Source organism: Niastella caeni, from assembly GCF_004834005.1.
Classification (GTDB): Bacteria; Bacteroidota; Bacteroidia; order Chitinophagales; family Chitinophagaceae; genus Niastella; species Niastella caeni.
Genome location: NZ_STFF01000010.1, coordinates 173015 through 215683 on the forward strand (window position 1 = coordinate 173015; position 42669 = coordinate 215683).

At 45.2% G+C, this 42669-nt stretch carries 21 protein-coding genes (1 of these 21 running past the window's edge); 15 read left to right on the forward strand and 6 right to left on the reverse strand.

Annotation, left to right across the window (positions count from 1 at the left end; all coding sequences use genetic code 11):
• The 8 genes from FAM09_RS26635 to FAM09_RS26675 form a co-directional block, all read left to right on the forward strand.
• Positions 1-6122, forward strand: partial view of a polymorphic toxin type 23 domain-containing protein gene (locus FAM09_RS26635; protein ID WP_136580214.1) — the 3' portion only. It extends 343 nt beyond the left edge of the window; the window shows 6122 of its 6465 coding nt (coding positions 344-6465); its start codon lies off the left edge, out of view; the stop codon is at positions 6120-6122.
• A 603-nt stretch (positions 6123-6725) separates the two neighbouring features.
• Positions 6726-10073, forward strand: a complete 3348-nt coding sequence (locus tag FAM09_RS26645) for a VCBS repeat-containing protein (protein ID WP_136580215.1) — start codon at positions 6726-6728, stop codon at positions 10071-10073.
• 107 nt (positions 10074-10180) lie between these two features.
• A complete protein-coding gene (locus tag FAM09_RS26650) occupies positions 10181-10786 on the forward strand; it encodes an RNA polymerase sigma factor (RefSeq protein WP_136580216.1) in 606 nt (201 codons plus the stop codon).
• A 129-nt stretch (positions 10787-10915) separates the two neighbouring features.
• Complete coding sequence (locus tag FAM09_RS26655; RefSeq protein WP_136580217.1) at positions 10916-12202, forward strand: FecR family protein; 1287 nt, start codon at positions 10916-10918, stop codon at positions 12200-12202.
• A gap of 201 nt (positions 12203-12403) precedes the next feature.
• The gene (locus tag FAM09_RS26660) at positions 12404-15961 is read left to right on the forward strand and encodes a TonB-dependent receptor (protein ID WP_136580218.1); all 3558 of its coding nucleotides are present in this window, start codon (positions 12404-12406) and stop codon (positions 15959-15961) included.
• Positions 15962-15979: 18 nt separating this feature from the next.
• Positions 15980-17536 carry a RagB/SusD family nutrient uptake outer membrane protein gene (locus FAM09_RS26665; RefSeq protein WP_136580219.1) on the forward strand — a complete coding sequence of 519 codons (1557 nt, stop codon included), beginning with the start codon at positions 15980-15982 and terminating at the stop codon, positions 17534-17536.
• A 186-nt stretch (positions 17537-17722) separates the two neighbouring features.
• Positions 17723-19909 carry an alpha-N-acetylglucosaminidase gene (locus tag FAM09_RS26670; RefSeq protein ID WP_136580220.1) on the forward strand — a complete coding sequence of 729 codons (2187 nt, stop codon included), beginning with the start codon at positions 17723-17725 and terminating at the stop codon, positions 19907-19909.
• Between the two features lies 1 nt (position 19910).
• Complete coding sequence (locus FAM09_RS26675) at positions 19911-23219, forward strand: GH92 family glycosyl hydrolase (RefSeq protein WP_136580221.1); 3309 nt, start codon at positions 19911-19913, stop codon at positions 23217-23219.
• Between the two features lie 122 nt (positions 23220-23341).
• On the opposite strand, the gene FAM09_RS26680 is transcribed toward FAM09_RS26675, so the two are convergent.
• The 3 genes from FAM09_RS26680 to FAM09_RS26690 form a co-directional block, all read right to left on the reverse strand.
• On the reverse strand, positions 23342-24115 hold the full coding sequence (locus FAM09_RS26680) for an isocitrate lyase/PEP mutase family protein (protein ID WP_136580222.1): 774 nt from the start codon (positions 24113-24115) through the stop codon (positions 23342-23344).
• A gap of 121 nt (positions 24116-24236) precedes the next feature.
• Positions 24237-25091, reverse strand: a complete 855-nt coding sequence (locus FAM09_RS26685; protein WP_136580223.1) for a helix-turn-helix transcriptional regulator — start codon at positions 25089-25091, stop codon at positions 24237-24239.
• 218 nt (positions 25092-25309) lie between these two features.
• Complete coding sequence (locus FAM09_RS26690) at positions 25310-25666, reverse strand: VOC family protein (RefSeq protein WP_136580224.1); 357 nt, start codon at positions 25664-25666, stop codon at positions 25310-25312.
• 381 nt (positions 25667-26047) lie between these two features.
• On the opposite strand from FAM09_RS26690, the gene FAM09_RS26695 reads away from it, so the two are divergent.
• The 6 genes from FAM09_RS26695 to FAM09_RS26720 all read left to right on the forward strand — a co-directional run bounded on the left by FAM09_RS26695 (position 26048) and on the right by FAM09_RS26720 (position 36793).
• The gene (locus FAM09_RS26695; RefSeq protein WP_136580225.1) at positions 26048-26905 is read left to right on the forward strand and encodes a YncE family protein; all 858 of its coding nucleotides are present in this window, start codon (positions 26048-26050) and stop codon (positions 26903-26905) included.
• A gap of 397 nt (positions 26906-27302) precedes the next feature.
• Positions 27303-28289, forward strand: coding sequence for an FHA domain-containing protein (locus tag FAM09_RS26700; protein ID WP_136580226.1), 987 nt, complete (start codon positions 27303-27305; stop codon positions 28287-28289).
• Between the two features lie 91 nt (positions 28290-28380).
• Positions 28381-29877, forward strand: coding sequence for a protein phosphatase 2C domain-containing protein (locus FAM09_RS26705; RefSeq protein ID WP_136580227.1), 1497 nt, complete (start codon positions 28381-28383; stop codon positions 29875-29877).
• 3 nt (positions 29878-29880) lie between these two features.
• Positions 29881-31665, forward strand: a complete 1785-nt coding sequence (locus FAM09_RS26710) for a serine/threonine-protein kinase (RefSeq protein ID WP_136580228.1) — start codon at positions 29881-29883, stop codon at positions 31663-31665.
• A 167-nt stretch (positions 31666-31832) separates the two neighbouring features.
• The gene (locus tag FAM09_RS26715; RefSeq protein WP_136580229.1) at positions 31833-35846 is read left to right on the forward strand and encodes an FtsW/RodA/SpoVE family cell cycle protein; all 4014 of its coding nucleotides are present in this window, start codon (positions 31833-31835) and stop codon (positions 35844-35846) included.
• Between the two features lie 77 nt (positions 35847-35923).
• Positions 35924-36793, forward strand: a complete 870-nt coding sequence (locus FAM09_RS26720; RefSeq protein WP_136580230.1) for an FHA domain-containing protein — start codon at positions 35924-35926, stop codon at positions 36791-36793.
• A 162-nt stretch (positions 36794-36955) separates the two neighbouring features.
• Here FAM09_RS26720 and FAM09_RS26725 read toward each other — a convergent pair whose 3' ends face one another.
• The gene (locus FAM09_RS26725) at positions 36956-37366 is read right to left on the reverse strand and encodes a nuclear transport factor 2 family protein (protein ID WP_136580231.1); all 411 of its coding nucleotides are present in this window, start codon (positions 37364-37366) and stop codon (positions 36956-36958) included.
• Positions 37367-38010: 644 nt separating this feature from the next.
• Here FAM09_RS26725 and FAM09_RS26730 point away from each other — a divergent pair.
• Complete coding sequence (locus tag FAM09_RS26730; protein ID WP_136580232.1) at positions 38011-38439, forward strand: response regulator; 429 nt, start codon at positions 38011-38013, stop codon at positions 38437-38439.
• Here the strand turns inward: FAM09_RS26730 and FAM09_RS26735 are convergent.
• Complete coding sequence (locus tag FAM09_RS26735) at positions 38436-39407, reverse strand: Gfo/Idh/MocA family protein (protein WP_136580233.1); 972 nt, start codon at positions 39405-39407, stop codon at positions 38436-38438. The two genes, FAM09_RS26730 and FAM09_RS26735, sit on opposite strands and share 4 nt — an antisense overlap.
• A gap of 215 nt (positions 39408-39622) precedes the next feature.
• On the reverse strand, positions 39623-40981 hold the full coding sequence (locus FAM09_RS26740) for a DNA/RNA non-specific endonuclease (protein ID WP_136580234.1): 1359 nt from the start codon (positions 40979-40981) through the stop codon (positions 39623-39625).
• Positions 40982-42669: the final 1688 nt, after the last annotated feature.

Here is a 42669-nt window from a genome sequence, read left to right on the forward strand (position 1 = left end):
GTCAACTGCTTATGCCGGTATCCGGTACAAATGGCGGCGATGGTACCCAATACAAAACACAAACAGAAAATTATTCAAAGGTCGAGTCATTTGGCGGAACAGCCGGCAATCCTTTATGGTGGCGTGTTACACAAAAAAATGGAAGCATAATTGAATATGGTAAAAATGAAGATGCTAAGTTGTCGCTGAGCGCTACTATCGGCTGGCTGGTATCGGCCATAACGGATGTAAATAATAACAAAATTAACTTTACGTATTCACAATACGACGCAGAAGTTGTTATATATCAAATAACGTACGCAAGTACTATAATCAGGTTTTCCTATGTTACCAGGGCCAACCAGAATTTAGCTTTCATTAATGGCCGTAAACTCGTTAATTCAAGGCTGCTGTCTCAAATAAGCATACTGCAGAATAATGTTATACAGCAAAAACTGCAATTAACCTACGAAACACTTCTTCAGCGCAATTATCTTACGCGTGTAGATCTATTTGGAACCGATAACACATCGGTAGTTACAAAATTCAACTATGGTCAGGTATCGTCGGAAGAGAATGCCGCAGTAATAACCGGAACTTACCCGGTTGTGGGAGGCTCCAATAACTGGACGCTTACACCGGGTGATTATAATGGTGATGGAAGATCTGATCTCGTCGTTGCCAACCTTCAATATAATGTTCAGGATAACGAAATAAAAGATGTAACCTCTTCTTACTATAATCTCATTACAAACGTAGGGATGCCCGCCAGCTCTGGTGCTTTTCAACCGGCTAAGCACGAATTGCAGGCATCGTACAATACCAATACCTACTTAAAAGGAAACGATGAGAATCATCCTTTTGTTTACCTCAATACCGACCTCGATGGAGACGGCATTGATGATGCTGTAAGAGTTGGTAAGAACCTGCACCAATACCAGGATTCGAGGGGTGACTGGCACAACGACGGTATGTATTATATTGATAATTTCAGTATCGACAAATTCACGCCTTCAGGTACATCCGTTACACGGTCAACAAGTACCATAAGCAATCCTGTCGACGTACAGGGCACTTACCGGTTTGTATTAAAAGATGCCAACTCAAGTATACAGGGCGATTTTGATGGCGATGGCAGTGTTGATATTATTAATGTGCTGGGCCGCCAGTATCAATCGGGCGAGAAAGTTGAAAAAATTTTGGGGATCGTTTATCGCCGAACACCTATTTACGATTATGTATGGAAAGGTTTCTTTGTAAATAAATTAACCGGTGAAATAAATGCCGAAATATTAAATCTTGGCAGCCAGTTTAAAGATGCAAAAGCAATTTACCCTATAGATTTCGATGGCGATGGGAAACAGGAACTTTTGGTAGTTAAGGCTTCCAATGCTTTTGTGTTTACAATAACCAGGCTGCCGGCCAGCTCAGGGTACTTATTTAACTGCACACAAATAGGCGTTACCCCCCTGATAAGTTCTATTGCCGGGAAAGTACTTCAGGTTGGCGATTTCAACGGAGATAAGAAAACGGATGTGTTGAGTGTATATAATAACAGCACATCGGTGAGAATGTTTTATAGTACCGGTACCGCTTTCGTAGAGGGTAACATAACGCTTCAAAGGGCGGTGAATTTCAGCAGTGCATGGCCCGACAGAATTGTTGCTGCTGATTATAACGGAGATGGATTGACAGACATTCTGCATGCATATGAATACCCTGTAACCATATCTACCGGGCCCGGTTCAACACAAACCAGTTACTACCCCCGGCAGGAAGTGTATTATATGAAGGGGCTCACATATAATACTACATATACTTATAACACGGCAGAGATCTGTGAAAGCGAATGGGCCTGGTTCCAGAGCCAATATCCTGATGCTGTTATTGATTCCTATTCACCCGATCTCGTGTGTGCCACTGGAGAATATGTTATGTACGTGAATTATAATTTTCAGCCTGTTGATAGTTATACTCCCCGCTACACCTTTAAAACATCTTACCTGTCGGGCATGATCAGCAATTTCAGGCAGCCGGTAGAAACAGGTGATTTTAATGGCGATGGAAAAACGGAGGTGATGCAATCGCTCAATGGTACCGGCTATGCTGTATTTTATTTTTCAGGACTTTTTAACGACAGGAACAGCAGCAGGCTTCAAACAGTTACCGACGGCTTCGGCAACATTACCACTTTTAACTACAACACGCTTGCAAACGGCGGCGCAACCCTGTACACCCGGTCGGCTAACTCAGAAAATAGTTATCCATTCAATACAGTAAGTCTGCCCATAACTGTTGTTTCAACCATGTCGTCGCCAAATGGCATTGGAGGTACACAAACCAATGTGTACCAGTACCGCGATGCCATCGTTCACCGGGCCAAAGGATTACTGGGCTTTAAAGGCGTTACTGTTACCAATAGCACTTTTGATACAAAAGTTGAAAGCAATAATATATTAAATTCAACGCACAGCATATTGGTTCCGGCCAGCACAAAGTCGTGGCTCAATAATACATTGATGAGCGAAGTGTTAAAAACCTTTGCTATTACTACCATTAGTAATGGCAGCACAAGGTATTACCCGGTAAGCCGTTACAAATTCGAGGTTCAAAGCAATACAGAAATAGACCAGCTTTCGAAAGCAGCCAAAAATACCACTAGTCAGTACGATGCTTACAGCAATATAACCTCGCAAACAGTGGTCACCGGATACTGGACGGGTAGTGCGGTATCGGCTATTGAAACTGCTGTTACCACAACAACATACCAGCAGGCAGGCAAGGCCATCTTTCCTTTACAGCCAACGCAAACAACCACCACTAATACCCGCAATGGTTCTCCGGCTTTTTCAAAAACAACGGCATACACGTATACGGCCGACAGGGGCCTGCCTTTAACAAAAACGGTTTGGAGCGGTACACCGCTTGCATCCACTATAACATATAGTTACGACCCTTATGGAAACGTTACCGGATCGGTTAACCAGGTACCCGGTAAATCAAACGTTACTACTACAATTACAATTGATGCAAGTCGCCGCTTTCCTGTTAAGAACGTAACGCAAACCGGTGCTGTAACAGTTACCAAGTCGGTTACTTATCATTCTTATTGGGGCAAACCTTTGACAGAAACGGAGGGTGACGGCTCAGCAGGCTCTCTTACTACCACTTATGAATACGATGGTTTCGGCGCGCTTAAAAAAACAATTACTCCACTGGCCCATACTATCAATCATTCCAGGGGATGGGATGTGTCGGGCAACCAGTTGTATTATAGCCTTAACGATTACCCGGATGGTGTAGCGCCCGATGAAAAGACCTGGTATGATAAGCTGGGACGTGTTATCAAAAAACAGGTATTGGGATGGAATAACCAATGGACAACCGAAACCACCAAATATGACGCAAGGGGCCGTACAACCGAGATCAGCCGGCCTTACTACTCCGCCGAAACGCCTCAGCTCATTACCTATGCATACGATAATTTAAACAGAATTATTACGCAAACCACCCCGCTTGGTTCATCGGGTTATACATATAACATGCCAGGCAACGGGCAAACAAGTGTTACTGTTACCAATGCGGCCGGCCAGGCAAGTACACAAACAAAAGATGCTACCGGATTAATAATAAGCGCAGCAGATAACGGCGGCCAGCTTACCTATACTTACAACAGCCAGGGTAATCAAACAACGGTGCTGTTAAACCAACACCAGGTAATATCAGGCGCCTGGGATAATTATGGCAGGCAGGTCAGTGTAAACGACGCTAATTTGGGAAGCCTGTCATATGAATATGATGCATTGGGCCATCTTACCAAACAAACCGATGCCAATGGCGACGTTACTACTTTGAGCTATGACGACCTCGAAAGAGTGCTTTCAAAAACAACCAAAGAAGGGACCACCACTTATGAATATTATAACACGGCCACTAATAAGCAATTAAAAAAAGTAACCGGTACGGCCGTTACCGAAGAATATAATTACGATGCATATCAGCGCCTCACCGGTAAAATACAAACAGTTTCAGGCACAGGAACCTTTACTACTACATACCAGTATAATGCAGAAGGTAACCAGTCTGCGATCATTTATCCAAATAATGTAACGGTTCAAAGCCAGTATAATACAGCCGGCATGCTTACACAGGTTACAAGCAACGGAAAAGTTTTGTACAATACCGTTGCTGTAAATGGTTTGGGGCAGGCCACGCAATACACACTGGTAAATGGAAAAACAAGTACCGCAACTTATGAGAACGGATTGCCAACCCGCCTGTATACACCGGGTGTACAGGACCTGAATTTCGTGTTCAATAATCAAACAGGGAATTTGACCAGTCGCAGGGATGCGATCCTGAACCTTACCGAAACATTTGAATATGATAACCTCAACCGGTTAACAAGTGCTGCGGTAAATACGGTGCAGCAGTTTGCCATTACATACGATGCAGCAGCCGGCAACAGAGGTAACATTACCCAAAGATCAGATGTGGGAACGTATGTGTACCAAAACAACAAGCCGAATGCAATTGCGTATATCAGTCCGCTCAATGCGGCGGTAGATGCAAACGCCAGTAAATTTACTGCTACGTATACAAGCTTTCAGCGGCCGCTGCACCTTGATCAAAATGGAAAAACCCTCGACTTTTCCTATGGCGTAAATAACAGTCGCATTAAAACCGTGCAGGTGGCGGGCGGGCTAACAGAAACCCGTTTGTTCCTGGAAGGCTTTGAAAGGCAAACAATTTCTAACGGTACAACCAACGATATCATTTACGTTGCCGGTGGCAATGGCCTTTGTGCCATGATCGTAAACGGGCAGGCTTATGCAGTATACAAAGATTACCTGGGCAGCATTTTAACTGTTACCAATGAGCAGGGAACAGTTGTTGCCCAACAAAACTTCGATGCCTGGGGCCGAAAAAGAAATGCGCTTACCTGGGAGTACAACGGTGTGCAACCAACACCTGTGTGGTTAGTTAGAGGATACACAGGGCATGAACATTTGCCTCAGTTTGGCCTCATAAACATGAATGCCCGGTTATACGACCCCACAACCGGTCGTATGCTTAGCCCCGATCCCTATATTATGGGCCTGGATGATACCCAGGGGTACAACCGGTTTGCATATGCGCTCAATAATCCATTAAAATATACCGATCCGAATGGCGAGGTAGTGTGGTTTGTTCCGATCATATTCGCTGCAGTAAATGTTGCAGTTGATCTGATAGTGAACGACGGGGATATGAGTTTCGGACAGATCGTTATGTCGGCTGTTTCAGGCGCCATAAGCGGCTGGTTGGGAGGAGCAAACATAACAACTGTGGGCGGCGCGCTTCTGGCTGCCGGTGTAAGTCAGGCAAACAGGTTTATGCCAGCTATCCCAATCTATGAGTCGGAGAATTTCACTTTAAGCGTATCGCCGATGATAGGGTATGGTACTAGTGGATTTACCGGCGGCGCAAGTTTGAATGCAAGTGGTTTAATAGGCGATTTTGCCTATTCTGCCAGTGTTGGTATAGGATTTAATTCGGGGGTAAGCAGTTTAGGCGAAGCAGCAGGGAGCAGCAATTACTGGTATGCAGGTGGTTTTGCTGGTTATTACGATGGAAACACCACGTATGGAGCAGGATATTCGTATTCGCATTTTAGTGGGAAAACAAAACAGGGAATTGGTGCTGTTACTTTAAAGTTAGGTGATGTGGCAATAAGGCTCGATGAAGATTACTTTGGAGATGGAAAGGACCGGAGCAGAACAGGCGGACTATTAATAACCTTTAGAGTGAATGATGAACTTACCCTTGCCGTTGGTGGCAGTATGATTACCGGCGAGGCTCAGGGCGATGCAATAGATACGGAGGGTGACAACCCAATTGCCAAAGAAGGCAAAGGAATGTGGAATCCCGATCTCGAGAAGAACCCTGATTTACGTGGCGGAACAATGTACTTTGGAGTAATATACCGGGGGCAGGCTTTCTTTTTGGGGCATAATAGTGAAAAACGATTACATGCAGTTCAAAACTGGATTCACCGGAATAAGCTGTTAAACTTAAAAACACCTTATTTCCCGGATAGAAATTTATGTCCGGGAATATATAGTTATTACGGCAGCTTTAACCCGTACTATCTGTACTATTAAACTGCTTTAATGAATTTATAATAACAGGCATTAGATCTTGGAATTAATACCCAGGACCTGATGCCTTTTTTATTGAAATAACTTAATTGTTTTTATGCCGGCACCTCAGTGCGGGGGAGGTAATAATAATTTTCCAAAGCGCGGCAGCAACCACCAACCACAAACCAACAACCCAAACCACAAACCAACAACCCAAACCACAAACCAACAACCCAAACCAACAACCCAAACCAACAACCAGAAACCAGAAACCACAAACCACAAACCAGAAACCACAAACCACCAACCACAAACCACAAACCACAAACCACAAACCACCAACCAGCAACCCAAACCAGCAACCACAACCATATTCACAAACCAGCAACCCAAACCAGAAACCACAAACCACAAACCAGCAACCCAAACCAGAAACCACAAACCACAAACCAAAATAACCCTTTAACGAAACCGTTTTCGTAAATAAAAAGCAATTACTTAATATGTAGGCGGATTAAAAATGCGCAACTTCAGTGTTCGGCACAATAATGCACGATTAAACTATACACACAAAAACCTGCCTGTAAAGATTTTTAACCTGGTTACATTGTTATAATTAACTGCATGAGGCCAAAAAAGATCTGGATTTCGCTACAGATGCTGTATTTGCTTGCACTTTCCTGCAAACAGGGATCAACTACTTTATTTACCGAAGTAGCACCATCCCACTCCCACATTGATTTCACCAACGCCATTAAGGAAGATAAAGACTACAATGTTCTTACGTATGAGTACATCTATAATGGTGGGGGAGTAGCGGTTGGCGACCTGAACAACGATGGATTGTCCGACGTAATGCTTACCGGTAATATGACGCCCAATAAACTGTATTTGAATAAAGGCAACCTGCAGTTTGAAGATATTACCGAAAAAGCCGGCGTGCAGGGCCGAACTAAATGGAAAACCGGCGTTGTAATGGCCGATGTAAACGGCGATGCACTGCTCGATATGTATGTATGCTACTCAGGCCCCGGTACCGACGATGAAAGAGCCAATGAATTATACATCAATACCGGGGTACAAAACGGCATTCCTGTTTTTAAAGAACAAGCCAAACAATACGGAATAGATGCGCCAGGTACCTATACCACCACCGCTTCGTTCTTTGATATGGATAACGACGGCGACCTCGACCTGTTTATGGTGAACCATGCCGACCTGTTCTTTAACCCGTTCTTTAACTCAACCAAACTGCGCAGCAACCGCCACCCAAAATTCGGCAACCGGCTGTACCGGAACGACAATGGTGTATTTTCCGACGTCAGCGAACAGGCCGGCATCGACGGCAGCGGTTTGAATTTTGGCCTGAGTGTGGCAGTTAGTGATATCAATAACGACGGATGGCCCGACATTTATGTGACCAATGATTACGATGAACGCGACTTCCTGTACCTGAACAACCAAAACGGCACATTTCGCGAAGTACTTACCCAGGCTGCCGGCCATCTATCGGAATTTGCCATGGGCTCAGATATTGCCGACTTTAACAATGATAACCGGCCCGATATTATGGTGCTGGATATGTTGCCCGAAGACAACCACCGCCAGAAATTATTAAAAGGCCCCGATGCATATGACCGCTATTCGATGCGTGTACAAAACGGATACCATTACCAGCAAATGCGCAATACGCTGCAACTGAACAATGGCACCGACAGCAGCGGTATTCCCATCTTCAGCGAAATTGCGCAAATGGCAGGCGTATCGAATACCGACTGGAGCTGGGCGCCCCTGTTTGCCGATTTTGACAACGATGGCTGGAAAGACCTTTTTGTATCGAACGGTATATTTAAAGATATCAACGACCTCGACTTTGTAAAATTCACTTCGGGCTATTCGCAAAACCCCAACGTTGGCAAAATAAACGATAAAGACGCCATGTGGCGGCTGATACAACAAATGCCAAGTACCAAACTCAACAACTACCTGTATAAAAACAACCAGAACCTGGGCTTCACCGATGTTACAGCCAGCTGGGGCCTTACCAAAAAAACAGTGAGCAATGGCGCTGCCTATGCCGACCTCGATAACGATGGCGACCTTGACCTCGTTATAAACTCATTGAACGATAAGGCATCTGTATATAAGAACAACAGCCGCGAAACCAGCGGAGGGCATTATATAAAGCTGCGCTTAAAAGGAGCAGCCAAAAATACTAATGGGATAGGCGCTAAAATATTTATTGAAACAGAGCATACCCAACAATTTCAGGAGCAATATTTAACACGCGGTTTTCAATCGTCGGTTGACCCCATCATGCACATTGGGTTGGGCGCCGATAGCATCATTGAATCGTTAACTATTACCTGGCCTAATGGCAAAATCACACACCATGGCAATGTAAAAGCAGATACGTTGCTTGTAATTAACGAAATTAATACTGCCTTACCGCCACACAGTGAATTTCCTGCTGCCTCCTGGTTTCAGGATGTTACCCAAATAGCAGGCCTCAATTATATTCACAAACCAATGGGCTTTGTTGATTTTAAAGTGTTCCCTCTGCTGCCCTACCAGTTATCGAAAACCGGTCCGGCTATAGCCAGGGCAGATGTAAACGGAGACGGTCTTGAAGATGTGTTTATTGGTTCATCAACCGGTTCAGCCAGCGCATTATACCTGCAAACAAAATCAGGCACATTTACACCCGCAACAAATCAGCCCTGGAACAACAATACAGGTATTACCAATACCGATGCGTTGTTCTTTGATGCCGATAACGATAAAGACATGGACCTGTATATCGTAAGCGGCGGCACGGAATACAATCCGGATAATAAAAACTACCAGGACCGTTTTTTTGAAAATGACGGTCATGGCAATTTTAAAATGCGTGAAGATGCGTTACCCGCTGAAACAGCCAGCGGTTCCTGCGTTCGCGTTTCGGATATAGATCATGATGGACGGCCCGACCTCTTTATCGGAAATAAAATATCACCGGGTTCTTTTCCGCAGGCGCCGGAAAGTTTTATGCTGAAAAACAAAAGCGCCAACGCACACATTCAGTTTGTAAAAGACGTACAGAAAGATACCACGCTGGCACATGCCGGCATGGTTACCGATGCCGCATGGGTTGACCTTAATAAAGACGGCTGGGATGATTTGATTGCCGTGGGTGAATTTATGCCCATTACCATTTTTGAAAATCACCAGGGACAACTGGTAAACAAAACAACCAGCTATGGCCTTGCCAATACCGAAGGCTGGTGGTGCCGCCTGTTGACCGGCGATTTTGATAACGATGGAAATACCGACCTTGTTATTGGTAACCTGGGCGCCAATACCCAATTCAAAGCATCGGCGCAGCAACCGGTAAGTATTGTGTACAAAGATTTTTTCAGCAACGGCAGTATCGATCCGGTTCTATGCTATTATAATGGCGGAAAACAATGGCCTTATTACTCACGCGATGAAATGGCCGAACAAATTCCAAGCATCAATAAGAAGTTCCTGCATTATAATGATTACGCCGACGCGCAATTGACCGACCTGTTTTCTGAAGATCAGCTGCAGGATGCACACACGGTTAATATCAGAACGCTTACTTCGGTATTTGTAAAAAACACCGGTAATAAAAAATTCATATTGCAGCCGCTGCCGCAATATGCACAAATGAGCGCCGTAACAGGCATGGTGGCTACCGACATCGACGGTGATGGCGACAAGGATATTATAGTTGCCGGTAATTTTTATCCGTTCAGGGTGCAATTAGGCCCGCTTGATGCCGGCATTGGCCTTATATTGAAAAACAACGGCAAAGGTCAGTTTACGCCATTATTGTATGAACAAACCGGTTTATGCATACGAGGTGATGTCCGGAATCTGATGAGCGTGCAGGGCGGCAACAACCAGTTTTTAATAGCAGCAAAAAACAATGCTCAGTTACAAATATTGAAACTAAGACACTTTAAATAAGTGAGAATTGCGGGGTTTACAGATTTCGGGATTTTGAGATTTTATTGGAAAATCTGCTTTGGCAGAAATCTCAAAATCCCAAAATCCCAAGATCTCAAAATCAAACGATGACGGCCAGCAATGACATAACGCCCAACATGTCGGTTAAAGCACTTTTTGAAGCCATTGCTCAAAACGAGGAGCAGGCCTTTAAAATGTTGTTCAACTTATATAAAGCACGCACGTATGCTGTGGCTTTTAAGTTAACCAAGCTGGCCTATGCATCGGAAGAGATAACGCAGGATGTGTTCATCAGCATTTGGGTTAGCAGGGCGCAACTGGCCCAGGTAAAAGATGCCGAAGCATATATTTACACTGTCATATATAATAAAGTAAGCAGGTATTTAAAAAAGGAATCCAACAAGGAACGCATACTGCAATTATCAATCTGGAATACCAAATCCTACAGCAATGAAACCGAGGAAACGGTTTTTGTTCATGATCAGCAAAAACTGCTCTGGGAAGCGGTACAACAACTATCTCCGCAAAAAAAGCTGATGTATGAATTGCATGAGATGCAGGGAAAAAGCTACGATGAAATTGCCAAAACGCTGGATCTTTCTCCACATACCGTAAAAAGCCATGTATTACAGGCTGTAAAATTTATTCGCAATTGTCTCAAAGACCGCGTGTTATTCATTTTAATGCTGTTAGCGTTCTTACTTATGCGATAATTTTTTTCATTTCCACTCATCCGTTTTCAGTTGGGCTGACTCTATAATAGTAAGGAGTATGGTGTGCCACATCAGCGGCGAATTAAAGCCGGTTATTCTGGCGTGGCGCACCTGATTCCCGAACTGTTTATGAGCAAAGAAAGAATACAGCATTTATTACAACTATATGCCGCCAACCAGGCCAGCCGCGAAGAAGTGGAAGAATTATTCGCATGGCTGAAAAAGCAGGAAGGCGACGACGCATTAAAGAAATTCATATTTGATACTGCGGGTAAAGAAGCACACAGCGCAACGCTTCCTGAAAAAGATTGGGATAGGATCTGGCAATCGGTTGAATCAGGAATAACGAGCGCCAATACTTCTGCAAAAATTGTTCGCCCCTATTGGTCCCGCGTATCGCGCGGTGGGATAGCGGCCGCCGTATTATTGCTGGTAATGGCCGGTAGTGCATGGTTCTATTTTTCACGCCCGAAACCAACTTCAGCACCCGTAGTTTCCGCTGTTACAATTAAAAAAGATATAGCTCCCGGTGGCAATAAAGCCCTTCTTACGCTGGCCGATGGCACTACCATTGTACTCGATACCGTGCAAACCGGTTTGCTGGCATTGCAGGGCCAAACTAAGATCATAAAACAGAATACAGCACAGCTTATTTATAATTCACCTGCTACATCAGAGCAAAAGGCCGGCGAAGTATTGTACAACAGGGTTACAACTCCGCATGGCGGTCAGTTTCAGTTGATGTTACCCGATGGAACCAACGTATGGTTGAACGCAGGTTCGTCACTATGCTTCCCGGCCACTTTTTCAACTTCTAAAAGAATGGTGCAATTAACCGGTGAAGCATACTTTGAAGTAGCGAGCCTGACTCCGCCAGGAGGATCAAAAAAAGTTCCATTTATTGTAAAGATCGGCACCTCTTCAGGGGCGCAGGGGGAGATAGAAGTTCTAGGAACCCATTTCAATGTGAATGCTTATGATGATGAAGAGGCTATTAAGACAACCCTGCTGGAAGGAAAGGTGAAGGTCGTGAAACGTGAAACGGTCCCGCAAGGCGGGAGCAAAGAAGAGTCAGGCATCTTGAAACCAGGCGAACAGGCTGTATTGTCGCGAGCCCATTCACCATTGACCATTCACCATTCACCCAATGTGCAACAGGTAATGGCCTGGAAGAACGGATACTTCCGCTTTAAAGAAACAGGCATTCGTGAATTGATGCGGCAGGTTGAAAGATGGTACAATGTGGAAGTTGAATTCAAAACCGATCGCACCGATCAATATTATACCGGTGTGGTATCGCGCTCGCAAAATATTTCGGCCCTTTTACAAACATTGGAGTTAACCGGCACCGTGCATTTTCAGATAGATAACCATGCGGCAAAAGGAAAGCAGGGAAAAATTATAGTATTACCGTGAATGGTCAATGGTGAATAGAACCCTATTTGCGAGGTTAATAACTAATACGAGACTCAGAAATTTCGTGAGTCATTGACCATTCACCATTCACCAAAAGAAAACCGGAAGCGTTGGAGCCGCTCCCGGTAGCATTAAGGTGTTTCAAAACAAGTCAGACTGTAGGACCGACATTGAATTGTTAAACCAAAACTTCACAAAAGTATGAAATTGACAGTTTACTGCGCACCATGGCAATTGAACAGGGTGCCTTGCAGTAATGAACACGTATCCGGCAAAACCCCACCGGCCAACTGGTGGCTGCCGGCCAAAATGCTGCTAATTATGAAATTAACTGCTTTCCTGCTATTGGTAATTTCCCTGCATGTAAGTGCCAGGGGCTTATCGCAGAAAATCACCATCGTTAAAAAAAATGCAACGCTGGAACAGATCTTTGAACTGATCCAGCAGCAGGGTGGTTACGATTTTTTAGTTAGTAGCCAGGTGCTTGCCAAAGCGCATCGCGTAGATATAGAAGCACGCAATGCCACCGTAAAGGAAGTGCTTGACCAATGTTTTAAAAATCAGCCCCTCACTTATATTCTGCACGAAAAGACCATCATCGTAAAAGAAAAAGAAAAGAAGGAGGAAAAAAGCACGGCACAGGCTGTAACCATTGTTTCCGAACCGGAACAAAAAGCAAGCGGTTCAGGCCATGTAACAACAGCCTATGCAACCACAGCACAAACCGTTTCAGGAACGGTGAAGGATGAGAAAAATCAGCCAATTGAAGGCGCGGCCGTTTCTATCAAAAAATTAAATATAGGCACCATTACCGACCACAACGGTAAGTTTCAGTTCACGGTGCCCGATGGCGCCTGGGAGCTGGAAATATCTTCGGTAGGATACCAGCCCATTACAAGGACCATAACAGTAGGCGAATCGGCTGTACCCACGTTGAATGTGAGCATGAAATTATCTGCTACAGGTTTAACCGATGTGGTGGTAGTGGGTTATGGCACCCAGCGGAAAAGAGATGTAACAGGAACCATCAGCCGCGTAAAGGGCGAAGACTTTCAAAACCTGCCGGTTACCAATGCCGCTCAGGCATTGCAGGGCCGGGCATCGGGCGTTGATATTGTAAGTGGAGATGGAGCGCCCAACAGTACGCCCGCTATTCGAATTCGTGGTACCGGCACCCTCAATAGCGCCGATCCGCTGGTAGTGATCGATGGGGTTCCGGCCGGCAGCCTTACCGATGTAAATCCTAACGATATTGCCTCTATCGAAGTGTTGAAAGATGCTTCTTCATCGGCCATATACGGTACAAGGGCCGCCAATGGCGTAATACTCGTTACCACTAAAAAAGGAAACTATGAAGAGAAATTAAAGATCAATATAAATGCTTATACCGGTCAGTCGAAAGTATTAAAGAAACTCGATCTGTTAACAGCGCCCGACCTGGTAAAATTAAAGAAAGAAGAATTTAACAACGATGGCTCATCTATACCCGCCATCTGGAACGATCCGAATTATGCCGTGCAACGTACCAACTGGCAGGATGCCTTGTTTGGTACCGGTAAAGTTAATAATGCAGATGCGTCGTTAAGAGGAGGAAACAGAAATTCCAACTTTAGTTTATCGGGCAATTATTACGATAACAAAGGGATGATACAAAACTCTTTTTTCCGCCGTTACAGCGCCCGTTTTAATTCAGAGCATAAGATCGGCGGCCGTATTAAAGTAGGGGAGAACTTTTTGTATTCATCAACCAATGATGCCGGTCCCAATACACGTTCGGCACAGGACGGTCTTGTATGGAGCGCCATTCGTTTTAACCCGGCTATTCCCGTTAAAAAAGACGATGGTACCTGGGGCAGCTCAAAGGCCGACAACGAACTCGGCGACATTAACAACCCGGTATTCACGGCCGCCAACATCGACCAGTCGAACAGAAATTCACGCGTGCTGGCTAACGCTTATGCCGAAATAGAAATTTTAAAGAACCTGAAGTTCAGAGCTAATTTCGGCTTCGATCAAACGCTGTACAACTATTATAATTTTTCCATTGCCACACCCGATCAAACCAGGGTAAACTCGCTGGCCATATTAACGCAGTCATCTTCTAAAAGAACTTCTTTACTGGAAGAATATTACCTTACCTGGGATGGCAAATTTGGAAAAGACCATAATCTTTCTGTAGTGGGCGGTTATTCGGCGCAGAACCTGAAAAGCAACTGGTTCACAGCCGAACGCCGGGGGTACGACGATGCTAACCGCGATCAGCGGGTATTAAATAGCGGTAGCAGCGGTAACCAGTTTTCGAGCGGCAATAACAATCCCGACGAAGGGCTGGTTTCTTATTTCGCAAGGGCCAACTATGGGTTCAAAGGAAAGTACCTGTTAACAGCCACCATGCGCGCCGATGGATCGAGCAAATTTCCAAAGGGTAAACAGTGGGGTTACTTCCCGGCCTTTTCAGCCGGCTGGCGCATTTCGGATGAAAACTTCTTCAAAGACAATGTTTCATTCATCAACTCATTAAAGATCACCGGTGGCTGGGGCCAGTTGGGTAACCAAAACGTTCCCGCTTATCAATACCTCGGTATTGTAACGCGCGGCGGTTCATCAACCATTTACGCGTTTGGTACAGGCACTACAGTGGTAGATGGTGCATTTATTACCAGCCTTGGTAATCCCGAGATTACCTGGGAAAGAGCTGAAATGACCAACATTAGCCTTGAGTTTGCTACTTTACATAATAAGTTGACCGGTACCGTTACCTGGTTCAACAAAAACACCAAAGACATGCTGATTCCCTATCCGCTGGTTGAAACCTATGGCGCAGGATCGGGTTATGTACCAGGCGGTGTAGTGATCGTTCCCAATCAAAACATCGGCACTTTAAATAATAAAGGTGTTGAAGTAGAGCTGGGCTACCAGGATAAAGTGGGCGAACTGGGTTACTCAGTTAGCGTAAATGCCGCCTTCATTAAAAACAAAGTGACCAAACTGTATGGTAATAATAAAGATTATATAGGCGCTGCTTTTTACGGACGTCAGTCGCTCGAAACTTCCCGCACGTACGAAGGGCAGCCCATTGCTTCGTTCTACGGATATAAAACCGGTGGATTGTATCAGAACCAGAGCGACATTGATAAGGATCCTAATATTACCAACGATCCAAACAAGGCAAATATTAAACCCGGTGATGTAAGGTTTATCGATCAGAACGGCGACGGCATCATTGACGGTAAAGACCGTGTAAATCTCGGCGATCCCAACCCGGGCGCCACCTATGGCATCAACGGCAGCGCCTGGTACAAAGGCTTTGATTGCAGTTTCTCTTTCTCGGGTGTAATGGGTGTTGAACTGTACAATGCCGATCGCATGGCCGGCCTGGATGGAACACAGGTATTTAACATGTACCAGGAGGCATTGGGCCGCTGGCATGGCGAAGGAACCAGCAACAGCATTCCACGCTTAAGCCGGAATAACGCCAACCAAAACAACAGGTCGAGCGATCTATGGATCGAAAAAGGGAATTACCTGGCCCTTAAAAACATTTCATTAGGATATACTTTTCGTAAACTAAAAATAGCCGACGCATCATTACCCGACACCAGGGTGTACGTAAGTTGCTACAATGCATTCATACTTACACCATACAGCGGTTATACACCTGAGTTGGGATATACCGATGGCAACCGACAAAGAGGAGTTGATGTGGCGCAATACCCGCCTTCAAGAACACTGATGATAGGCGCCTCTTTTAATTTTTAGTTTTAAAACAACAGTATTATGAAACTTAATCTGGTATATATATTTTTTACAGGCTGCCTGGTATTTATTCTGGTAGCAGGATGTATAAAAAAGCCGCTGGACAGCGATCCTACGGGCTCTTATACAACAGCCAACTACTGGCGTAATCAAAACGATGTAATTGCCGGCGTTAATGGCATCTACAATGTACTTACCCAGGAGGAAGGCGTAGGCCATAACAATTACGCATTCGACGATGCTGGCGACGATATTTCGGTTGACGGCGACCACGCCGATTTTTGGGAAATAGAACGGTTCACGGCAACGCCTTCCACCTATCAGTTGCGTCCTACCTGGTCATGGTCGTACGAACAGATCGCCCGTGCCAACAATGCCATTATGTATATTCCCAAGGTGCCCACGATTGATGAAGCCATTCGCAAACGTTCGCTGGGGGAAGCTTACTTTTTACGCGCTTACGGGTATTATATCCTGAACCAGTTATTTGGCAGCGTGCCATTGATACTGGAAGACAATGTAGCAACCGGTAACTACAACGTGCCCAAAGACGACATTACCAAAGTGCGTGCGCAAATTGAATCGGATCTGATAAAAGCAGCCGATCTGTTGCCCGAAACATACGGCGATCAGGATAAAGGGCGCGTGCATAAAGGCGCCGCCTGGGGTATGCTTTGCAAGCTGTACATGATGCAGGATAACATGGATAAGGCTATTGAATACGGATCAAAGGTGATCACTAATTCAAATTATGCACTGGCCGCCAGTTACCGCGATAACTTTACGCTTGGTAGCCAGGAAAGCAATTCGGAAATTCTCTTTGCTGTATGGAACAAGAACAATTTCAACAACGCACCCATTAATATTTATTTCACACCGCGTGCATGGAATGGATGGGGCTTTCATCACCCCACCCAAAACTTTGCCGATGAATTTGAAACGGCAGATTCTATTCGTAAAAAAGCCACGCTGCTCGAAGTGGGTGATTCAATTCCCCATCAAACCACACTGATAGAAATAACCGACAAAGATGCCTACCAGATGTTTGCCGGTAAAAAAGGTCAGTTAACAGGAAGAATGTTGCCGAGCAATTCGCTTGAAACCGGCTATTGCCTAAGAAAATATACGGCTTATAACCCCGATGGTTCGGGTAGTTTGGATGGCGATTTAAAGCAACCCCTGTTACGTACTGCCGATATTTATTTGCTGGTAGCGGAAGCTAAGATCAGAAAAAATGGCGCAGGCGCGGGAGATGCAGAGATCAATACAGTTAGAAAAAGGGCAGGGCTTGCAACCATAAGCGGTGCAGGTATAAAACAACTGATCCATGAGCGGCGTGTTGAACTGGGTGGTGAAAATGTACGATTTCAGGACCTGTTGCGCTGGGATAAAGCAAAGCTGATAAACCTTGATACCATTTTCAACAAACCGAAAAAAGCTTCTCCGTTGCAGCCTTATAATGGAGCAGTAGTGGTTCCTGCGCGTGTGTTTAACCGGCCTAAGAATTATTATGTGCCCATTCCGCAGGTTGTGATAGATGAAAGCAAGGGCGTAATAACACAGAACCCGAATTATTAACCAATAAGCAACAGGCAATAAGCAATTGGCAAATCTTTCAATGCATGAACCCCCAATTTGGTAAACCTTGCTGATTGCCCATTGTCCATTGCCTATTGGTTCCAAGTGTTAGTTCTTCGTTCAGTTTGGAGTTCCGGTCCGGTAGTCGGGTCGGAACTTTTTTCACATTGAAATGTTTTTGTAACTATGAAGCATTTGTTTATTTCTTTATTGGTTGTTTTTCTTTTCGCTCAAACCGCTTTTTCGCAGTTGAACAGATCAGCCCTTACCGCCTTTGTTCAGCGTATAGTAAAAGACAGATCTTCTTCTTTTATAGTTGAAGCTATACCACCGCAGCATGGCAAAGATGTATTTGAACTCGAAAGCCGCAAAGGAAAAATTGTATTACGAGGTAATAATGGGTTGTCTGTTGCAGCTGCACTGAACTATTACCTGCAACAATATTGTAATTGCCACATAAGCTGGAATGGCACTAACCTGCATTTGCCCGGTCAACTGCCCCTGGTTACAAAAAAAGTTCGTAAAGCCACTCCTTATAAATACAGGTATTATCTCAATTACTGCACTTTTCAATATTCAATGGCCTGGTGGGACTGGGACCGGTGGCAACAGGAAATTGACTGGATGGCGCTCAATGGTATCAACATGCCGCTGGCGCTTACCGGTGAAGAATCTATCTGGCAACAGGTATATAAAAAGATGGGCTTTACCGATAGTGAACTGGCCAATTTTTTCACCGGCCCTGCTTATTTTTCGTGGTTGTGGATGGGTAATATCGATGGATGGAACGGCCCGTTGCCCCAACACTGGATGGACCGGCAAAAGGAATTGCAAAAGCAAATACTGGAAAGAGAACGCAGTTTTGGAATGAAACCGGTATTACCCGCATTTACCGGTCATGTGCCACCGTCATTCAATCAGAAATTTCCCAATGCGAAAATAAAAAAGACCAACTGGGGAGCAGGTTTTCCGGATGTATATATTTTAGATCCTGCTGATGACCTGTTTGAAAGTGTTGGTAAACAATTTATCGAAGCGCAAACAGCAACGTATGGAACCGATCATTTTTATAGTGCCGATACGTTTAATGAGAATGTTCCGCCAACAAAGGACTCTGCCTTTTTGGATGCCATGAGTAAAAAAGTATTTCAATCCATGGCAGGCGCCGATCCTGCTGCGGTATGGGTAATGCAGGGATGGATGTTTCATTATAATTCCGATTACTGGCAACCAACACAAATAAAGGCCCTGCTCAATGCGGTGCCGGATGATCACATGATCATTCTTGATCTTTATAGTGAAAGCCATCCGGTATGGGACCGTACTGAGGCTTACTTTGGCAAACCCTGGATCTGGAATATGCTGCACAATTTTGGGGGTAACATCAGTTTATGGGGTAGAATGGCCAACGCTGCAAAGGACCCGTCTGCCGCATTGCACCATACATCATCCCGTAAAATGGAAGGCATCGGCTTAACCATGGAAGGCATAGAACAAAATCCGGCGCTTTATCACCTCATGCTGGAAAATGTATGGAATGAAGCGGGTATCGACCTTGAAAAATGGTTGTCACAATATGCAACACAGCGATACGGCGTGCATAACGATACTATTGATTCAGCATGGCGTATACTTGGGAAAACGGTGTACAATGGCGGGTTGGGCGAAGGAGGTCCGGAATCAATCATAGTAGCCCGTCCTACCATCCATATGTTTGGTGACAGAGTAAGAACAAAACTTGATTACGATCCCAAAGAACTGGTTTCCGCCTGGACGCTTTTTATGCAAACCATTCCTGCCTTGCAGCAAAGCGACGGTTTTCAATACGACCTTGTTGATATCACCCGCCAGGTATTGGCAAATTATGCCACACCGCTGCAACAAAAATGGGTGCTCGCTTATTTGCAAAACGATGCGGGTGCTTTTACAAGGTACACCCGGGAGTTTCTGGAGCTCATGGATGATATGGATGAATTGCTGGCTACCCGAAAAGACTTTTTATTGGGTAAATGGATTGCCGATGCCCGCAGTTGCGGCGCCGATGAAAATGAAAAGAAATTATATGAGTTGAATGCTAGGAATGTGATCACCTTATGGGGCAATAAAGAAAGTGAATTGCACGAGTACTCCTGCCGGCAATGGGCCGGATTAATAAAGGGATTTTACAAACCGCGCTGGCAACAGTTCTTCACCTATCTGCAGCAGAAAATGGCTACCGGCGCCAGAATGGAAATGAACGATTTTGAATCTGCAATAAAAACATGGGAATGGAATTGGGTTAATAGCAACGATCCGTATTCAGCCGAACCCACCGGTAATGCCACAGCAATTGTAAAGCGATTGTATACGAAATATTTAAACCGGGTGAAATAGGATGCCTTTCATCAAACAAAACTTTTTATTCTGTACAGTAGTAACAATTACCATCAATGCATGGGCGCAAACCGATCCCTTACCATATGTTAACCCATTTATTGGTACTACCCAATCAAATGTATTTACCAAATGGGGCAGTGAAGGAGGAACCTACCCCGGGGCGGTAGCGCCATGGGGTGCTGTACAGTTAACACCCGAAACGCGAACAACCGGCGAAGGATACAATTATCACGATAGCAGCATTTCTTTTTTCAGCTGTACGCAGCATTTGAGCGGCTTTCCGAATGGCTCATCGGGACGTGTGCATGTGATGCCGGTAAAGGCTGCTGATAAATTCCGTGTAAACACTTATCGCAGGAATTTTTCTCACCAGGAAGAAAGCGCCCTTCCCGGCTATTACCGCGTAGCGTTCAGCGATGATCATACCCTGGTAGAAGCCACTGCAGGGGAACGAACCGGCCACTTTCGTTTTACTTTTCCGCAAAAGGTAATACCGAAAATATTTATCGGCGATGCCGGTAAATTGACTGTGAGGTCAAAACAGGAGATAACCGGTACGGTGGGGAATGCATTATTCCGGTTCAATAAAGACTACATGGTTCGCGAGGAGGTGCCCGGCGGATGGTTGCTTACGTTTGCCCCCCAATCATCGCAACCTGTTGTGATAGAACTACAGGTGAGTTTTTCTACGGTAAACGTTGAAGGCGCTGTTCTGAATATGGGTGCAGAAAGCAGGCGTTTTAATGAACGCATGGAAGATACCCGTAATAAATGGCGCAAGGCATTGTCGGTAATTACCATCGATGACACCAGTGAAAGCAATAAAACCATTTTTTATACGGCTTTATATCATGCGTTATTGGTTCCCTGGATCGTTTCGGATGCAAATGGAAAATACCGGGGCGCCGATGGACGGGTTCATCAAACAACGGGCGCCTATCAATACAGTGGCTTTTCTCCCTGGGATACTTTTCGAACGTTACACCCTTTGCTGTGTTTGTTATTTCCCGGCAGGCAAAAAGATATGGTGGAGTCGATGCTCGACATGTACCGGCAAACCGGCTACCTGCCAACTGAATCTATGACCGGTAATCACGCCATTGCCATTATTACCGATTCCTGGTTAAAAGGAATAAAAGTTTCGGATGGCTTGCTGGCTTTACATGCCATGAAAAAGAGCATGGCGGTGGGGCCTTTTATTCAACCCGATATGGAAATTTACCGCAAACTGCATTATGTTCCATTTTCATATCCCGAGTCGGTTACCCGCACTGTTGAGTATGCATACAATGACTGGGCATTGGCCCGGTTTGCACAGGTAATGCACGATTCAGCCACCTATGAGCATTTTATACCGGAAGCGTTTAATTATCGCCACCTCTTTAATGCGCAGGAATTATTCTTATTACCACGTAATGGAGATGAATACAAATTACATCCCGGTACTTTTGGTTATAAAGAAGGGGATGCATGGGTGTATTCCTATTTTGTGCCGCACAACGCAAAAGATTTGGTGAATATAATGGGTGGTGATGATGCATTTGTTTACAGACTCGATTCAGCACTTGTTAATGACCAGCTGGTGTTTGATAATGAAACCGTGTTTCATGTGCCCTACCTGTTTAATTATACGAATGCTTTCTATAAAACACAGCAATGGGTGCAAAAAATAATGCGTACCCGCTTTAGTGCAACACCTGGGGGTTTACCTGGTAATGATGACCTCGGCTCTACCAGTAGCTGGTTCATCTTTAGTGCGATGGGGATTTATCCGGTATGCCCCGGCCGTGCGGTATATGCTATTGGTTCACCACTTTTTAAATCGGTCACTATTCATCTTGCTAATGGAAAGCAATATGTGATCAGGGCAGCCAATGCTGCTGCACAATACAGTTATGTAAAAAGCTTATTACTAAATGGCGCACCTTACCACCGTTTATCGGTATCACATGACATGCTTGTACAGGGCGGTGAAATGGATTTCGGGATGGATGCTGTGCCGCATACCGAATGGGTGTCTGATCCCGCTTTAACCGGCATGTCAGAAACGGTAAGTAATCCCAGCTTTCAGCTGGTTAATTATTCGGTTTCAAAGAATAGTGTAGTGCCGCATGAACCCGTATGGGTATATTTCACCTTGCAAAACACGGGAAGCACCGGTACAAAGAATGTAACGCTGTTTGTAAATGGAAAGGTAGTTGCGCAAAAGCATTGCCTGGTGCCGGGTAATGGAACCCTTACTGACTCTGTAATGTGCCGGTTGTATACTTTGGGAAAAGCCAGCTTGCAAATTGACGGGTCAATAGCCAAAGAAATTGAGGTAAAACGGGCCGCAACCGGCTTCACCATACAGCCTGCAATCAGCGAACTGGTAATAAAACCGGTTATCCGTTCCGGTGAATCGCAGGTGATCACTTTCAATGTACAGAATACCGATGGGGAGCCCCATACATTTTATATTCCTGTAAGTATAAACGATTCATTGATCTGTACAGATACCATCTCTTTGCAGCCGGGAGCTATACAGCCTGTTGCACAGGTTGTGCCGGTAAAAAGGGCGGGTGTGCAAACTCTTCGTGTTCATAAGGCAGCAAAATTATTTAAAGCGTGTAATAGCAACCTGGAGACAGCTTTATTGGATCTGCCGGCGGTTGCTGCAGATGGCAGGGTGGTGGTTGATCGCTCGGGTTTTGGGAATGATGGGTTAATTATGCATGGTAGTCCTGAGCGGAGTCCTGCGTGGAGTCCTGAGCGGAGTCCTGAGCGGAGTCCTGAGCGGAGTCCTGAGCGGAGTCGAAGGATGCGCTTTAACAAAGATTGTTATATACAGGTGCCCAGCTCTATATCTGTAGATAGCATGGGCGAAACCATCACCATGATGGTATGGGTGTTCCCCATTGGAAAGAATGAAGGACTCGTTGATCTGTTCACAAAAGGCGATTATCATGTATTGCAGGTGGCCGGTAATAAGCAGCTTACTTTTTTTGCAGGCGGCTGGGGCAGGGGAGAATGCAAGGCGCCGTTACCAGCCAACTGGTTCAACAACTGGCATCACTTAGCAGGTGTTTGTGATGGGAAGTATTTAAAATTATATATCGATGGCATATTGAAAGGAACTACCCCGTTGCCAGATCACATTAAGTTATCTGCTCCCAACAAATGGACGATAGGCCGCAATGAAGAATTTCCCGGGCAACGGATCTTTGATGGTTATATGGATCATATAAAGATATTTGCCGCTCCTTTAACAGCAAATGAAATAATGGGTATTGTGAAGAAGGAAAATCTATACCTTAGGTACAAGTAAAGCCGCGCTGCTGTAATATTTGAAAGCATAATTTCTTTCACAACCTCCCCGTCATGGTCAAACTAAAAAGGCCACCGGTTTTCGCCGGCAGCCCTGTCTTTCATGGCTAATAATCTTTATGACTAAGAAAAAAACGGTGCAAACCCGTTGCTGACAGTTACAGTTTTTATCAACGGTGTAATACTGTCGTACACTTTGTTGAATAGGAAAGGACCCATGCTCACGCGCTTCACGCCCAGGTTTTTTAATGTATCGAAACCGGGTAAACCAGGTATGCACATTACGTTAATGGGAAGTGGGGTGCTGCTAACCGCTGCGGCAATATCTTTTTCTTCACTGATGCAGGGAAGAAAGATACCATCGGCGCCGGCGGTTGCATATAATTTCAATCGCTGAACTGTTTCTTCCTGTTTGTTGGCTACGTTCAAAATATATGTGTCGCAACGGATATTGATGAATAGATCCAGTTTTTCAGCCGCCAGTTTACTTTTTATAAAAGAAATGGTTTGCGCAAAACGGTTAGCGTCTTTCAATGTTCTCCCTGACGGTTGTATGGTTGAATCTTCGATGTTGATGCCTGCCACGCCCAGCTCAACCAGCTTTTTTATATTGGAATAAATGCCGGCATCTGTTTCACTGTAACCCATTTCCATGTCAACCGATACAGGAATTTTCACGGTCGCTAATATGCGGCGAATGATCAGCAGGTATTCTTCAAAAGGCATGGCCTCGCCGTCTTCATATCCCAGGCTGCTGGCAACAGCTGCACTGGAAGTAGCTATCGCCGGGTAGTTTTCCTGTTGAAAGAGCAGGGCGCTTTTGGCGTTCCATACATTGGGCAATACAAATAATCCGGGTGTGTGATGTAGTTGTTTGAACTGTTGATAGGTTGTCATGAGTTTTTGCTTTATGATGATCAGTGTTGATTATGGCTGCCAGGCATAAAACAAAATTACCGGGGATGATGAGTTGAAAATTGTATAAAACGGAACAGTTAATGATCAGGGTAAAAAAATATTACAGCAAAGCTGCTGCTGTTGCGGTGCTTGCGTGTTTGTCGCTTTGATCGGCAGCCATGGCAACCGGAAAATTTTCTATGGAATAAACAGATGGAGTAAGTCCGGTAAATGATTTGAATTCCCTGATGAAATGCGACTGATCGGAATACCCGCATTCATACGCAATGGAAGTTAAGGAATCATTCCCTGCTTTTATCAGTTGCAAGCTATTTTGAAACCGGTTGATCTGGCTGTATAATTTCGGGGTAAGCCCGGTGTATTGTACAAACAATTGTTGCATGTAGCGGGCCGAAATACCATTGCGGGTCGCCAAGGTTTCCATGGTATCGAAAATATCCTGCTGCCGCAGTTCCTGCATCAGCTCGCTCACTACGGCTACTTTGTTCAGTCTTTTGGTGGCCAGTGAAAGTTGTTGTAATAAGAATGCTTCCACCAGGGCCAGTCTTTTAGTCCAGGACCTGGCTTCCTGCAGTTGGTCATGTAAAGAACGAACTGTGCTGCCCATTACATCGCCGAAATTGCTCACCTGGTGATTGAACAGGTTTACTTTGTCGTTCAGAATGCTGGCGGCGGCATGTGGATAGAGCCTGACTCCTAACATGGTATTACGGCCTACAGACCGTACGGCCAGCGGCCGCAACACTTGTCCCCATAATTCAATGGCGGGGGTGGTCACAAATTCGTCACCGGCACGTGTTTGCCAGCTACCGCTGCCGAGGTTGAAAATGATCTCCATACAGGCGCAGGGAAATACAAGGTCTTCGAAAGCCGCAGGGGATGCGGATTCGTACACATAGTAGCATTTTACATACGGTTGTAACGCTTTGCCAGGCTTGAATTCTTGGTAGGTCATGGTTGTTATAACTTTGAACGCAGCCCTTGTTTTCTTTTTAAAGATACAAAAGCATGGTTAATGTGAACGGCCTCTGCCACGTTTCGTACTGTGCGAAATTATTGGATGCCGTTTTGCCGGAATTGGATAAATCGGAACAATTAATCAATTGGCAATATGCAATCGAAAATGGGCAATCGGGGAACCGAAAAGTGTGCGGAGGCTCAGGTTAACCAGTTTTACCTCGTTACCAGGCCAACAATATTTCCTTCGGGGTCGCTGAACCAGGCAAATTGTTTGTGATTGGGTAGAATAACCGGGCCGATCAGTTTTTTGCCGCCTGATTCTTCAATTTTTGAAAGGCTTTCGTTGATGTCGGCCACCTGGATATAAAACAATACGTAATTGTGCGGTTCATGCCCCAGAGCGGTGATCTGTCCCTGGATACCTACTTCCGTATTGGTGTTGATCAACGATGCCATGGGGATGCCGGTGGGTGTCCACCCAAATAAGTCGGAATAGAATGTTGCCGTTTTGGTCAAATCTTTACAACCGATCTCAAAAAAAACAACCGGATTGGCAAAAGGGATTGTCATATAATGTATATTTTTTTAACGATGTTGTTGTGCGTTGTAGTGGATAGCGATCGTGTGCAGGATAACGGAGCTTTGCTTACTATAATTTACTGAATTTTACGCTATAAAGCAACTGGAATATTATCAAAGCAACGTTATCTTTTTGGGTCATGTCAATTTGGATCAAAAGCTTCAGTTTAACCTACTGCGAATGTTCGTGTTATTTATATGTAATAGTTTTATGGGGTTTTCTGTGCTTTACCGGAAAAGAGGCGTTACCTGCTGCTGTACAGGTGATTGATGCTGAAAAAATCCCCGGCTAAAAGTGCAATTATTTGAGCTTTTATCGTTATTAGATATGTCCTGTGGTGCAATACCTTAGCGGCATTAAAAAAATAACAGATGAAAAGAGCAATTTCCTTTTTTGCAGGCATGATGTTGGTGGCAGGCGCCATAGCGCAGGATAGTACCGGCTTAACAAACCCTGAAAGCGTAATCTCCGATGGTAAGTTCTTATATGTAACCAATCTTGGAAAAGCCCAGGGGCCAACTGGCAAAGATGGCGACGGGTATATCAGCAAGCTGTCGCTCGATGGTAAAATGATCACCCGCTCAATTACAGACGCAAAACTGAATGCACCCAAAGGCACAGCGATCGTAAGGGGCGTTTTGTATGTGGCCGATATTGACCGGGTAATTGGTATTCAAACAACAACGGGAAGAAAGGTGGTTGATATAAATCTTTCTACAACAGGAACTTCTTTTTTGAACGACATGACACCTATAGATGATTTTAGTTTGTTTGTTTCGGCTACTGATGTAGGAAAAATATTTGAAGTGAACCTGCGATCTGGTAATGTTCGGGAGGTTGCCAATGTAAAGGGCGCTAATGGTGTTTATTATGACAAAGCAACCAAACGCCTGTACACCTGCAGTTTTAGTTTTGAAGATATGAAAGGTGGTGAAGTGGGCGTGATCTCCTGGGACAAAGGTTGGGCTACCTATGAAAAAATTGGTGACGTGCAAGGCGCTTTTGACGGCCTGGCGCTACTCGATGATCACACATTAATTGTTTCTGACTGGGGCGCTATGGACCATCCGGCTGGTATTGTTGAAAAGGTTGACCTTACCACTAAAAAGGTTACCAAACTGGAGTGGCCCGTAATGAATGGTCCCGCTGATTTTTACTTCGATTCCAAAGAGAACCGCCTTGTGATTCCCGAATTGGTAGGGCAGAAAGTGTCAATACAAAAATTGTAGCCGGCATATCGGCTTTGAATACAAAACCTTGAGTGTGTTTATGAAGGCACTCAAGGTTTTTTTTGCTTTCCTCCGCCCCTAAAGAGAAATTTGTTACCGGTTACCAGTTACCGGTTGCCAGGGCTTGAATTTTCAGGATCCTGCATGTAGCCGGGGTCTCCGGATTTTTCCCCGGCGTTTCCTTTCACGTTTGCCTTTCCCGACTGCCGTTTTCATAACACTTCGTTAAACCAGCTATGTAGAATTGTTAAATAAATTCTGGAACGGTTTTCTCCTATACAAAGAGTATTCCAATTAGGTACATTTTATGTTTTCTTTACGAAGCGCACGTTTCCAAAACAATTATTTTTAATTCGTATAAATGATCGCTGTAAACCGTGTAAAAACAGGGAATCCCATGAAGAAAAAATCAGGTGATTTTTTTGCTGCCCTCAAATCAATAATACTTCCTGAAAGTAACGACCAACGGCAAGCCAATGGTCCGGTTACGAACAATGTTATTTTAAAAGAATTGCTCGATTGTTTTGATAATTCCTGCAAGCGCGAATCGGTTGGTAAAAGTTTATTGTTCAACATGCACTACCTCATCATTCTTCACCCTGAAGTGTATGAAGAACGGTTGCCATCACTTCCCATCATTGTAAAAGAAGCCTTGAAAGCATTTTATAACAAGCTGAAAAGCTATAAAAAGAATTATGATGAACTGTCGCCCGTGTCGTTTCACTGGCAGTTCCGGTTTGCGCCAGGAACCGATTTCAACCAGGAAAGAATAACGGTGGAAGATGTGCGGGTGATCGGTATGTTAACGGGATTAAAACCAACAGGCAGTGGTGGCGGAGATCGCCATAATACCGCTAAAGTGACCATGAAATCAAAAGCTACCAATGTTTTTGATAAAATGGATCTCAACCTCGATGTACTGCGGCATGTGCATTTTGCAGAGAACGGCACGTTCACGGTTAAATTCAATCCTGAGCTTTCCGTTACGAACGTTACCGTGAGCACTGCTACCGTACAAAAAACGGCGCGCCCTGCAGACAATGGCCTGGCGCGGATCGAATGTTACCTGGCCGATAAGAGTAAAGAAGTAGTGTACATTATGAAGGATACCGAAATAGTGATTGCCCGGAAGGAACCCGAGAATGTTGGTTACAGCAATTACCTGTTGATTGAATCAGGGTTTGTGTCTAACCCGCATGCCCGTATCCGGTGGAATGAAGCGCAGCAATCATTTCAGATCGCATCCTTTAGTAACAACGAGACCCGCGTGAATGAAACAGTGATCGCTAAGAGCGAAGCAGATAGTCCCCGTTGGTTCGACCTGAATGACAAAAGCCAGGTATTGTTGAATGGCATGGTCACCCTTTCGTTTAAACAGCTTTAAACATTCATGATTAACACCATCTCATCCATAGCGCTGTTTGTATTTGTGATTGTTTTATTAATTCGGCATTTTAAAAACCTGCCACGATAATATGAAAACTCTTTTGATCAGTGGCAATACGCATCCCGGGATGCGGCGGACGGAGAATGAGGATACCTATACCTGCCGGCAGTTATGGTCGCCCGATAAGGCGTTGCTGGTAGTAATAGATGGGGTAGGTGGGTATGCAGGGGGAAAGAAGGCGGCTGCTATTGCCAGGGAATCTATTGACCAGTACATGGAAACGCCGAAAGGCGATACGCTCACGATGTTGCGCGAAGCGGTGATCTTTGCCAATAACCGCATTACAGAAGAACGCATGCTGGACCCCCGGTTTGGCGAAATGTGTTGCGTATTGACGGCCGCCGTAGCTGATGCGGCTGCCGGCATCGTATATTTTGTTCATGTGGGCGATACCCGGATGTACCGGTTTCGCAAAGGCGTTTTGCAGAAGCTTACCAAAGACCATTCGTTTGTGGGAATACGTGAAGATGCCGGTGAAATAACCGAGCGGGAAGCCATGAGCCATCCGCAACGCAACCAGATCTTGCGCGAAGTGGGTTCCACCATTCACCGCATCGATGATGAAGATTTTATGCAGTACGGCAAAGAAGAACTGTTGCCGGGCGATGTACTGCTTTTATGTAGTGATGGCCTTACCGATATGGTCACTGCAAAGCAAATTACGGAGGCGCTTTCCACCTCCGCCGCATTAAATACCAAGGTTAACAATATTATTGCGCTGGCCAATGAAATGGGCGGGCACGACAATATCACCGTCGTATTGTTAAAGAACAATCGCGCCAAACCTCCGGTACAGCCAACAAACGGTACCAAAGTAAAAAAGGCGGTGAAGCCAAAAACCAATACAACGCCTCCGGTTCCATCCGCCGATAAACCAGTCGAAAAACCGATTACACCTACACCACCTGAGGCAGACAATTCTACTGCCACAAACGAAAAAAAGGAACCTGTTAAAAAGCCGGTCGTTAGCAACAAGTGGGTGCGCTGGAACGTATTGGTAGTTGTGTTACTGGCAGCAAGCTCCTGGTTCTTTTTCTCGCAAAGAAATGCAACAACTCCTGATAAAAATGAGACTACTAATGTACGGGAAGTGACAGCGAATGATGACACAGCCCGCAAAATGCCTGCATCTATTTTCAGCGGTCAGCATGCGGCGCCAACAGGCCCGGTAGTAGCGAAGGCGCCCGATACCATCCGGTTAACAGCAACAAAAAATATAGTGGATATTCAACGGTATGCCGATAGTGTTGGTAATAACCTGCTGCTGTTGCCTGCAAAAGAAAAGTCAAATCGTTTTGCAGCGGTAGAAATTAACAAATCATCGGGCAAGGCAGGTGATACAATGGTCATCAAAAACCTGCGGCTGAAAGGTTTTGAAACCGGCATTAAAGTGAGTATTCCGGTTCATGTAAAATTGGAGAACACATTTTTTGAAAACATTAAGTATCCGGTGAGTTACGCAGTTAAACAAGACAGTACCAATAAAAGTCACTCTGTACAAATGATCAATACGGAGATGCAATAAAATATGGCAACTTCAATTTTTAAAGAATATTTTAAAGGATACGAGATCCTGGGTGAAATTGGCAGGGGCAATGCCCGCGTGCTAAAAGCAAGGCACCTGGTTTCGGGTAACCTGGTTGCCATCAAGCACTTTGCCTTTAACACCGACGCCGATACCCTGCGCCGCTTTCAGCGCGAATCGGAGATCATGAAATCTATTCAGCATGATCACATTGTTAAAATAGTTGACGTTCATCTCGATGCGGAGCTGCCCTATATTGTTATGCAATTGATAGAAGGCGGTGATGTACGCAGGTTGCTGAAAGAACGCGGCACGCTGGAAGTGGATACCGTGATCCAACTGGCGCAACACATGACCGATGCATTGGACGCCATTCACGCAAAAGGCGTAGTGCATCGCGATATTAAGCCCGAGAATATCATGTACCGCCGTATGCCCAATGGCGAGTTACATTTCCTGCTGACCGATTTTGGCATTGCCAAATTAAGAGAGCAGACCAATACGGTTACCGGTTCTTCCATGCTCACGTATGAGTACGCTTCACCGGAGCAGTTCAGTCAGGCCCGGACCGTATCAACGCCTACCGATTATTATTCGTTAGGTGTTGTGTTGTACGAATGTTTAACCGGCTCAGTACCCTTCGCATATAATGATGAAGATCTGTTGTGGCACATCAATAGGGTGATAGAATGTCCCATTCCTGAACCCGTATTACCGGCCGACCGGTTTCTGCCACCCAGTCTGCTGCAGTTGCTGCATGGATTGATGGCGAAGCAGGCTGTGCACCGGTTGAACGATACAGCACATGTGCGTCAATTGTTGCAACAGGCAGCTATGGAAAATGCACAAAGCCGTTATCGTAAACCAGCAGCAGCATCCAAAACGAAAACAAAAACAGTTACCAAAGTTTTCACCAAACCATTGGTGCCGAAAGTGGTGGCTGGTAAAAAGAAAGAAATTGTTTTCACCATCCTGGGCGTGTTGTTGTTTAGCGCCTTCATGATGGGCATGTGGGCGGTGTTCCCGCATAAGAAAAGCAATAAGCCGGGCGAAGAAAAGGCCGCTACTGTTTTGCCGGTTGATTCTGTCTCTGCTGCTGAGGTGGCCGCACGCAAAACCAAAATTCCACATAATAAACCATCCCTGGTAATAACGCCGGTAGTGAATACAACACCTGAACCGGACCTGATACCCATGGCCAATGCAACCCCACAAACTGATGCGGGCGTAACGTTAAAGAACGGTATGTATTACGACGATTTCAGCGAAGATGCAGACACCATTTGGGAAACCGGTAAAGATGAGAACAGCGAATTTAAATTTGCCAACGGAAAATACATCATCAGGGGATTAACGGATAGCCTGACCTATCACGCTACCGTAAAATTCGACCTGGATATCCAACGGAATTTCAGCATCTCAGCCAGTGCTACACAATGGGGGAATGAACCGGATGAGGCGTATGGCATTAACTTTTGCGGCAATACCGACAGCGACGCTTACTTTGTTTATTACATCACCGCCAGCGGTTATTACGCCATTGGCTCCATGACCAACGGCGACTGGCATCCGATCATTAACTGGACCCACTCATCCAATATTCATTCGCACAACGAAATGAATACGCTTTCAATTGAAAAGAAGAATAACTCGATCTTTTTTTACATCAATGATAAAGTAGAAAACGTGTTGCCATTTACCGGTGGATACGGCAATTGTTTTGGCCTGCGGGTAGATGGCGCACAAACGGTAGCATTTGACCAGTTGATAGTTAAAGGTAGTCCCTGAGCGTAGTCGAAGGGGCATTAAAAAGCGTTGAGCGTAGTCGAAACGAAATTTAATAACGGCAACTGATATATGGAATACCAGACCCTCGACTGCGCTCGGTCTTGGCACTGGTCCTTCGACTACGCTCAGGACTAGTAACTTATTGAGTAGCTCATAAGAAAAGTAACATGGAAGTCCACCAAAAATATTCATATAAAGCAGAAGGCTGGGTGTTGTTAACAGGCGCTGCCGTATTGATGCTTGTATTGTTTGTTAAATTGTTCTTCACGCTTACGCCCACCTTAACCCGTGCCAACGAAGCATTAAAAAACAGTCGGGCCATAAAGCTGGAGGCAGGCATCAACAAAGATTCCCTGAAAAAAATAATTACCAGCGGTAACTATTTTACAGATGATCGCGATGTAAACCTGCTGGTAGATTCTTTATCCATGCGGCTGATAACAGCCGGCGGCATCGACAACCTTGGCGCCATCAATAAAAGTGCATTTGGCCTGGTTGCGCCGCTTGACTGGAAGGCGCCGACAGGTGGGGTTGATTTTCAGGGACGGCTGGAAGCATCGCGTCAACGGTTGGGATTTGATTCGGTGTTGTACCAAAAAGAATTGAATGATCCTACCAATTATCCTTCCTCAGTAAATGTATCTACTGGTAAATTTGAAATAGGTGGCCGGGTTTTATTTCAGGGCGAACCCATGCCCGGTACGCTGGTGCAGTTGCGGGAACACATCGCTACATTGGATGAAGATTCATTATACGATCATGTGCTGTATGCACGCACCAATGCCAATGGCGAATTTCAGTTTACCGGTTTATTACCCGATTCAGGTTACAGTGTGCTGCCGCTGAAACCTGGTTACGAATTTGGCGGCCGGCAGGGTAGTGCGCGGCTGGCAAAAAATAAAGCCTATACCTTTTCGGGCAAGCCGCACAAAATACGATTGATCGGTCCCATTGCATATGGACAAATAAAAGAAGACGGAGTACTGCTCGTTCGTACCCCTGAAGAATTTATTACTTCGTATTGGTTAATTGCCGGTGGTTGTATCCTGGCATTCTTTCTTGCACACATCATTTTATGGTTGCGGAAAAAGCAACCTGATATTTTTATGTTGCCGCTGTTGTTACTATTATGCGGCATTTCCATCCTGTTATTATTCAGTATTCAGAACCCGCTTACCGATACCCTGCATGCAGCCCAGGCTTTGCAGGGCGTTATTGTCGGGTTGACCGGCTTTCTTGTTTTCTCCCTTATAGATATCCGAAAATTATACACCCGCTGGTGGTTCGATGCCTTATTTAATTTCAGAAAAAAGAATGTATACGGCTTGCGTGGCTGGACGTGGTTGGTATTAGCAGTAGGCATGGCATTGTTGACCTTACTGATAGGGAGTGGTCCTGAAGGAAGCGGCGTTAAGGTAAACATTCAGTTGGGCGGTTTTACGTTTCAGCCAAGTGAAATAACCAAATACCTGTTGTTGCTTTTCCTAGCCGGGTTCTTTGCCGCCAATGAAGAGAACATCCGCAATTTATCGGATATCCGCTGGCGTTTCCAGGTAAGTATTGGCGTGCTGGTGGGCGTGGGCATTATACTGGCCCTGTACCTGCTGATGGGCGATATGGGGCCGGCGATGGTGGTGTGTTTTACCTTTTTATTCTTTTACAGCATTGCGCGTGGTAATTTATTGCTTACGCTGCTGGCCGGCGTATTGTATTGCGTGCTGTTATCATTTATACCCGGCTGGCTGGCAACGGCCATCAGTTTTGTGGCTGTTATATTGACCATGATCATTCAGCGCCAGGTTAAAACGGTGAAGTGGTATGGCGCACTGGCAGTGCTGGCAGATGCGCCCGTTATAGTACTATTGGTGATCGCGGCCTTTGCTTTTGGCGATCAACTGCCGGGCATCGGCGATCGCCTGGCCGATCGCAAAGCCATGTGGCTAAGCCAGTGGAATAATGACGTTTTTGGCGGCGACCACCTGGCGCATAGTTACTGGACGCTGGCTTCGGGCGGGTTAACGGGGCAGGGCCCGGGCAGAGGATTTCCCAATACCATGCCTGCTGCACATACAGATATGATCTTACCCAGTATTGGTGAAGAGCTGGGCTGGCTGGGACTGGTTGCAGTGTTTATGTTGTTTGGTATTTTAATTCACCGTTCCTTTTTGCATGCCCGCCGGGCGGGTCAACCTTTTAGTTTTTATTTGTGCGCCGGTATTGCCATTGCCACGGGGATCCAATTCCTGTTGATCGCCGGAGGTTCTATTGGTTTGTTGCCGCTTACAGGCGTAACCGTTCCTTTCCTGAGCTACGGAAAGATCTCGCTCATTGTTAACCTGGCCGCCATGGGCATTGTGGCAGGTATTTCTTCACGGCCCGGATTGGCAATTCAAACCGAGCATTTGCGAAAGTATTATGATTTTGTGCTGGGAACCGGTATCCTTTTCTTTCTGGCAGGTATAGCCGTATTATCATTCAAGCTATACCAGGTGCAGGTAGTGCACAGTAAAGAAATTCTGGTAAAGCCGGCCCGGGTCATTAACCGGAACGGATTGCCTATATATAGCTATAATCCGCGCATCGATAAACTCACCCGGGTGTTGGCAGCCGGTTCCATCTACGATCGCAATGGTTTGGTGATTGCCACCAGTGAACCCAATACTATCAGGCGCAATATGGATGCGTTTCTGGCAGCAGGAGTAGATACTACTCAACTGCAAAACCTGGTACAGAAAAGAGTGGTGCGCTTTTATCCTTTTGAAGAAGACCTCTTCTTCTGGACGGGCGATTATAATTCGCGCTTGTTCTGGGGTCAGGGCAATGGGTATTTTGCAGAAGCCAGGCACCTTACTTCATTACGCGGTTATGCTACCAGCCCGGAAAAACGTGATTATGTGAGCACAGAGTACCGACCTGATAAATTTACCCGGCCGGTACAGAAAACAATAAAACTGGTGAGCTACGATTATTCGCCGCTGGTAGAAAGTTTGCAAACCGGCATTGATACCACAAACGAAGCGGTGCGAAAAATAAAACACAAAGACCGGGATATTCATTTAACCATCGATGCGGGGTTGCAAAAAGAAATACAGGATTCGTTGCGGAAGAGCAATTTCAAAAATGATCGCATAGCCGTGGTAGTATTGGATGCCGGTACCGGCGACCTGCTGGCTTCTGCCTTGAACCCGCTGCCCAATTTGCAAATGCCCGATCTGATGTTGTTGCCCGACAGGGAAAGAAATAAACTACCCAAACCGGTTACCGATCGCGACCTGGGTTTAACCTATGCTACGGCGCCCGGTTCTACCGCCAAAATCCTGACCGGTATGGCCGCCTTCAATAAAATGGGGCCCGATGCTGCCAAAGTAAAATACAGGGACATTTATCGCAATGAGATCTTCCGCGATAATCCAACCGAGCAGGAGCCGTTCATACCCAAAGTGAACTATGTAGACATGCGCGAAGCGATCATTAATTCGAGCAACATATTTTTTATTCGCATGGCCAATGAGAACAGTCTCGAAGATCAGATGGCCGCCCTGTACCAGGCAACGGGCATGAACATCAATCAACGCGGCGGCTATGATTATGCGCCTTCGCTCAATAAAGAAAAAGCGTCGGAAGACCTGGCCAACTGGCGAAAAGACGTAATGAACCACGATCGCCGGGCATACAACAATCCCAGGTTACAAGGTACCAAGAATCGTTATCGCAGTCCATTTTCGGGCCTGGCCTGGGGGCAAAGCACGCTTACTTCCACACCGGCAGCTATGGCCAGGATGGCCGGCGCTATTGCCAATAACGGGGTTATGATGCCATCGCGGTATTTACTGAAAGAAGCCGGGAAGCAACAACCCGTGGCCGCGGGTATTGACATTGCGGAGGACACGTCGTATGCAGGTATCCTTACCCGGTATATGATCGAACAAAGTAATCAACCGGGTAAACAAAAGATAAAGAATATTATAGTGGCCGGTAAAACAGGCACGCCGGAGCGCGTGATCAATGGAGAAATTGAATCGGATGGCTGGTATGTGTTCTTTGCGCCTACACCCGATCACCGGTCGCGTACGGTAACCTGTATTAGAATTGAACGTGGAAAAGGCTCGTCCAATGCGGTGTTGGTGGCCAATGCCATTGCCAAAGTATTGGAGAGGAGAGGATATGTAGTTTCATTTTAGGGCAACTGGTAACCGGTAACTGGTAACAGAGTTGCCATTAAAATAAATAGCGTCAATAACCACCATACATCATTACAATGAAAAAATTCTTTAAACGGTTGCTCAACAACCCTACACCATTTGCGCCGGAACAGAGCGATAACGCACCGGCCGTGCCGCCAACTGGCGGAACGTTGAGCATTCCGGCTACCCGCGCAAAACGGGAAGAGATCATTCGTTTTATCATCAACGGGTTGAAGCCCTATATTGATGAAAAAGCGCACACCATTGCCGGTTTGCGGTTATACATGGTATGCAATAATAAAGAGCTGGAAGAAACGCTGCAGGTGGCGCTGTGCACCGATACGCCCGGTATGTTCCAGAAGGAGCACCTGGAGCGTAAGCTGGTGAATAATTTCATTCAACTGGCCGGTGACTGGTTCTTTGAACAGCACCTGGTGAAAGATAAAGTGCCCGATTATTGTATCACCAATGGCGCCATGGGGCTGGAGGTGATCAGGCGTGGACAGGATTTTGTACAGCAATATTCCATTGCCCGTTTGCAGGTGCTGGTGGGAAAAGCCGAGTTCCCGGAATATGAGCTGAACCCGCAACAACAATTAAAGTTTAACATCGGCAGAACGAAGAACCCGCAATTGTCATCGGGTAAGATCCATACCAACGATATTGTTTTCTGGGGGCAGGGCGAACCGCAGTTTGATGCGCAAACTGCCGCAGCCAATTTGCATGTGAGCCGCAATCATGCTTATATTTTATATAATCCGCAACTGGATAAATTTTTCCTTTTCCCCGATAAGGGCGGGTTGCCTGAAAATGGCAACAAGATCAGGATCTATACAAGTGATGACAAGGTGAAGTCGTTGAATGTGCCGGGCGTTTCGCACGAGTTGCAATCCGGAGATCAGATCGAATTAGGGGGCTGTGCTATTTTAGTGTTTCTGAAGTGATACATTGAAGCAGTTTAGTAGCGAGTAGTAAGCAGCGAGTAACTAGTAGGAAATGCAAAATAAGAATAGTTCGTTTCGAATATAAGCCCTACTTGCTACTCACCACTAGCTACTCGCTTTAATCCTACTACCTCAGAAGATTCATTATTAAAAAGAATCTCCCTACTTTTCCCGCAATGCCCTTGCACACGTTAACGTATCGAAGCAGTCGCGGAAATGAACGATCTGTTCATTTTCATTAAATTCATATATCATAGTCCATACTGTAGAAAAGCGTTTGTTGGTTTTACGGGCCACGGCATTAAAATGACCGGAAGCGATCACCAGGTTGCCATTTTCGAGAATATGTTCTGTAGTAAATTCCGACATGTCAAGCGTGTCTTCCAGTTTGGCAAAGAAATCTTTTATATCTTCCTTACCATGGTAAATGCCGGCAAAAGGAATTTCAGGTTGTCCCATTACTTCCCATACACAATCGCGGCTCAGGGTATCCAGGATGGTATTCAGGTCGCGCCGGTTATAGGCTTCATACAGTTGATTTACTTTCTGACCATAGTGCACTAACGTTTCCATAAACAATTTTTTTTGGGTTATAAAATGGCTTTAATACTTTCAAAGGAGTGCGGATGTTCCTTTGAGAACAGCAGTGATCTTTCATCGAATGGATTGGATTCATTCAGATCAGTAACCAGACTTTGAATAATGCTAGCCTTTAGTTGATGCCCAGGAGGAGGTTATTGTTTTGGATACAACCTATTATGCAGCGGTTCATGGTGTGCGGAGCAATTATGATAAGAGATGGTGGGATAAGATAAAAATAACGGCGATTATAAATATACTACAATTTGTAGGCGGTTCGTGCAAACAGCAGCGGTTTTTTTTGCAGAACATAGCATGTATATTGAATTAAAGATAAAACCTTAACCCCGTACTTTTATGGGCGGGAAAAAAACGGTTTTTGGTTAAAATCCATAAAACTTTTTGATTTTTTCATCTAATAGTTTAACTTACCCTCGATTGAAATTTATAGCCCAAAAGACCGCTTCTGTTTTAACGTTCAAGGTTCTCTCTCTGATTATTAGTATCCTGTACCGGATTAAGAAACACTGTTAGCTGAATGTTTTGCTTTTAGGATGAAAGACCTCTTTAGTTTTTTATTTAAGTAAATACCTCGTGTACTTACCTGATTTGTATTGTTTACTGTTATTATAAAAAAAATGAGTCAAAAACCTTTTATTTTGATTGCGGATGATGACCAGGAAGATCGTTTTTTGATGCATACAGCTTTTGAGGAGATTGGCCTGTCAAGTGATATTTACCTGGTAGAAAATGGCTTGCAGGTATTCTCATACCTCGAAAATTCCATAGCTCAAACAAACATGCCTTCATTAATAGTGCTTGATCTTAACATGCCCATCCTGAATGGCATGGAAACGTTGTCGCGTTTAAAAGCACACAGTCTATATAAAAACATTCCCGTAATTATGTACACTACCTCTGTACATGAGGTAGAAAAAGCAAGATGTTTGGAAATAGGGGCGGTTGATTTTATAAAGAAGCCGGCCCGGTTTCATCAAACCATTTCAACAGCAAAATTCCTGCACGAATCAGCCACGGAAAGCCGGCAATCGGCGCCGAAAGGCTAATGCGATGCAGTCGCAAACACTGCTTCAATGATCTTCATATTGTTGATCGCATCCTGTAACGGGGTGGGCACTGGTGTATTATTTAATATGGATTGCGCAAAGAGATCGCCTTGCAGGGTGTATTGATCTACCGGCTCAAAAATCATTTCTTCCGAACCGTTCTTCGTATGCAACCACAACCGGGTATCCTGGTCAGGCGGTGCATTAAATGGAATTTCTATTTCAACCCGGCCTTCGGTACCGAGTATCTGTACCCGTTGGTATGGCATTAACTGGGTTGAACAAGTGAAAGTGGCTGTACCGGCAGCAAACTCAAGAATGCCCGATGCCAGGGTATCTGTTTGCAGCACGGGATCAATGGTAACATGGCCCTGTACACGAACCGGTTCGCTGTTAAAAAGGAATCGGGCGAGTGAAACGCAATAACAACCAATGTCCATCATGCCGCCGCCGCCCAGGTCTTTTTTATTCCGGATGTTATTGGGGTCGGCATTATAATAAGAAAAGAAAGAATGAATGGTTTTCAATTGACCGATGCGGGCTTCATCGACCAGCTCTTTGGCCAATACCCATTGCGGGTGGAAGCGGTACATAAATGCTTCCATTACTTTAATCTGTGGATTCTGTTGGGCGACCTGTAATAATTGGGTGGCTTCTGCTGATGAAAGGGCTATTGGCTTTTCGCATAATACATGTTTGCCTGCCTGTATGGATTTAATGGACCATTCCACATGCAGGTGGTTGGGCAGGGGAATGTAAACAGCGTCTATTGCGGGGTCGTTCAATAATTCTTCATAGGAACCATATACCGTGGGAATCTTTAACCCGTTGGCCACTTCTTTCGCCTGCTCAGGATTCCTGGATGCTATAGCTGCTATTTCGCAATACCTCCCGCGCTGCATAGCAGGGATCACTTTTTCCCGGGCGATCTTTGCAGTGCTTAATATTCCCCAACGGATTTTTTTCATTATGAGTCCTTTTTATGAAGTAAATGTTCAGGGGTAAAAGTAGGAAAAAGCCGGTTACCGGTTGCCAGTTACCAGTTGCCGGGCTTTTGTTTCAGGATTAATAACTAAAGCGAACCTCAAAATTCAACGACACATACCGTTGAATTTTGAGGTTTTTATTAGTCGTGAGGTTCAAAGTTGAATGAACCGGGAACCTGGTAACCGGTAACTGGTAACTACTGATTATCTACCTGCGCTTCAATTACGCTTTGGATAGAAGCAGACACATTCGACAGCAGGTTATACCCGGTGGCGCTTTCAATGGCATCTACCGAGGTGCGGTATGTTTTCCAGTCGCTGTTCGTAGTATTGATGTTAGGCGTGTTCACGGCAATTACTCGGGTAGAAGTGGTAACCCGGCTCAGGTCGTTTGAACCATTTGCCAAAACAACGATCACTTTCCAGATGCGGTTAGGAACGGTGATGCGGCCATTGTCGATGGTATTAACCGTGCCATTGCTGCCGGTACCACCGGTTCCATAAGAACCCATAATTACAAACACTTCGTTACCGGCTGTAACCAGGGAACGCGTATAGCTTTCCAGGTTATTCCAGGTTTGCTGATTGTTAGTGGGCGCCTGGGGAATCATATTGGTCATTAAGAAGGTAGCTGAGTTAGCGGTCACTGAAGAGGTGCGGTCGGCCGACGGGCAATTATGACCACGGTCGAAGCCACTGCCTGAATAACTGGTGCTTCCCACCTGGTACCAGCCCGATGGCAGGGTAGCATCTGCTCTGAAGTCATCCTGACGGGGGGCGCTGCCCATATCAGATGATTTGATATGCCAGCTTACCCAGTTGGGGGTGCCGCGATCGCGGTGATAAGAAAGCGCATAATAAGTTTTAACCATTAAATAGTTGGTGTAGTTGGAAACATCGGTAGTGGCATTGCTGGGGTTACCCATCAGCATGTTGTCGTCGTCGGTACCGGTACCGCCGCCACCGCCGCCCGATGAGGAGGAAGTGATCACTACATCATCGATATTGATGCGGTTGGCGCCGCCGCCTGTTTTTACGATCGCAAACCGAACGTTGCCGGTGAGGTTAACCGTAAAGGTGGCTGTTTGCAGGGTGGTAGAAGAAGTGGTAATAGTGCTGCCTACTTTAGTGTAGGTGCTGCCGCTATTGGTTGATACGCGCAGTTCCCAGGTACTGCTGCCGTCGGTGCTGAAAGCCGCGTGTTGCACAGTTACGGTAGAAGCGCCATCGGCGAAATTAAAGTTCATGGTAAGGCTACCCGTGTTGCGTATGCGGGCCGACTGGCTGCCGTTCTTTCTATCGGTAGACAGGTTACCGATAAGGGCATCGTTAAAGCTCCACGAACCGGAAGACAAGGTAACGTTGGCGGTAGCATAGGCGGTTTTACTGCCCGATTCAAAATTCTCGCTAAGCGTGGTTGCTTCAGTTTTTGCGGAGGGAGTCGGGTTCTCATTGCCGGTGTTTACAGCGTCTATATTTTTTTTACAGGCTGCAAACAGCAGGGAAATGGACAGGACTCCGGTGAGGAGTCGCAGTTGGTTGTTTGGTTGTGACATATAGTTGGGAATTTAAAAAACGAAGTACGCGCAATATGGCCAGCTATGATTTTAAGTAATTATTACTAATGCAGCCAACTGCAGTACCTCATGATGAACATATATGTCACCGCTTGAAATTATTCCCCCGGTAGTGCACCTTTAATAATTATGCAGAAGATAAGCATTTTTCGTAGAATGGCGCTCGTTAACGTTCTGGTAACGGTTACAACACGTAGACTTTATATACTTATGGCAGTTTTGCGAAATGAATATTGCTGGTGCGGGTGGGCGGTGTAAACGAACTTATTCGTGTAGTAAAATACATCTTGTGTTGGTACAACGATTGTATCGTTTAGGCTAGTTGGTTAAAAGAGGGGCTGGATAGACATCCGCCCCCGTTTTAATCCAAAAATACTCTTTGAAAAACTAGATTACATAATTCAAATTACACGCCAATCACGTAATAAACTAGCTTTTGTATATATAATTCGTAGTAATGTGAATTAATTTCCTCAACAGTGGAAAATAAATTCCTATATGGAGATTCCTGAAATGATAAATTGTCCCGCTTTCGGAAATTTACTGTAGTATAATACAATGACTTTGATGTTGAACACTTTAGTTAACGTTGAACTAAATACGTGTTTCTCCTTAGGTACTTCACCAGGCGATATTTAATGGTCCAGGTTCAGATCCTTCGGTCCATCTTCTGGCCAAACTTCCTGTAACCCGTGTGTAAATTCCTGATGAACCAGTAATGTTGATAAAGCTGCTGAATGAGGAGGATGATCAGCAGGCTTAGGTACAAGTTGCGATCAGCGATGGTAGCGGCTTAGCTCCATCCATTTCAGAGAGCTTGTATGTGCAAGGATGCGTTCCGTATCTTTCGCAATAGGTCAATGCAAAATTAAAAACTATTACAAGGCAAATACTGCTTTAACAACAGGGTTACATGCATGCTTGCATACCGCCTGAAAACCAGGCCCGGAGCGACTTGTGACCCGCCGGGGCATTGACAATTGTCATAAAAACACCCATTTAGTCACGTTGTTTTTGCGTTGGAAACCATATGCAAAATCAGCTGAAATGCTTGCTGCACAAGGGTTTTGCAAATGTTCAGCAAGGTTTGCCATAATAAAACCGTGAAAAACCTGGTTATGCAGGCAATTAAACACGCTGTACTTTTACATCATCAAGAACGGTAGCACGGTAGGAAGTAAAGAAAGAGAAGAGAAGCTACCACGAAGCAAATGCTTCACACCAACCAGATTTTACGTTTTTTTCATATGGCAAGCAATCGTTAGAGGTCAGCTGTTTCTACAGTGGACCTTTTTTCTTTTACCCCCGGCCACCTAAAGGAGAGAAGTTAAGAAAAGCCAATTTTACTATGCCATTGCTTATTGGGGTTCACGGGATCAAGTGAAATTTTTGGGATCAAGTGAAATTGCCTATTGACTCCCCACTGTCCTGTACTGTCCTGCTCCGGTAAAATACAAAGGCATAAAGGCAAGAGGCATAAAGGCAATAAGGCTAACAAACTCAATAACTGAGAACCAGGAACTGAGAACTAAGAACTCTCGGATCATGTTGAATTCTTGGGGGATTTAGGAGAAATTTGTTGTTTTGCAGCCTAATAAAACGGATAAGAAACATTGGAAAAGGATCAGGAAAAAGCATTGTTAGGCTATTTTTTACCATCAGGGACA

Coding starts and splice junctions, on each gene's coding strand:
- FAM09_RS26670 (WP_136580220.1), top strand. CDS start 17,723: ATGAAGCATTTGTTTATTTCTTTATTGGTTGTTTTTCTTTTCGCTCAA.
- FAM09_RS26695 (WP_136580225.1), top strand. CDS start 26,048: ATGAAAAGAGCAATTTCCTTTTTTGCAGGCATGATGTTGGTGGCAGGC.
- FAM09_RS26725 (WP_136580231.1), bottom strand. CDS start 37,366: ATGGAAACGTTAGTGCACTATGGTCAGAAAGTAAATCAACTGTATGAA.
- FAM09_RS26650 (WP_136580216.1), top strand. CDS start 10,181: ATGACGGCCAGCAATGACATAACGCCCAACATGTCGGTTAAAGCACTT.
- FAM09_RS26665 (WP_136580219.1), top strand. CDS start 15,980: ATGAAACTTAATCTGGTATATATATTTTTTACAGGCTGCCTGGTATTT.
- FAM09_RS26720 (WP_136580230.1), top strand. CDS start 35,924: ATGAAAAAATTCTTTAAACGGTTGCTCAACAACCCTACACCATTTGCG.
- FAM09_RS26645 (WP_136580215.1), top strand. CDS start 6,726: ATGAGGCCAAAAAAGATCTGGATTTCGCTACAGATGCTGTATTTGCTT.
- FAM09_RS26740 (WP_136580234.1), bottom strand. CDS start 40,981: ATGTCACAACCAAACAACCAACTGCGACTCCTCACCGGAGTCCTGTCC.
- FAM09_RS26730 (WP_136580232.1), top strand. CDS start 38,011: ATGAGTCAAAAACCTTTTATTTTGATTGCGGATGATGACCAGGAAGAT.
- FAM09_RS26680 (WP_136580222.1), bottom strand. CDS start 24,115: ATGACAACCTATCAACAGTTCAAACAACTACATCACACACCCGGATTA.
- FAM09_RS26685 (WP_136580223.1), bottom strand. CDS start 25,091: ATGACCTACCAAGAATTCAAGCCTGGCAAAGCGTTACAACCGTATGTA.
- FAM09_RS26705 (WP_136580227.1), top strand. CDS start 28,381: ATGAAAACTCTTTTGATCAGTGGCAATACGCATCCCGGGATGCGGCGG.
- FAM09_RS26660 (WP_136580218.1), top strand. CDS start 12,404: ATGAAATTGACAGTTTACTGCGCACCATGGCAATTGAACAGGGTGCCT.
- FAM09_RS26715 (WP_136580229.1), top strand. CDS start 31,833: ATGGAAGTCCACCAAAAATATTCATATAAAGCAGAAGGCTGGGTGTTG.
- FAM09_RS26735 (WP_136580233.1), bottom strand. CDS start 39,407: ATGAAAAAAATCCGTTGGGGAATATTAAGCACTGCAAAGATCGCCCGG.
- FAM09_RS26710 (WP_136580228.1), top strand. CDS start 29,881: ATGGCAACTTCAATTTTTAAAGAATATTTTAAAGGATACGAGATCCTG.
- FAM09_RS26690 (WP_136580224.1), bottom strand. CDS start 25,666: ATGACAATCCCTTTTGCCAATCCGGTTGTTTTTTTTGAGATCGGTTGT.
- FAM09_RS26655 (WP_136580217.1), top strand. CDS start 10,916: ATGAGCAAAGAAAGAATACAGCATTTATTACAACTATATGCCGCCAAC.
- FAM09_RS26675 (WP_136580221.1), top strand. CDS start 19,911: ATGCCTTTCATCAAACAAAACTTTTTATTCTGTACAGTAGTAACAATT.
- FAM09_RS26700 (WP_136580226.1), top strand. CDS start 27,303: ATGAAGAAAAAATCAGGTGATTTTTTTGCTGCCCTCAAATCAATAATA.